The 56,038-nt window shown below is 73.2% G+C and carries 49 protein-coding genes (1 of these 49 only partly in view); 28 read left to right on the top strand and 21 right to left on the bottom strand.

Annotated features, from left to right (window positions below; translation table 11 throughout):
• Window positions 1-73 precede the first annotated feature (73 nt).
• A complete protein-coding gene (locus ABZ861_RS11515; RefSeq protein ID WP_361627483.1) occupies window positions 74-814 on the top strand; it encodes a class I SAM-dependent methyltransferase in 741 nt (246 codons plus the stop codon).
• A gap of 83 nt (window positions 815-897) precedes the next feature.
• On the opposite strand, the gene dxs is transcribed toward ABZ861_RS11515, so the two are convergent.
• The 5 genes from dxs to ABZ861_RS11490 form a co-directional block, all read right to left on the bottom strand.
• Window positions 898-2,796, bottom strand: a complete 1,899-nt coding sequence (dxs, locus tag ABZ861_RS11510) for a 1-deoxy-D-xylulose-5-phosphate synthase (RefSeq protein WP_361627480.1) — start codon at window positions 2,794-2,796, stop codon at window positions 898-900.
• Between the two features lie 334 nt (window positions 2,797-3,130).
• Window positions 3,131-4,063, bottom strand: a complete 933-nt coding sequence (locus tag ABZ861_RS11505) for an alpha/beta hydrolase (RefSeq protein ID WP_361627477.1) — start codon at window positions 4,061-4,063, stop codon at window positions 3,131-3,133.
• 103 nt (window positions 4,064-4,166) lie between these two features.
• The gene (locus ABZ861_RS11500; protein WP_361627474.1) at window positions 4,167-5,402 is read right to left on the bottom strand and encodes an epoxide hydrolase family protein; all 1,236 of its coding nucleotides are present in this window, start codon (window positions 5,400-5,402) and stop codon (window positions 4,167-4,169) included.
• A 142-nt stretch (window positions 5,403-5,544) separates the two neighbouring features.
• Window positions 5,545-6,147, bottom strand: a complete 603-nt coding sequence (locus tag ABZ861_RS11495) for a TetR family transcriptional regulator (protein WP_361627471.1) — start codon at window positions 6,145-6,147, stop codon at window positions 5,545-5,547.
• A 270-nt stretch (window positions 6,148-6,417) separates the two neighbouring features.
• Complete coding sequence (locus ABZ861_RS11490) at window positions 6,418-6,840, bottom strand: YjbQ family protein (RefSeq protein ID WP_361627468.1); 423 nt, start codon at window positions 6,838-6,840, stop codon at window positions 6,418-6,420.
• A gap of 60 nt (window positions 6,841-6,900) precedes the next feature.
• Here ABZ861_RS11490 and ABZ861_RS11485 point away from each other — a divergent pair, with 60 nt between their 5' ends.
• Window positions 6,901-7,989: an NAD(P)-binding domain-containing protein gene (locus ABZ861_RS11485; protein WP_361627465.1), complete on the top strand. Its 1,089-nt coding sequence runs from the start codon at window positions 6,901-6,903 to the stop codon at window positions 7,987-7,989.
• Between the two features lie 267 nt (window positions 7,990-8,256).
• Here the strand turns inward: ABZ861_RS11485 and mltG are convergent, their stop codons facing one another.
• A complete protein-coding gene (gene mltG, locus ABZ861_RS11480; protein WP_361627462.1) occupies window positions 8,257-9,120 on the bottom strand; it encodes an endolytic transglycosylase MltG in 864 nt (287 codons plus the stop codon).
• A gap of 43 nt (window positions 9,121-9,163) precedes the next feature.
• A complete protein-coding gene (locus ABZ861_RS11475) occupies window positions 9,164-10,966 on the bottom strand; it encodes an ABC transporter ATP-binding protein (RefSeq protein WP_361627459.1) in 1,803 nt (600 codons plus the stop codon).
• A 116-nt stretch (window positions 10,967-11,082) separates the two neighbouring features.
• Here ABZ861_RS11475 and ABZ861_RS11470 point away from each other — a divergent pair, with 116 nt between their 5' ends.
• Window positions 11,083-11,547, top strand: coding sequence for a MarR family transcriptional regulator (locus tag ABZ861_RS11470; protein ID WP_361627456.1), 465 nt, complete (start codon window positions 11,083-11,085; stop codon window positions 11,545-11,547).
• Window positions 11,548-11,926: 379 nt separating this feature from the next.
• Here ABZ861_RS11470 and ABZ861_RS11465 read toward each other — a convergent pair whose 3' ends face one another.
• Window positions 11,927-12,676 (bottom strand): L,D-transpeptidase family protein, encoded by a 750-nt coding sequence (locus ABZ861_RS11465; RefSeq protein ID WP_361627453.1) that lies wholly within the window; start codon window positions 12,674-12,676, stop codon window positions 11,927-11,929.
• A gap of 515 nt (window positions 12,677-13,191) precedes the next feature.
• Here ABZ861_RS11465 and ABZ861_RS11460 point away from each other — a divergent pair.
• The 4 genes from ABZ861_RS11460 to ABZ861_RS11445 all read left to right on the top strand — a co-directional run bounded on the left by ABZ861_RS11460 (window position 13,192) and on the right by ABZ861_RS11445 (window position 17,987).
• Window positions 13,192-15,183 carry an ABC transporter ATP-binding protein gene (locus tag ABZ861_RS11460; RefSeq protein ID WP_361627450.1) on the top strand — a complete coding sequence of 664 codons (1,992 nt, stop codon included), beginning with the start codon at window positions 13,192-13,194 and terminating at the stop codon, window positions 15,181-15,183.
• Window positions 15,180-16,961 carry an ABC transporter ATP-binding protein gene (locus ABZ861_RS11455; RefSeq protein ID WP_361627447.1) on the top strand — a complete coding sequence of 594 codons (1,782 nt, stop codon included), beginning with the start codon at window positions 15,180-15,182 and terminating at the stop codon, window positions 16,959-16,961. Before ABZ861_RS11460 ends, ABZ861_RS11455 begins: the two co-directional genes overlap by 4 nt.
• A gap of 210 nt (window positions 16,962-17,171) precedes the next feature.
• Window positions 17,172-17,642: a DUF5709 domain-containing protein gene (locus ABZ861_RS11450; RefSeq protein ID WP_361627444.1), complete on the top strand. Its 471-nt coding sequence runs from the start codon at window positions 17,172-17,174 to the stop codon at window positions 17,640-17,642.
• A gap of 66 nt (window positions 17,643-17,708) precedes the next feature.
• A complete protein-coding gene (locus ABZ861_RS11445; RefSeq protein WP_361627441.1) occupies window positions 17,709-17,987 on the top strand; it encodes a type B 50S ribosomal protein L31 in 279 nt (92 codons plus the stop codon).
• A 119-nt stretch (window positions 17,988-18,106) separates the two neighbouring features.
• Here ABZ861_RS11445 and ABZ861_RS11440 read toward each other — a convergent pair whose 3' ends face one another.
• Complete coding sequence (locus ABZ861_RS11440) at window positions 18,107-18,901, bottom strand: metal-dependent hydrolase (RefSeq protein WP_361627438.1); 795 nt, start codon at window positions 18,899-18,901, stop codon at window positions 18,107-18,109.
• A gap of 145 nt (window positions 18,902-19,046) precedes the next feature.
• Here ABZ861_RS11440 and ABZ861_RS11435 point away from each other — a divergent pair, with 145 nt between their 5' ends.
• Both ABZ861_RS11435 and ABZ861_RS11430 read left to right on the top strand, forming a co-directional pair.
• Complete coding sequence (locus ABZ861_RS11435) at window positions 19,047-21,560, top strand: DUF3516 domain-containing protein (RefSeq protein ID WP_361627435.1); 2,514 nt, start codon at window positions 19,047-19,049, stop codon at window positions 21,558-21,560.
• An 82-nt stretch (window positions 21,561-21,642) separates the two neighbouring features.
• The gene (locus ABZ861_RS11430; protein WP_361627432.1) at window positions 21,643-22,509 is read left to right on the top strand and encodes an acyl-CoA thioesterase II; all 867 of its coding nucleotides are present in this window, start codon (window positions 21,643-21,645) and stop codon (window positions 22,507-22,509) included.
• A gap of 77 nt (window positions 22,510-22,586) precedes the next feature.
• Here ABZ861_RS11430 and ABZ861_RS11425 read toward each other — a convergent pair whose 3' ends face one another.
• Window positions 22,587-23,567, bottom strand: a complete 981-nt coding sequence (locus tag ABZ861_RS11425; protein WP_361627430.1) for a DUF6397 family protein — start codon at window positions 23,565-23,567, stop codon at window positions 22,587-22,589.
• A gap of 124 nt (window positions 23,568-23,691) precedes the next feature.
• Window positions 23,692-24,105, bottom strand: coding sequence for a roadblock/LC7 domain-containing protein (locus ABZ861_RS11420; RefSeq protein ID WP_361627427.1), 414 nt, complete (start codon window positions 24,103-24,105; stop codon window positions 23,692-23,694).
• 93 nt (window positions 24,106-24,198) lie between these two features.
• Here ABZ861_RS11420 and ABZ861_RS11415 point away from each other — a divergent pair, with 93 nt between their 5' ends.
• From ABZ861_RS11415 to ABZ861_RS11405, 3 genes are all read left to right on the top strand, one after another.
• A complete protein-coding gene (locus ABZ861_RS11415) occupies window positions 24,199-24,627 on the top strand; it encodes a PPOX class F420-dependent oxidoreductase (RefSeq protein WP_361627424.1) in 429 nt (142 codons plus the stop codon).
• Between the two features lie 61 nt (window positions 24,628-24,688).
• Entirely contained in the window at window positions 24,689-25,288 is a 600-nt protein-coding gene (locus ABZ861_RS11410; protein WP_361627421.1) for a class I SAM-dependent methyltransferase, read from the top strand.
• Between the two features lie 516 nt (window positions 25,289-25,804).
• Window positions 25,805-26,794, top strand: coding sequence for a hypothetical protein (locus ABZ861_RS11405; RefSeq protein WP_361627418.1), 990 nt, complete (start codon window positions 25,805-25,807; stop codon window positions 26,792-26,794).
• Window positions 26,795-27,042: 248 nt separating this feature from the next.
• On the opposite strand, the gene ABZ861_RS11400 is transcribed toward ABZ861_RS11405, so the two are convergent.
• Entirely contained in the window at window positions 27,043-27,225 is a 183-nt protein-coding gene (locus ABZ861_RS11400; protein ID WP_361627416.1) for a hypothetical protein, read from the bottom strand.
• Window positions 27,226-27,530: 305 nt separating this feature from the next.
• On the opposite strand from ABZ861_RS11400, the gene ABZ861_RS11395 reads away from it, so the two are divergent.
• The gene (locus ABZ861_RS11395) at window positions 27,531-28,916 is read left to right on the top strand and encodes an esterase-like activity of phytase family protein (RefSeq protein ID WP_361627414.1); all 1,386 of its coding nucleotides are present in this window, start codon (window positions 27,531-27,533) and stop codon (window positions 28,914-28,916) included.
• A gap of 57 nt (window positions 28,917-28,973) precedes the next feature.
• Here the strand turns inward: ABZ861_RS11395 and xylA are convergent, their stop codons facing one another.
• On the bottom strand, window positions 28,974-30,140 hold the full coding sequence (gene xylA / locus ABZ861_RS11390; RefSeq protein ID WP_361627412.1) for a xylose isomerase: 1,167 nt from the start codon (window positions 30,138-30,140) through the stop codon (window positions 28,974-28,976).
• Window positions 30,141-30,321: 181 nt separating this feature from the next.
• On the opposite strand from xylA, the gene xylB reads away from it, so the two are divergent.
• The 3 genes from xylB (at window position 30,322) to ABZ861_RS11375 (ending at window position 33,974) form a co-directional block, all read left to right on the top strand.
• Entirely contained in the window at window positions 30,322-31,764 is a 1,443-nt protein-coding gene (gene xylB, locus ABZ861_RS11385) for a xylulokinase (RefSeq protein ID WP_361627409.1), read from the top strand.
• 57 nt (window positions 31,765-31,821) lie between these two features.
• Window positions 31,822-33,030, top strand: a complete 1,209-nt coding sequence (locus ABZ861_RS11380; protein ID WP_361627406.1) for an ROK family transcriptional regulator — start codon at window positions 31,822-31,824, stop codon at window positions 33,028-33,030.
• A gap of 344 nt (window positions 33,031-33,374) precedes the next feature.
• Entirely contained in the window at window positions 33,375-33,974 is a 600-nt protein-coding gene (locus ABZ861_RS11375; protein WP_361627403.1) for an N-acetylmuramoyl-L-alanine amidase, read from the top strand.
• Here ABZ861_RS11375 and ABZ861_RS11370 read toward each other — a convergent pair.
• A complete protein-coding gene (locus tag ABZ861_RS11370; RefSeq protein WP_361627400.1) occupies window positions 33,961-34,740 on the bottom strand; it encodes an alpha/beta fold hydrolase in 780 nt (259 codons plus the stop codon). The genes ABZ861_RS11375 and ABZ861_RS11370 overlap by 14 nt on opposite strands.
• A 708-nt stretch (window positions 34,741-35,448) precedes the next feature.
• Here ABZ861_RS11370 and ABZ861_RS11365 point away from each other — a divergent pair.
• Window positions 35,449-37,590 carry a SpoIIE family protein phosphatase gene (locus tag ABZ861_RS11365; protein WP_361627397.1) on the top strand — a complete coding sequence of 714 codons (2,142 nt, stop codon included), beginning with the start codon at window positions 35,449-35,451 and terminating at the stop codon, window positions 37,588-37,590.
• Between the two features lie 85 nt (window positions 37,591-37,675).
• On the opposite strand, the gene ABZ861_RS11360 is transcribed toward ABZ861_RS11365, so the two are convergent.
• The 5 genes from ABZ861_RS11360 to ABZ861_RS11340 form a co-directional block, all read right to left on the bottom strand.
• Complete coding sequence (locus ABZ861_RS11360) at window positions 37,676-37,870, bottom strand: hypothetical protein (protein WP_361627394.1); 195 nt, start codon at window positions 37,868-37,870, stop codon at window positions 37,676-37,678.
• A gap of 146 nt (window positions 37,871-38,016) precedes the next feature.
• On the bottom strand, window positions 38,017-39,117 hold the full coding sequence (locus ABZ861_RS11355; protein WP_361627391.1) for an acyl-CoA dehydrogenase family protein: 1,101 nt from the start codon (window positions 39,115-39,117) through the stop codon (window positions 38,017-38,019).
• Window positions 39,114-40,307: an acyl-CoA dehydrogenase family protein gene (locus ABZ861_RS11350; RefSeq protein WP_361627388.1), complete on the bottom strand. Its 1,194-nt coding sequence runs from the start codon at window positions 40,305-40,307 to the stop codon at window positions 39,114-39,116. The genes ABZ861_RS11355 and ABZ861_RS11350 overlap by 4 nt, the downstream gene beginning before the upstream one ends.
• The gene (locus ABZ861_RS11345; RefSeq protein WP_361627385.1) at window positions 40,304-41,281 is read right to left on the bottom strand and encodes an NADPH:quinone oxidoreductase family protein; all 978 of its coding nucleotides are present in this window, start codon (window positions 41,279-41,281) and stop codon (window positions 40,304-40,306) included. Before ABZ861_RS11345 ends, ABZ861_RS11350 begins: the two co-directional genes overlap by 4 nt.
• 84 nt (window positions 41,282-41,365) lie before the next feature.
• Complete coding sequence (locus ABZ861_RS11340; protein WP_361627382.1) at window positions 41,366-41,992, bottom strand: XRE family transcriptional regulator; 627 nt, start codon at window positions 41,990-41,992, stop codon at window positions 41,366-41,368.
• Window positions 41,993-42,136: 144 nt separating this feature from the next.
• Between ABZ861_RS11340 and ABZ861_RS11335 the strand changes: the two genes are divergently transcribed.
• From ABZ861_RS11335 to ABZ861_RS11305, 7 genes are all read left to right on the top strand, one after another.
• Window positions 42,137-43,675 (top strand): ATP-dependent DNA ligase, encoded by a 1,539-nt coding sequence (locus tag ABZ861_RS11335; RefSeq protein WP_361627379.1) that lies wholly within the window; start codon window positions 42,137-42,139, stop codon window positions 43,673-43,675.
• Window positions 43,676-43,965: 290 nt separating this feature from the next.
• A complete protein-coding gene (locus ABZ861_RS11330) occupies window positions 43,966-44,460 on the top strand; it encodes an NUDIX domain-containing protein (protein ID WP_361627887.1) in 495 nt (164 codons plus the stop codon).
• Window positions 44,461-44,536: 76 nt separating this feature from the next.
• On the top strand, window positions 44,537-45,922 hold the full coding sequence (locus tag ABZ861_RS11325; RefSeq protein WP_361627376.1) for an NADP-dependent succinic semialdehyde dehydrogenase: 1,386 nt from the start codon (window positions 44,537-44,539) through the stop codon (window positions 45,920-45,922).
• Between the two features lie 25 nt (window positions 45,923-45,947).
• On the top strand, window positions 45,948-46,187 hold the full coding sequence (locus ABZ861_RS11320; RefSeq protein WP_361627373.1) for a DUF6213 family protein: 240 nt from the start codon (window positions 45,948-45,950) through the stop codon (window positions 46,185-46,187).
• An 831-nt stretch (window positions 46,188-47,018) separates the two neighbouring features.
• Window positions 47,019-48,131 (top strand): type III polyketide synthase, encoded by a 1,113-nt coding sequence (locus ABZ861_RS11315; RefSeq protein WP_361627884.1) that lies wholly within the window; start codon window positions 47,019-47,021, stop codon window positions 48,129-48,131.
• The gene (locus ABZ861_RS11310; protein ID WP_361627370.1) at window positions 48,128-49,342 is read left to right on the top strand and encodes a cytochrome P450; all 1,215 of its coding nucleotides are present in this window, start codon (window positions 48,128-48,130) and stop codon (window positions 49,340-49,342) included. The genes ABZ861_RS11315 and ABZ861_RS11310 overlap by 4 nt, the downstream gene beginning before the upstream one ends.
• A gap of 7 nt (window positions 49,343-49,349) precedes the next feature.
• Window positions 49,350-49,916, top strand: coding sequence for a cupin domain-containing protein (locus ABZ861_RS11305; RefSeq protein ID WP_361627367.1), 567 nt, complete (start codon window positions 49,350-49,352; stop codon window positions 49,914-49,916).
• A 117-nt stretch (window positions 49,917-50,033) separates the two neighbouring features.
• Here ABZ861_RS11305 and ABZ861_RS11300 read toward each other — a convergent pair whose 3' ends face one another.
• Window positions 50,034-51,260, bottom strand: coding sequence for an acyl-CoA dehydrogenase family protein (locus ABZ861_RS11300; protein WP_361627364.1), 1,227 nt, complete (start codon window positions 51,258-51,260; stop codon window positions 50,034-50,036).
• 235 nt (window positions 51,261-51,495) lie between these two features.
• Between ABZ861_RS11300 and ABZ861_RS11295 the strand changes: the two genes are divergently transcribed.
• A complete protein-coding gene (locus tag ABZ861_RS11295; RefSeq protein ID WP_361627361.1) occupies window positions 51,496-52,140 on the top strand; it encodes a TetR family transcriptional regulator in 645 nt (214 codons plus the stop codon).
• Between the two features lie 19 nt (window positions 52,141-52,159).
• Here ABZ861_RS11295 and def read toward each other — a convergent pair whose 3' ends face one another.
• A complete protein-coding gene (def, locus tag ABZ861_RS11290) occupies window positions 52,160-52,753 on the bottom strand; it encodes a peptide deformylase (protein WP_361627358.1) in 594 nt (197 codons plus the stop codon).
• 158 nt (window positions 52,754-52,911) lie between these two features.
• Between def and ABZ861_RS11285 the strand changes: the two genes are divergently transcribed.
• From ABZ861_RS11285 to ABZ861_RS11275, 3 genes are all read left to right on the top strand, one after another.
• Complete coding sequence (locus ABZ861_RS11285) at window positions 52,912-54,150, top strand: MurT ligase domain-containing protein (protein WP_361627355.1); 1,239 nt, start codon at window positions 52,912-52,914, stop codon at window positions 54,148-54,150.
• 40 nt (window positions 54,151-54,190) lie between these two features.
• Window positions 54,191-54,919 (top strand): glutamine amidotransferase, encoded by a 729-nt coding sequence (locus ABZ861_RS11280; protein WP_361627352.1) that lies wholly within the window; start codon window positions 54,191-54,193, stop codon window positions 54,917-54,919.
• Between the two features lie 219 nt (window positions 54,920-55,138).
• Window positions 55,139-56,038, top strand: the 5' portion of a protein-coding gene (locus ABZ861_RS11275) for a 6-phosphofructokinase (RefSeq protein WP_361627349.1). The gene runs 126 nt beyond the window's last position; the window shows 900 of its 1,026 coding nt (coding positions 1-900); the start codon lies at window positions 55,139-55,141; its stop codon lies beyond the right edge, outside the window.

Below are 56,038 nucleotides of genomic sequence, written 5' to 3'. Positions count from 1 at the left end.
GAGAACCGGTTCGGGGGCCCGGCTTGGAAAATCAGTCGACAGCGCCCTTTCCCGCCCGGCAGGGTGAACGCCCATGACGAGCAGCGAGCTGTGGACGCGCGAGACGGCCGAACGCTACGACGCCGAGGAGGGCGCGATCTCCTCGCCCGAGGCCCTCGAACCGGCGCTCGCCTTCCTCGCCGAACTCGCCGGTGACGGCCGGGCGCTGGAGTTCGCCGTGGGCACCGGGCGGGTGGGCGTCCCGCTGCGCCGGCGCGGCGTGCCGGTGGCGGGCATCGAACTGTCCGAGCACATGGCGGCGGTCCTGCGCCGCAAGGCCGACGAGGACACGCTGCCGGTCGTCATCGGCGACATGGCCACGACCGTCGTGCCCGGCGAGTTCACGCTGGTCTACCTCGTCTACAACACGATCACGAACCTGCTGACGCAGGACGAGCAGGTCGCGTGCTTCCGCAACGCCGCCCGGCACCTCGCGCCCGGCGGCCGGTTCGTCATCGAGCTGACCGTGCCGCCGCTGCGCTTCCTGCCGCCCGGCCAGGTCGCGGTTCCCTTCGACGTCTCCAAGGGGCACCTAGGCTTCGACACGTTCGACCTGACCGGGCAGGTGCTCGTCTCGCACCACTTCACCCGCGACGGCGAGGACGGCCGCTACCGCCGCACCAGCTCCCAGCACCGCTACGCCTGGCCGGCCGAACTCGACCTGATGGCCCGCATCGCCGGACTGACACTGGAGCGGCGGGTCGCGGACTGGGACGGCACGCCGTTCACCGACGACTCCACGAAGCACGTCTCGGTGTGGCGCAAGCCGGTCTGACACGCGGGCCGCTGGGATGCGCCTTTCACCCGGTTCCCGAGGTGAGGGCGAGGGCCCGCGCCAGGTGTGCGGCCGTGCCGGGCTCAGCCCGGGAACACCATCGCGTCCCGCCCCAGAGCAGCGAAGACGCCCGAGACGCGGCGCGCGACGTCCGCCGCCGTCAGACCGACTCGTTCCAGCACCCGAACGCGTGCGGCGTGGTCGAGGAACTCGACGGGAATGCCGAAGTCCCGGACCGGAACGTCGACTTCGGCGTCCCGCAGCGCCTGCGCGACGGCGGAGCCGACGCCTCCGGCCCGTACCCCGTCCTCGACGGTCACCACGAGACGGTGCCGGGCGGCGACGGCGGGGAGCGCCGCGTTCACCGGTTTGATCCACCGCGGGTCCAGCACAGTGGCGTTGATGCTCTGCTCGGCAAGCAGATCGGCGATCTCCAGGCACATGGGCGCCAGCGCTCCGACCGAGACGATGAGCACGTCGGCCCCGTCCTCGGCGGAGCCCCTGAGCACGTCCATGCCCCCTACCGCGCCGACGGCCGCCGTCTCGGGACCGACCGTGCCCTTGGAGTAGCGCACGACCGTGGGCCCGTCGTCCACCTCGACGGCCTCGCGCATCTGCGCCCTGAGCTGTGCGGCGTCGCGCGGCGCGGCGATCCGCAGCCCCGGCACCACCTGGAGGACGGCCATGTCCCACATGCCGTTGTGCGAGGCGCCGTCGTCGCCCGTGACGCCCGCGCGGTCCAGCATGAAGGTCACCGGGCAGCGATGCAGGGCCACGTCCATCAGGAGCTGATCGAAGCACCGGTTCATGAACGTCGCGTACACCGCCACCACCGGGTGCAGTCCGGCGGTGGCCAGTCCGGCCGCGGAGGCCGCCGCGTGCTGTTCGGCGATGCCGACGTCGAAGAACCGGTCGGGGAACCGCTCGGCGAACGGCGCGAGCCCCGTGGAGCTTCGCATCGCCGCCGTGATCGCCACGATGTCCTCGCGCTCGGCGCCGAGCCGCACCATCTCCTCGCCGAAGACGGTGGTCCAGTCCTTGCCTGAGACGGAGACCGGCCTCCCGCTGTCGGGGTCGATCACCTTCACCTGGTGGAAGCGCTCGTCGGACTCCTCGGCGAAGCTGTAGCCCCGGCCCTTCTCCGTGATGCAGTGAACGATCACCGGGCCGCCGAAGCCCTGAGCGCGACGCAGCGCGTTCTCCACTGCTCCTATGTCGTGGCCGTCGATCGGCCCCACGTACTTCAGGCCCAGATCCTCGAACATCGCCTGGGGCGCGATGAAGTCCTTGAGGCCCTTCTTCGCCCCGTGCAGCGCGTCGTAGACCGAACGGCCGACGAGGGGGGTGCGGTCGAGGACGCTCTTGGTGCGCTCCAGGAACTGCTCGTACCCGTCCGTGGTGCGCAGAGCGGCCAGATGGGTGGCGAGCCCGCCGATGGTGGGGTTGTACGAGTGGCCGTTGTCGTTGACCACGATGACCAAGGGGAGCGTCTTGTCGGCGGCGATGTTGTTCAGCGCTTCCCACGTCATGCCCCCGGTCAGCGCCCCGTCACCGACGACCGCGACCACGGACCGATCGCGCCGGCCGGTCAGCCGGGTCGCCTTCGCGAGGCCGTCGGCCCAGCTCAGCGCCGCGGAGGCGTGCTGGTTCTCGACGATGTCGTGCGGTGACTCGGAGCGGCTCGGGTACCCCGACAGTCCCCCCTCCTTGCGCAGCTTGGAGAAGTCCTGGCGGCCGGTCAGCAGCTTGTGGACATAGGTCTGATGGCCGACGTCGAACACGATGCGGTCCTGGGGAGAGTCGAACACCCGGTGCAGCGCGATGGTCAGCTCCACCACGCCCAGATTGGGCCCCAGATGCCCTCCCGTGCGGGAAACCGCGTCGACGAGGAACTCGCGGATCTCCGCGGCCAGCGGGCCGAGCTCACCGGCGTCGAGCTTCTTCAGGTCCCGCGGCCCGTGGATCGACTCCAGAACGCCCATGCCCATTCTCCTTCGGCGTTGCCGACAGCGACGGAGACGAGGAGCGGCGACAGCCCAGAAGCCTGACCTCCAGCAGCCGCCTCCTCGCGTGTGCGGAGGTGACAGGCTATCAATTTCTCCGCATTTGCGTCGCGTCACGGACGAGGGAAGTCGCCGCCGGGTCTCCTGCACAGGGAGGGGCGAACCGTGACACGCGTATCCGCACGAGACTTCCCCGTTTCCGCCGCCGGATGCCCTCAAGCGGATTCGCCACGCCTCCCGAGAGGGCAGACAGGGCGCCCGCACACCCGGGTCCTCTTCGGAGCCGGCCTGGCCGGGAATTCCCTGACCGTCGTCAATCGTCTTCCGTCAGGAAACCGGCCAGAGCGGCGGTGACGGCCTCGGGTTGTTCGTCCGGGATGAAGTGTCCTGCGTCCGGCACGACGACCCCGGTGGTGTCGTCGGCCCAGGGGCTGAGGGAGGCCGCCATGTCGGCGATGGAACCGTGGCTGCTGGAAATCGCGAGAACCGGCACCGTCAGGCGCCGCCCTTCGAGGGCCTCGTGACACTTCCGCGCCGATTCAGCGACGCAGCGGTAGTAGGCCAGGAAAGCGGGGAGGCCGCCGTCGGCGGCGACGGCCGCGGCATAGTGTTCGATCTCGGCGTCGTCGAAAGCGTCCGGGGAGAACGTCTTGACCTTCAAAAACCAGCCGACGTAGTCGACCTCGCGGCCTGTGATCAGCGTCTCGGGCAGGTCAGGCACGGTGTGAAAGGCGAAGTGCCAGGTCTTCCAGGCCACCTCCGGGTCGAGCGGGACAGCGTCGGGGAGGGTGATGCCCGGGATCCCGGCGTCGAGCAGGGCGACACCGCGCAGGTGGCTCTCGTACTGCACGGCGAGGGAGAAGGCGACCCACGCGCCGATGTCGTGGGCGACCAGCCAGTACGTCGACACGCCGAGCGCTTTCACGGCGGCATGGACGTACGCGGCGACCGTATGCGTGTCGTAGCTGCCGTCCGGGCGTGCGGAGTGGCCCTGGCCCGGCAGGTCGATCGCGAGGACGCGGAACCGGTCGGCCAGGCTGGGCATCACCTTCCGCCATGCCCACCAGGTCTGGGGGAATCCGGCGAGCAGCACGACCGCTGAGCCGTTCGGCTGACCGCCGTCGACCGCGTGCAGTCGGACCCCGTCCGCGTCGACCCAGCGGTGGGTGAAGCCCTCCAGATCCTGTAGTGGCAGGTCAGGGACAGGGTTGTCGGAGACGCGGGCGGTGGATGCGGGGTCAGTCATGGTCGTCCTCGATCCGGGTCGGATGTGCTGGTTCGGTGTGTCAGCCGAGGGGCGACGCCGGTGAGCGCAGCGACGACGAGAGCGACGAGCCGGGCGCCCTAGGTCAGCGTCCCGACGGCCCGACGCGCGCGGCCTCGCCGCGCCCGTCGCCGCCCCCACGGGTCGTCTCCTTGAGCGCCGCGCCGTCATGCGCCCGGCGACCGGGTCGGCGGTGGTCGCGGAAGAACTCGGTGACGTCCTGGGCGAGCAGCCCGGGTTCCTCGTGGGCGGCGAAGTGTCCGCCGCGCGGCATGTGCGTGTACCGCGCGATGTCGTACGTGCGCTCGGCCCAGCTCCGGGGCGGCCGGCTCAGGTCGGCGGGGAACAGGGCGACGGCCGTGGGTACGTCCACCCGTTCGACTCGCCGGGTCAGGCCTTGGGCGTACTCGTAGTAGGGGCGGAACGACGTGGAGATCGTGCGGGTGAACCAGTACAGCGACGCCTGGGTGAGCAGGAAGTCGTCCTGGAAACGGGTGGACAGGTCGCCCCCGCAGTCGCTCCACGCGCGGTACTTCTCCACGATCCAGGCCAGCAGGCCGACGGGCGAGTCGGTCAGGGCGGGGGCGAGGGTGAGAGGGCGGGTGCTCTGCTGGTGCTGGTAGCCGCCTTCCTCCGCCTGCCAGGCCGCGACGGAGGCGAGGTAGCTCTTCTCCTCGGCGGTGAGGCCGGCCGGGTCGGGGTCGGCCGGGGCGGCCACCGCGAGCAGGTGGATGCCGACGACTGCCTCGGGGTGGGCCTCGGCGAGGCGCGAGGTGATGCCTGCGCCCAGGTCTCCGCCGTGGGCCGCGTAGTGCTCGAAGCCGAGTTCGTCGTGCATCAGGCGGTGCCAGAGGTCGTGGGTCTGTTCGGCGCCGGTGAGCGCGCGCCGCTGGGGTGAGAAGGCGAAGCCGGGCAGGGAGGGGACGATGACGGTGAAGGCGTCTGCGGGCTGTCCGCCGTAGCGGGACGGGGTCGCCAGCCGCTGAGCCAGCTCGGTGAGTTCGAGGACGGTGCTGGGCCAGCCGTGGGTGAGGACGATCGGCAGTGCGTCGGGGTGTTCGCCGTCGTAGCGCAGATAGTGCAGGGGGGTGCCGTCGAGGTCGGCGAAGTGCGAGGGCAGGGCGTTGACGGCCGCTTCGTGGCGGCGCCAGTCGTATGCGGCGGCCCAGTAGCGCACCAGGCGACGCAGTTCCCTCTGGTCGGCGCCTGCTTCCCAGCCCTCGCCCGGCCACGGCTCGGGCCAACGAGTGGCCCGCAACCGAGCGCGCAGGTCGTCCAGCTCGGCGTCACTGACCGAGATCACGGGCGGGGTGTCTGGCATGCGTCTCTCCTTGGCGTATGGGATGCCGGGCAGGCCCCGTGGCGTACGGGGCCCCGGGCCGACCCCGTCGACTGACGATCGACGTGGCCCGGCGTGACGGAGGCGAGGGACCTCGCGGGGGCGAGGCCGCCGACAGGGGCGGTCACGATCCGGTGGCCGGGGCGAGGGTCTGCTCGATGGCCGCCCGGATCCGCTCGCGCGACTCCGGCTCCGTCGACAGCAGCGCCTGCATGATCATCCCTTCCAGCAGGGCGTCCAGGCGTGCCGCTGCTTCCGGTCCGGTGAAGCGGGCCAGCACGGCGCGGCTGGCGTTCGTCCACTGCTGCGTCAGGGCCCGCAGGGAGGGGTCGCGCAGCGCCGCCAGGTGCAACTCGAAGCCGAGGACCGCACTGCGCTGCCGGGACGGCCCTCCCTGCACGATGCCCACCAAGACGTCGATGAGCTGCTCGCGCGTCTTCACCTCCGTGAAACCGGTCTCGTACGCGGCGGTCCGTTGCTCGACGTACCAGCCGAACGCCTGCGTCCGCAGTTCGGCCAGACTCGCGAAGTGGTAGGTGACCGAGCCCAGCGGCACGTCCGCGCGGGAGGCCACCTTGCGATGCGTGAGACCGGCCACGCCGTCGGTGACGAGGACGTCGAGCGCGGCGTCCAGAATGCGCGTCCTGCGCTGCGGATCGTGCCGACGCGGCCGCCGTCCCTCGCGGCCTGCGGTCTCTTGCCCTGCGGGGACGATTGCCCGCTCCATGAGAAAACCGTACACCACGTTAAGAACAAGAGTTCTTATCTGGCCTTGTGACGGTGCCAAGGGAACCGCCACCCCATGGTGAGCGGTAGGCCCAGTGCCCAGTCTGTCCCTCCCCGGACACCCCTGCCACCCAGTCCCGGCGGAGGCGACCGGAGAGCGCTCAGCACGGCAGTGTCCCCGTCCGGCCGAGCCGTTCCCCGCGCGTAAGCCTTCTCCGTTGGGAGCACGCACGGTACGGAGACGGGGCGCCCACGCCCGAGGCGGTCTCGGTCAGCTCAGGAAGCTCAGGCGGACCTGGCGGCTGACGTTGGAGACGTTGGTGTCCACCAGGCACACCGACTGCCAGGTGCCCAGTTCCAGGCGACCGCCGAGGACCGGGAGGGTCGCGTGCGGGGGGACGATGGCGGGTACGACGTGGTCGCGGCCGTGGCCGGGGCTGCCGTGGCGGTGCTGCCAGCGGTCGTCCGCGGGCAGCAGGGTGTGCAGGGCGGCGAGGAGGTCGTCGTCGCTGCCGGCGCCGGTCTCGATGATCGCGATCCCCGCGGTGGCGTGCGGCACGAACAGGTTCAGCAGGCCGTCACGGCCGTCGGAGACCTCCCGGAGGAAGGTCTCGCAGTCGCGGGTCAGGTCGACGACCGTCTCCTGGGATCCGGAGGCGACGTTCAGCACTCGGGTGGTGAAGGCACGGGACATGCGCCCCATCCTCCTCGATCTCCGGGAAGATCCGCGCCCCCCGCGCGGTTGACGCCGGGCGTGAACAGCACACGCGAGGTCGAGGCAGTCGTCGTCGGGGCCGGTCAGGCCGGGTTGGCCAGCGCCTACCACCTGCGGCGCGCGGGATTCGAGCCGGACCGCGACTTCGTGGTGCTCGACCGCTCGCCCGCTCCGGGCGGCGCCTGGCAGTTCCGGTGGCCGTCGCTGACCTACGGCAAGGTGCACGGGATGCACGCGCTGCCCGGGATGGAGCTGACGGACGCCGATCCCACGCGCCCCTCCTCCGAGGTCGTCGGCGGTTACTTCGCCGCCTACGAAAGCGCGTTCGACCTCCGTGTGCGCCGCCCGGTGGACGTCCGCGCGGTGCGGGAGGGCGACGGCGGGCGGCTGCGCGTGGAGACCTCGGACGGCGTGTGGACGACGCGGGCGCTGATCAACGCCACCGGCACCTGGGACCGGCCGTTCTGGCCCCGCTACCCAGGTCAGGAGACCTTCCGCGGCCGCCAGACGCATACAGCCCAGTACGCCGGACCCGAGCAGTTCGCCGGCCGGCGGGTGGTCGTGGTCGGCGGCGGCGCCTCCGGCGTCCAGCACCTGCTGGAGCTGGCGCCGTACGCGGCGGCCACCACCTGGGTGACCCGGCGCCCGCCCGTCTTCCGCGAGGGCCCCTTCGACGAGGAGGCGGGCCGGGCCGCGGTCGCGCTCGTCGAGGACCGGGTGCGGCGGGGCCTGCCGCCGCGCAGCGTCGTCTCCGTGACCGGCCTGCCGCTCAACGACGCCGTCCGGCGGGGACTGGCGGACGGCGTGCTGGACCGCCGGCCGATGTTCGACCGGATCGTCCCGGACGGGATCGAATGGAAGGACGGGCGGCGCGTCGAGGCCGACGTCATCCTGTGGGCGACCGGGTTCCGGGCCGCGCTCGGCCACCTCGCCCCGCTCGGGCTGCGCGAGCCGGGCGGCGGCGTCCGCGTCGACGGCACACGGTCCGTCGCCGATCCGCGGGTCCACCTGGTCGGCTACGGCCCCTCGGCGAGCACGATCGGCGCGAACCGGGCCGGACGGGCTGCCGTCCGGGACATCGGCAGGCTGCTGGCCGCGGACGGCGGGGAACCGGCCACGGCGGCCTGAGCCGCGCCGCCTCGCCTTGCCTAGCGCGGCAGCCTGCCTCGCGCGGCACCCGACCTGCCCGGCACCCCACCTCGCGGGGCACCCGACTCCCCCGGCAGCCCACCTCGCGAGGCACGCGGCCTCCCCCGGCAGCCCACCTCGCGGCGCACGCGGCCTCCCCCGGCATCCCAGCTCCCGCGGCGCCCCGCCTCGCACGGCACCGCTGGCCCACCGCGCCGGCCGCAGGCTCACCGCGCCGGCCGCCGCCTCACCGCGCCGGCCGCAGGCTCACCGCTTCGGCTGCGGGCTCTTGCTCGCGGGTCGGGTCATGCTCTGCTGCCGGGCGGCGAACTCGGCGGCGTTGCGCTGGTGCTCGGCGTAGTCGGCGGTGAAGCGGGTGTCGCCCGGTCCCACGGTGACGAAGTACAGCCAGTCGCCGGGGGCGGGGTGGAGCACGGCGTGCATCGCGTCGTCGCCCGGACTGTCGATCGGCGTCGGGGGCAGACCCATGCGCTGGAACGAGTTGTACGGGCTGTCCATCCGCACCGCGTTCGCGTCGAGGGGGGCCAGTGAGCGGTTGAGGCCGTAGTTGAGCGTGGAGCCCATCTGGAGCGGCATGCCGTGCGCCAGCCGGTTGAGGATCACCCGGGCCACCTTCGGCATGTCCGCCTTCGCGACGGATTCGGCCTGGACGACGCTGGCGGCGGTGATCGCCTGATAGAGGTTCATGGACTCGCGCGGGGCGCCCGCGGCCACCGGCGCCCCGCCGAACTTCTGGTCCGCCCGGTCGACCATGGCGGCCAGCAGCGACGTCGGGGTCGCCTTGTCGTCGACGGGGTAGGTCGCCGGGAAGAGGTAGCCCTCGGGGTTGCCCTGGGCGGCGCTCGGCAGTTTCAGGCCACCCTTGGCGACCGAGTCTCTCGTGCTGCCCGCGGGCAGCGCCAGGACCTTGTCGACGGCGGCGAAGACCTGGCTCGCCCGCCAGCCCGGGGGGACCACCAGGGTGCGGGTGCGCGCGGGGGCTTCGCTGTTCAGGGTCAGCAGCGGCACCGCCACGGCGGCGCCGGCCAGGACGGCCCCGGACACGACGAGGGCCAGCCGGCCCCGGCCTGTCAGTCGGGCGGTCTTGTGTGACGGAATGTTCGTCTGCATGCGGGCACGGTAACCCCCGAACGCCCCCAAACCCGGCATATCGTCATCTTGTCGGCTCCAGTTGGGCGTCCCGGCGGACCAGCGCCGCATAGCGGCCGTCGCGCTCCAGCAGCTCCTGGTGGGCACCCTGTTCGGCCACGCGTCCGGAGTCGAGGACCACGATCTGGTCGGCGCCCCGGACGGTGGACAGCCGGTGGGCGATGGTGAGGGTCGTCCGATCGGCGGACAGGGCGTCGATGGCCTGCTGCACGGCGGCCTCCGTCCGGGTGTCCAGGGCGCTGGTGGCCTCGTCCAGGATGAGCACCGGTGGGTCGCGCAGGATGGTGCGGGCGATGGCCAGGCGCTGCTTCTCGCCGCCGGAGAACCGGTGTCCGCGCTCGCCGACCACGGTGTCGTAGCCGTCGGGCAGGGCCGCGATGTGGTCGTGTATCTGGGCCGCCTCGGCCGCCTGCCGCAGCTCCTCGTCCGTGGCGTCGGGCTTGGCGAAGCGCAGGTTGTCGGCGACCGAGGCGTGGAAGAGGTACGTCTCCTGGGAGACGACGCCCACCGCGCGGGCGAGGGTGTCGAAGTCCAGGTCGCGTACGTCGACCCCGTCCAGGGTGACGCGGCCGCCGGTCACGTCGTACAGCCGGGGCACCAGGTAGCCGAGCGTGGACTTGCCCGCGCCGGTGGGCCCGACGACCGCCAGGCTGCCGCCCGCCGGAACGGTGACGTCGATGCCGTCGAGGACGGGACCGCCCTTGCCGTCGTAGCGGAACTCCACGTTCTCGAACCGGACCTCTCCCTTGACCCGTTCCAGGCGTACCGGCCGTTCCCGCTCGGTGATGTCGATCGGCAGGTCCAGGTATTCGAAAATGCGCTGGAAGAGCGCGAGCGAGGTCTGGATCTGGACGCCGGTCGACAGCAGGCTCACGGTCGGGCGGAACAGGCCCTGCTGGAGCGAGACGAAGGCGACGACCGTGCCTAGGGAGACTCGCGGGCCGCCGAGCTGGAGGGCCACGCCCGCGGTCCAGTAGATGACGGCGGGCATGGCGGCCATGACGACGGTGATGACGGCCATCCGCCAGCGGCCGGCCATGTTCGACCGCACCTCCAGGCCGACCAAGCGCTCGGACTCCTCGGCGAACGACCCGGTCAGCGAGTCGGAACGGCCCATCGTGCGCCCGAGGAGGATGCCGCTGACCGACAGCGACTCGGTGACCGTCGCGGCCATGGCGGCCATCTGCTTCTGACGCTGGGTGGTGATCCGTCTGCGCTCGTCGCCCACGCGGCGGCTGATCCACACGAAGACCGGGAGCAGCAGCAGCGAGACGATGGTGAGGCGCCAGTCGAGCGCCACCATCGCGACGATGGTGGCGACCACGCTGGTGAGGTTGGAGACCAGCGAGGTGGCGGTGGAGGTGACGGTGGCCTGCATGCCGCCGATGTCGTTGGCGATGCGGGACTGCACCTCGCCGGTGCGGGTGCGGGTGAAGAAGGCGAGCGACATGCGCTGGAGCCGCCCGTAGACGGCGGTTCGCAGGTCGTGCATGACGCGCTGGCCGACGGTCGTGGAGATCAGCGTCTGGAGCACGCCGAAGACGCTGTTGAGGACGGCGCTGAGGATCATGCCCGCGGCGAGCAGGGTCAGCAGCCCGGTGCGCCCGCGCGGGATCGCGACGTCGAGGATCTCCTTGAGCAGGAACGGCGTGGCGACGGAGACCAGCGAGGCGGCGCCGACCAGCAGGCCGACGATCGCGAGCCGGGCGCGATAGGGACGGAACAGCTTCAGGATGCGACGGACCTGCCAGGGCTGTTCCGCCGCTCCGGCAGGCGGGGTCCACGGGGGCTCACGGTCGGGGTGCATGGGCTCCTACGGGTGTTGAAGGGCGCCGGTGCGCGGGCGCTACTGGCGGCGACTTACGGATCCTAGCTCATTGTTACCTACGCTCATAATGAACTGGGTCCTGATATTGTTCCCGTATGGCCACCCCCGATCCCGACGGTCTCCTCGCCGAGCAGTTGCTGCGGCTCACCCGCCGGTTGCACCGCGTGCAGAAAAGCCAGCTCGAACGGCACGCCCTGGGCATCACCCCCGCCCAGTCCCGCCTGCTGCGCACCCTGGCGCACTTCGCGGAGCCGCCCCGCATGGCGGACCTCGCCGCGGCCCTGGAGGTCGTGCCCCGAGCGGTGACCACGCTGGTGGACGCGCTGGAGGCGGGCGGGAAGGTGCGGCGGGCTCCGGACCCCGCCAACCGCCGGGTGATCCGCGTCGAACTGACCGACGAGGGCCACACGGCGCTGCGCGAGCTGCACCGCGCGCGCCGGGCCGCCGCGGCGGAGATCCTCGCGCCCCTGACGGACGGCCAGCGCGAGAGCCTGGGCGCACTGCTGGACACGCTGGTGGGCGCCGCCGTGCCGGAGCAGAAGCAGGGGGTGCGCTGCTGACGGCGCACGGTCGCCGCACGCCTGCACGGTCACCGCGCACCCGCTTGTCCGCACGGTCACCGCGCACCCGCTTGTCCGCACGGTCGCTGCACGCCCGCGTGGTCGCCGCACGCCCGCTCAGTCGGCTCCCGTCCAGGCGGCCGATGCGCGTCCGGGCAGGCAGCGTCCGTCTCCGCCGCCGGCGTCCGTCCGTGCGGCCGACGCCCTCCCGCGCGGGTCGGCCCTCACCGGGTCGGCACGCCGTAGCGCCGTATCCTTCGCGGCCTCGGCCGGACGGGCGTCTCATCGGGCTGCACCCGGCGCCTCGTCCGGCCGATCAGGTCGCGCGCGGGCGATCTGGTTCCGCGTCCGCGGTCCGCGCCGCTCGGCGGGCGGACGCCTATGCCTTCAGGTCGGCCCGGTCGCCCATCACCACCACGGGCTTGCTCTTCGGGTTGAGCGTGCGCAGCAGGTACTCCATCGCGGACTCCGGGACGCTGACGCAGCCCAGCGTGCCGTCACCGTGGTCCAGGTGGAGCCAGATCCCGCCGCCCTTCGACTGCCCCTGCGGACGGCTCTTGTCGTCCGGACGGGTGCCTGGCACGCGGTTGTAGTTGACGGCGATGACGTAGTCGAAGTCGTGCAGATGCGCGTCGTCCCCGGAGTACGGGGTGACGAAGGCGTCCTCGTCCTGCGTGTAGGGCAGCAGGGCGCCCGGGTTCTCGAGGTAGCCGCCGGCGTCGGAGAGGGAGAACACTCCGACCGGGCTGCGCTCGTCGCCCTCGTGATGGTCCGTCGTCCAGCCGCGCTTGCCGTTGTGGGCCGCCCAACTGCCGGCTTGTTGCCACTGGGACCCGTGCTTCTCGTAGAGCACGAGTGTGGAGTCCGGGGAGTCGTCGCCGTCGCCGTACACCGCGACCACCTGTCGGGCGCTGGCAGGGACGTTCTGCCACAGCCGCTCGCCGACGCCCGGCACATGGGCCGGCTCGGCGATCGAACGGGGCAGTAGGGCCCCGGTGGGACCACCGGGTCCGGGAACGTCCCGTAGCGGGACTCCGGTCTGGGGGCCGCCGCACGCGGCCATGGCTATGAGGAGGGAACCGCAGGCCGCAGCCGCGGTTATTGCACGCCTTGCACCACCGCTTCGCATGGACCCATCGTGGCCAGCGCGCTCCGGATGATCCACTTGAGGTTGGTCCAAATAGCCTCACCCGCTGCCCTACGGGGCGTCTGGGGCGTGTCGGTCACACGGAAAAGAGCCCCGGTCAGGCAGCGGAACACGCTCGTGGAAGAACGCGAAGCGGACCGTGCGTCAGATGGCCGCACGTCAGGTGGAGCCAGCCGCCTCGCGGCGGTCCGCAGACGATGCCGACCGGATTTCTCCTAAGCCGCTCCCGAGCCTCTTTCGGACCTCTCCCGAGCCGCTCCTGAGCCTCTTTGGGACCTCTCCCGAGCCGCTCCTGAGCCTCTTTGGGACCTCTCCCGAGCCACTGCCAAGCCAATCCCGAAGCTCTTCCGGGCTTCTCCCGGACCTCTCCGGGCGGGTGCGCCGGGGTGGAAAACCGGTTGCCCTCGGCGACGCGGCGCAGCCAAGCTGTCACGACCCTTTGCCGCCGTACGCCCCGTCCACGGCCTCTCCGCCTTGACACGAGCCACTGGGACGCCATGCAGATTCACGACCTCCCCTACCCCGACCCGGGCGTGCCCGACGCGCGCTCCGGTCCCCGCTTCCTGTGGTGGCTGGAGCGGAACCAGCTCGGCGGGCAGTTCAAGGCGCTGGCCTGGGGACTGCTGCACTTCGTCTCGGTCTCCGCCCTTCCGTTCTGCGTCGGACTGGCCGTCCAGGCCGTCGTCGACCGCTCCGGCGCCCGGCTCGCGCTGACCGGCGCGCTGCTGGTGCTGGCCTGTGCGGGCAACGCGCTCGGCGACACCTTCCTGCACCGCGCGGCGATCACCAACTGGATCACCGCGGCGGCGCGCGTGCAGCAACTGCTGGCCCGCCATACCGCTCAGTTGGGCGCCGCCCTGACCCGGCGGGTGGCCGCCGGCGAGGTGGTGGCCGTCTCCACCGGCGACGTGGAGAAGATCGGCTGGTTCGTGGAGGCGGTGTCCCGGTTCACCGCGGCGGCGCTCACCGTCGTCCTGGTCTGCGTCGCCCTGCTCGTCTACCAGCCCGCGCTCGGCGTGGTCGTCGCCGCGGGCCTGCCCGCGCTGGCGCTGGCCGTGCTGCCGCTGCTGCCCCGGGCCACCCGCCGCGCCGACCTGCAACGCGAGAAGGCGGGGCGTGCCACCGAGCTGGCCTCCGACACGGTCGCGGGTCTGCGCGTGCTGCGCGGCATCGGCGGCGAGGAACTGTTCCTCGACCGCTACCGGCGCGCCTCCCAGGAGGTGCGGCAGGCGGCGGTGCGCAGCGCGCGGATGTGGTCCCTGATCTCCGCCGTCCAGGTGCTGCTGCCGGGCCTGGTGCTCGTCGCGGTCGTCTGGTACGGCGTGCACCTGGTCGGCGCGGGCCGGATCACGGTGGGCGAACTCGTCACCGTCTACAGCTCGGTGATGGTCCTCACCTACCCGCTGCGGCACTTCGAGGAGATCGCCATGGCGTACTCCTTCTCGCGTCCGTCGGCCACCCGGGCCGCGCGGGTGCTGTCACTGGAGCGGACCGCCGACTCCGCGTCAGGTTCACCCAGCGCGGCGGGCGCTGACGCCCCCTCCCCCGGCGGTGACCTGTACGACCCCCGGACCGGACTACGGGCTCCCGCCGGGCTGCTGACCGCCGTGGTGTGCGGGGATCCGGACGCGGCGGGGCGGCTGGCGGACCGGCTGGGCGGCCACCCAGCGGAGACGGCCGCCCTGGGGCCGTCGGCGCGACTGGGCGGCGTGGCGCTCGACGGCCTCCCGCTCGGCACGGCCCGCACGGCCGTCCTGGTCCAGGACAAGGAACCGGTGCTGCTGTCCGGTTCGCTGCGCGAGCTGCTCGACGTCCCCGCCTCCGGGGACGTCACCGCGCGTGAGGCACTGGCGGCGGCCCAGTGCGCCGATGTGCTGGAGGCGCTGGCGCAGGGCTCCTTCGGCGCCGCCGATCCGATGGACGCCCGGATCAGCGAGCGCGGCCGGTCCCTCTCCGGCGGCCAGCGGCAGCGCCTGGCCCTGGCGCGATCCCTGGTCGCCGATCCGGAAGTGCTGGTCCTGGACGAGCCGACCTCGGCCGTCGACTCGCACACCGAAGCACGGATCGCGGAGGGGCTGCGCACGCTGCGCACCGGGCGCACCACAGTGGTCTTCACCTCCTCGCCCTTGCTGCTGGACCGCGCCGACCGGGTGGTGCTGGTCCACGAGGGCAGGGTCGCGGCGGTCGGCGTGCACCGCGAGCTGCTGGACGCCGAGCCCCGGTACCGCTCGGCGGTGACCCGGGAGACGGACGAGGAACGCGCCGGGCACGAGGCGCCCCACGGCGGCGACGGCCGCGTCGGACCGCTGTCGCGGTCGGTGCGCGAGGGGCTGGACGACGAGGCGGCCGCCTCGCGGGGCGCGCTGGACGAGAGGGGGGCGGCCCTGCGCGGCCCGCTGGACGAGAGCGGGTCTGCCGCCGTGCGGGACTCGCTGGACGACGAGGCGGCCCTGCGGGGCGCGCTGGAAGAGATCGAGGAGACCGCATGATCGGCGTGGCCCCGCCGGCCTACGACCCGGCCGCTCCGACGACGGCGCACACCCTGCCCGTCGGCTCGCCCGCCACCGTGCGCGCCTACGTGGCCGAGCTGCTGCGCCGCCACCGTCGCGCCTTCCTGCTGCTGGTGGGCGTCAACACGGTCGCGGTGCTCGCCTCGATGGCGGGACCCTGGCTCCTCGGCGATCTCGTGGAGCGGGTCTCGCACAGCGCGCGGGAGCTGCACCCCGGGCCCGCCGTCCTGCTGTTCGTGCTGGCGCTGGCGGTTCAGGCGGTGTTCGTCCGGGAGGTCCGGCTGCGCGGGGCGATGCTCGGCGAGCGCATGCTGGCCGACCTTCGCGAGGACTTCCTCGTCCGGTCGGTCGGGCTGCCGCCGGGCGTGCTGGAGCGGGCGGGCACCGGTGACCTGCTGTCCAGGATCACCACGGACATCGACCGGCTCGGCAACGCGATGCGCGAGGCCGTCCCCCAGCTCGTGATCGGCGTCGTCTGGGCGGTGCTGCTGCTGGGCGGACTGGTCGTCACGGCGCCGCCGCTGGGGGCCGCCGTCCTGCTCGCCGTGCCGCTGCTGGTGGCGGGCTGCCGCTGGTACTTCCGGCGGGCGCCGTCGGCCTACCGCTCCGAGGCAGCGGGGTACGCCGCCGTGGCCGCCGCCCTCACCGAGACGATCGACGCCGGACGCACCGTGGAGGCGCACCGGCTCGCGGAGCGGCGCATCCGCCTGTCGGAGCGCCGGATCAAGGAATGGACGGCATGGGAGCGCTACACGCTGTGGCTGCGGTCGGTGCTGTTCCCGGTCGTCAACGTCACTTACGTCGCGGTGCTCGCCTCGGTGCTGCTGATCGGCGGTGCGCTCGTGCTGCGGGGCTGGATGGGGGTCGGCCAGCTCACCACGGGCGCCCTGATCGCGCAGATGCTCGTCGACCCGGTGGGGCTGATCCTGCGGTGGTACGACGAGCTTCAGGTGGCGCAGGTGTCGCTGGCCCGGCTGGTCGGCGTCCGTGAGATCGAGCCGGAGGCCGGACTCGCCTCGCTCGCTCCCGACGGCCGGGACGTTCAGGCGGACCAGGTGCGCTTCGGGTACCGGGAAGGCGTCGACGTGCTGCGCGAGGTGTCGCTGCGGGTGGCGCCGGGGACGCGGCTCGCCCTGGTCGGCCCCTCCGGCGCCGGCAAGTCCACGCTGGGGCGGCTGCTGGCCGGCATCTACGCGCCGCGCGAGGGACGGGTGACCCTCGGCGGGGCCGAACTGTCCCGGATGCCGGCCGAGACTGTGCGCTCCCACGTGGCCCTCGTCAACCAGGAGCACCACGTCTTCGTGGGCTCGCTGCGGGACAACCTGCTGCTCGCCCGCTCGCACGCCGCCGACGCGGAGCTGTGGGCGGCGCTGGGCGCGGTCGACGCCGACGGGTGGGCGCGCGCACTGGACCAGGGGCTGGACACAGAGGTCGGCTCCGGCGGCCTCGCCCTCACACCGGCCCAGGCGCAGCAGGTCGCGCTGGCCCGGCTGGTCCTCGCCGATCCGCACACCTTGGTCCTGGACGAGGCGACCTCGCTCCTCGATCCGCGCGCGGCCCGCCATCTGGAACGGTCCCTCTCCCGCGTCCTCGACGGCCGCACGGTCGTCGCCATCGCCCACCGGCTGCACACTGCCCACGACGCCGACGTCATCGCCGTCGTCGAGGACGGTCGCGTCAGGGAGCTGGGCAGCCACGACGAGCTGGTCGCGGCGGACGGCGCGTACGCGGCGCTGTGGCGGTCCTGGCACGGCTGAGGGTTGCGGGGCGGCCGAGGAGGAGCGGCGAGACGCGGCGCGGTTGCCGTGCCGTTGCGCGGCGCCGAACAGGGGTGGAAGTCTGGGAAGCGGCAGCGGCTCGGGGCGCGCCCGGGAACCGTCCGGTGGGTTCCGGGTGAACCTGCCCCGCGCACCGGCGGGCCGCCGACCGCGGTGAGATCGGGACCGTCCCACCACCTGGAGGTATCCGTGGACAGCGCCGACGGATGGGGAGACGACGTCTACCAGCCCGACGACTCCGAGATCAAGGAGGACACGGGGGTGCTCGACGCGGAGGACACGCTGGTCAGTGACGGCGTCGAGGATCCTCTGGACCGCGGCTGGTCTCCTCCGGAGCGGCCGTGGGCGGTGGAGCACACCGGTGTGACCGCGGCGGAGGGCCACGAGCGCGAGACGCTGGACCAGCGCCTGGCCGAGGAGCTTCCCGACCTGTCCGCGCCGGACGGCGACGGGATCGGCGACTGCGACGGGACTGACGGGGAACTCCTGGACGACGAGGTCGGGGCGGCCCGCTCCGGCCGCCTCGTCGCCCCGGACGAGGGCGCGCACGAGGACGAGGAAAGCGCGCTGGTCGCCACGGACGTGGGGATCGACGGCGCGGCGGCCTCCGCCGAAGAGGCCGCGGTGCACGTCGTCGACGAGGACACCCTGTCCGGCTGATCCCGCCGCCGCCCGCGCGCCGCGCCCCTCGTCCTGTCCCCCGCCCCCCGTCACAGGAGGAGCACCATGCAGCAGGACAAGCACCCCGACTACCGTCCCGTGGTCTTCCGCGACCGGGCGGCCGGATACGCCTTCCTCACCCGGTCCACCGCCGGCAGCGATCAGACCATCGAATGGGACGACGGGCAGACGTACCCGGTGGTGGACGTGGAGATCTCCTCGGAGAGCCACCCCTTCTACACGGGCAAGGCCCGGACGGTCGACACCGAGGGCCGCGTCGCCCGGTTCGAGCGGCGTTACGGCGGCGGCGCGGAGCAGGGTCCCGCGGGCGGCGCCGGGGCCTGACCCGCGCGGGCGGCCGCCGCGGCCGAGAACACGGGCGGCCAGGCGCCTCAGCGCGGACAGGGGCCGTGCAAGCGGGGAGGGTCGTGACGGGGGCGGAGTCCGTAGCGGGGGCCGAGCCTTCAGATGAAGTTCAACGCGGCCGCGCAGCCCACTCCGCCCAGGATCATGAAGACCGGCATCAGCACCTTCAGCTCGACCCAGCTTCCCGCCCGGAACCGCATCGCCTTCGGCGGCCCGACCGGGTACCAGCGCTTGCGCCCCACCGGTATCGGCCACAGGATCGGGCAGCCGGAGATGGTCAGCGCGTCCCCGACGTCGTGCACCAGCGCTCCCAGCACGATCGGAAGCCCCAGCCACATGTAGTGCTGGCCGGGCGCCGTGAACAGCCAGTCGGAGCCATTGCCCGGTTTGTCCAGTATTCCGACGAGGATCCAGGCACTGGTCGCGGCCAGCAGCCACACCAGCACGTCGCTGCTGGAACCCCGGGCCGCCCGCCACAGCAGACCCTCGATGGCCAGCACCAGGTGCCCGAACAGGATCGTCAGCACCGCCCAGCGGCCTCCCGTGATCGCGGCGACGGAGGCGCCCGCGCCGATGAACGCCGCCCACAGCCAGGTGTGGGTCAGAGTCCGGTGGCCGCCGGAACGGCGTGCGTCGCCCGGCTTCCGCGTCGATTTGTAGACGGCGTAGGAGAGCCTGTCGACGATCTCGCAGAGCCAGCGGGAGAGCGGGCCGAAGGCGCGCGAGATGGTGGCGGCCTGGTGGTCGAGGTCCGGGGCGAGCGCGGCGCCCGCGCAGATCAGCGCGCCGACCAGCAGGACGGGCCAGGGCATCGCATGCCCGGTCGCGGCGGCCGCGGCGCCCACTCCGAGCCAGGCCGCCGCCCCCGACAGTGAGTGTGCTGGTCCCATCATGGCCTGTGCCCGCCCCATTCCTCGTGTGCCGCTGCCCAGTTGACCTGGTGCGCGGATGCCGCGCCGGCCACACAGCGTAGCGTTCGTGATCTTCACACCGGCAGCCGATTCCCGCCCCCGCGGGACGGCCAGGCAAGATGGGGGCGTGACCCTCATCGACCAGTTGCCGCCGACCGCCGACCCCGACGCCCTCTACGAAGCCTTCGAGTCGTGGGCCCAGGAGAGCGGGCTCACGCTCTACCCCCATCAGGAGGAGGCGCTGATCGAGGCGGTCTCCGGGGCGAACGTGATCGTGTCGACGCCCACCGGCTCGGGCAAGAGCATGATCGCCGCCGGAGCGCACTTCGCCGCGCTGGCCCGGGACGAGGTCACCTTCTACACGGCGCCGATCAAGGCGCTGGTCTCGGAGAAGTTCTTCGAGCTGTGCAAGCTCTTCGGCACCGAGAACGTGGGCATGCTCACCGGCGACGCCTCCGTGAACGCCGACGCGCCGGTCATCTGCTGCACCGCCGAGGTCCTCGCGTCGATCGCGCTGCGCGACGGCAAGGACGCCGACGTGGGACAGGTCGTCATGGACGAGTTCCACTTCTACGCCGAGCCCGACCGCGGCTGGGCCTGGCAGATCCCGCTGCTGGAACTGCCCCAGGCGCAGTTCGTGCTGATGTCGGCGACGCTCGGCGACGTCTCCTTCTTCGAGAAGGACCTCACGCGCCGCACCGGACGCCCCACCGCGGTGGTGCGCTCGGCGACCCGGCCGGTGCCGCTGTCCTACGAGTACCAGCGCGCCCCGATGACCGAGACGCTCACCGAGCTGCTTCAGGCGCGGCAGGCGCCGGTCTACATCGTGCACTTCACCCAGGCGCAGGCCGTGGAGCGGGCACAGGCGCTGATGAGCATCAACATGTGCTCGCGCGAGGAGAAGGAGCAGATCGCCGAGCTGATCGGCAACTTCCGCTTCACCACCCGGTTCGGCCGCAACCTCTCCCGCTACGTCCGGCACGGCATCGGCGTGCACCACGCGGGCATGCTGCCCAAGTACCGCCGCCTGGTGGAGAAGCTCGCCCAGGCCGGCCTGCTGAAGGTGATCTGCGGCACCGACACGCTCGGCGTGGGCGTCAACGTCCCCATCCGCACCGTGCTGTTCACCGCGCTCACCAAGTACGACGGCAGCCGCGTGCGGACGCTGCGCGCGCGGGAGTTCCACCAGATCGCCGGCCGGGCGGGACGCGCGGGCTTCGACACGGAGGGCTTCGTCGTCGCGCAGGCGCCCGAGCACGTCATCGAGAACGAGAAGGCGCTCGCCAAAGCGGGCGACGACCCCAAGAAGCGCCGGAAGGTGGTCCGCAAGAAGGCCCCGGAGGGCTTCGTCGCCTGGAGCGACACCACCTTCGACAAGCTCATCGCCTCCGAGCCGGAGCCGCTGAACTCCCGCTTCCGCGTGACGCACACCATGCTGCTGTCGGTGATCGCCCGTCCCGGCAACGCCTTCGAGGCGATGCGGCGCCTGCTGGAGGACAACCACGAGCCGCGCAAGCAGCAACTGCGCCACATCCGGCGGGCCATCGCCATCTACCGCTCGCTCCTGGACGGCGGCATCGTCGAGAAGCTCGACCAGCCCGACGCCGAGGGCAGGATCGTCCGCCTCACGGTCGACCTCCAGCACGACTTCGCGCTCAACCAGCCGCTGTCGACCTTCGCGCTGGCCGCGTTCGAGTTGCTGGACCCCGAGTCTCCTTCCTACGCCCTGGACATGGTGTCCGTCGTGGAGTCCACGCTGGACGACCCGCGGCAGATCCTCGCCGCCCAGCAGAACAAGGCGCGCGGCGAGGCCGTGGCCGCGATGAAGGCGGACGGCGTCGAGTACGAGGAGCGCATGGAGCGCCTCCAGGACGTCACCTACCCCAAGCCCCTGGAGGAGTTGCTCTTCCACGCGTACGACACGTACCGCAAGAGCCACCCCTGGGTCGGCGACCACCCGCTGTCGCCGAAGTCCGTGATCCGCGACATGTACGAGCGGGCCATGTCCTTCACGGAGTTGGTCGCCCACTACGACCTGGCCCGCACCGAGGGCATCGTGCTGCGCTACCTCGCGAGCGCCTACAAGGCCCTGGAGCACACCGTCCCGGACGACCTGAAGTCCGAGGACTTGCAGGATCTGATCGCGTGGCTGGGCGAGATGGTGCGCCAGGTCGACTCCAGCCTGCTGGACGAGTGGGAGCAGCTCGCCAACCCCGAGGTGATGACCGCCGAGGAGGCGCAGGAGAAGGCCGACCAGGTCAAGCCGGTCACCGCCAACGCGCGCGCCTTCCGCGTCCTGGTCCGCAACGCCATGTTCCGCCGCGTCGAGCTGGCCGCTCTGGACCATGTCGGGGAGCTGGGCGAGATGGACGCCGAGGCCGGGTGGGACGCCGAGGCGTGGGGCGAGGCCATGGACCGCTACTGGGACGAGTTCGACGACCTCGGCACCGGTCCGGACGCGCGCGGCCCCAAGCTGCTGGTGATCCAGGAGGAGCCGCAGAACGCCCTGTGGCGCGTGCGGCAGATCTTCGACGATCCCCGCGGAGACCACGACTGGGGCGTCAGCGCCGAGGTCGACCTGACCGCGTCCGACGCCGAGGGCCGCGCGGTGGTGCGGGTGACCGACGTCGGTCAGCTCTGAGCAGCCCCCTCGTAGCGGCTCGCGAACACCGGCGCGCCGCAGACCTGCGTCGATCAGTCGTGAGCACAGGAGAAGCACACCCATGACCAACCCGGCCGAAAGGCTCGTCGACCTGCTCGACCTGGAGCAGATCGAGGTCAACATCTTCCGCGGCCGCAGCCCGCACGAGTCCCTGCAACGCGTCTTCGGCGGCCAGGTGGCGGGCCAGGCCCTGGTCGCCGCCGGCCGCACCACCGACGGGGACCGCCCGGTGCACTCGCTGCACGCGTACTTCCTGCGCCCCGGCCGACCGGGAGTGCCCATCGTGTACCAGGTCGAACGGGTGCGGGACGGCCGGTCCTTCACGACCCGCCGGGTCACCGCCGTGCAGCAGGGCCGGACGATCTTCACTCTGACCGCCTCCTTCCACAAACCTGAACAGGGGAGTTTCGAGCACCAACTGCCGCCGGCCCGCAAGGTCCCGGCGCCGGAGTCGCTGCCGACGGTCTCCGAGGAGGTCCGGCAGCACCTGGGCGCGCTGCCCGAGCAACTGGAGCGCATGGCACGCCGCCAGCCCTTCGACATCCGCTACGTGGACCGGCTGCGCTGGACCGCCGAGGAGGTCCGGGACGCCGAGCCGCGCAGCGCGGTGTGGATGCGCGCGGTCGGGCCGCTCGGCGACGACCCGCTCGTGCACACCTGCGCGCTGACCTACGCCAGCGATATGACGCTGCTCGACGCCGTGCGGCTGCCGGTCGAGCCGCTGTGGGGACCGCGGGGGTTCGATCTGGCGTCGCTGGACCACGCCATGTGGTTCCACCGGCCCTTCCGTGCGGACGAGTGGTTCCTCTACGACCAGGAGTCCCCGATCGCGACCGGCGGGCGCGGGCTGGCCCGCGGGCGCATCTACGACCTGGAGGGGCGGCTGCTCGTGTCGGTCGTCCAGGAGGGCCTGTTCCGGGCGGTGTAGGCGGGGGCGTCACCTCGGGCCCGGTCGGGCGGCGCCGCCGGTCCCTGACGCTCGGCGGTCCTTGCTTCAGACGCCGTTCAGACGCTTCTTCGCAGGAGCCGCCCCAGCAGGCCGTGCGTCCGGCTGCCGCGGTCCGGGCGGGCTCGCGGGCGGGACGGCCCGGGTCGCTCCGGTGGCCGACTCGGTCGCCCGGTCGACCGCCGGGCCTGTCGCCCGGTGTGCGGGGACTGTGCGACGGCCTGAGCGGGGCGGGGCGCAGGCTGATGGGTTCGCGCCTCGTCCACCGCGCGCGCCAGGTCGGCCCGGAGCCAGTCGATCTCGTCCCGGTCTTGGGCCGTCATGATCTGCTCGGCGAGGTGCGCGGCGGGCGAACCGGGTAGGCCGGGGACGGGCGGCCGGGTGTGGAAGCGGTTGAGATGGGCGCGTTCCCAGGGGTCGCGGACGGTCTCCGCGAGCTGGAGCGGGTCGAGCAGGGAGGCGACAGCCGCCGCACGCTCCCAGGGGCCGTCGCTCCGCCGCAGCAGCAGGCCGAGGCGCCGCCCTCGCCAGTTGCGGGCGCGCAGGTCGAGGCCGGCGCCCAACTGGTCTCGCAGTCCTTCGGGGAAGGGCCGCTTGAGCAGCGGGACGTGCTTCTCGTCGTCGGCGAACTCAGCGATGTCCTGAGCCAGGTAGAGCCAGACGGTGGTCCGGTAGCGGTTGAGGTAGAACGCGATCGGGACGAGCAGGCCGAGGCGGGCCAGGCGCGTGAATCTGGCCGGGGTGACCTGAAGGATCCGCGCGGCGTCCTGGGTTCCGACGGTCCTGACACGCTCGCGCAGTGTCTCCGGGAAGCCCTCCTGGGAGCGCAGCCGCTCCATCTCGGCGCGGGCGACCCGTGGACCGCCGCCGCCCTCGTCGGGAAGCATGCGGATGTGGCCGAGTTGCACGGACAAGTCGAACTCGCTGCGCTTCAGACCCAGTTCACGAGTCGCCCGGCCCGGGGTGACGGGCGTCTCGCACGTCCCGGCGACGGGCGGAGTCGCGGTCGTGGCGGAATGGGCGATGCTGTTGCCGGACATGGTCCTGCCCCCGTGGTTCGTGTGGTGCGCGCCGTTCGCGCTCACCTGGGAAAGACCGTAGCCGCTGTCGACGATCTCGGCTCGACCCTGTGGATAACTCCACGGGAGACCACGAAAGAGCTGTTCAGAGGTCAGTTGAAGGATGTTCGCCGGGTTGGCGGGCGTCCACGTCGAGATGTTCGCCGACGCGGTTCACGAGCAACGTCATCTCGTAGGCGATCAGTCCGAAGTCGGCCTGCGCGCCGCTGAGCACGCACAGGCAGCTAGAGGTGCCCGCAGCGGTCACGAACAGCACGGCCTCGTCGAACTCGACCATCGTCTGGCGCACGCCGCCGGCGCCGAAATGGCGGCCCGACCCCTTGGCGAGGCTGTGCAGTCCGGAGGCGACGGCCGCCAGATGCTCCGCGTCCTCGCGCCGCAGTCCGGTGCTCGCGCCGGTGACCAGCCCGTCGTTGGACAGGACCAGGGCGTGCCGTACGTCCTCCACGCGCTCGGTCAGATTGTCGAGCAGCCAGCCGAGTGTCTGGTTGGGCGCCATGATGCCGTCTCCCCCCGTGATGTATCCCCCTTTGCCGGAGGATCTCCCGCAAGCCTTCACCACCGTCGTCGGTGCGGCAAGGAGGATGGGGACATGGCACACAAGATGACCGATGAGGAGTGGCGGGCGTTCGTCATGGACGGCACCCGCACCGGGAAGCTGTCGACCGTCCGGGCCGACGGGAGCCCTCACGTCGCTCCGATCTGGTTCCTGCTCGACGGTGACGACGTGGTGTTCAACACGGGCAAGGACACGGTGAAGGGGCGCAATCTGGAGCGTGACGGCCGGGTAGCGCTGTGCGTGGACGACGACCGGCCGCCGTTCGGCTTCGTGGTGCTGAACGGCCGGGCCCGGCTGTCGGAAGACGCCGACGAGCTGCGGCGGTGGGCAACCCGGATCAGCGCCCGCTACATGGGCGAGGACCGGGCCGAGGAGTTCGGCGCCCGCAACGGCGTGCCGGGGGAACTCCTGGTCCGGATGACGGTCGACAAGGTCGTGGCGTTCCGGGACCTCGCGGACTGAGGCCGGGGGACGGCTGGCTCGCCGCCTGCGGAGGCCGACCGGTTCGGGAGATCATGCGGACATGAGCGAGGACCGCGCCTTCGTCCAGGAGTTCTTCACCGCCCGCGCCGCCGACTGGGACAGCAAGTTCCCAGCCGACGGCCCCGCGTTCGAGGCCGCGGTAGCCGAGCTGGGCCTGAGCGCGGGCGACCGCGTGCTCGACGCCGGGTGCGGCACCGGCCGGGCGCTGCCGCCGCTGCGCGCGGCCGTCGGCCCCTCGGGGGTCGTCGTGGGCGTCGACCTGACCCCGGCCATGCTCCAGGCCGCGCTGCGGGCAGGCCGTCAGGCGGCGGGACGGCTGCTGCTCGCCGACGTCAGCGCGCTGCCGGTGGCGTCGGGAGCCTTCGACGCCGTGTTCGCCGCAGGTCTCGTCGCGCACTTGCCTCAGCCCGCCGAGAATCTGCGGGAGCTGCGGCGGGTGGTGCGGCCCGGCGGTGTGCTGGCGCTGTTCCACCCGCTCGGCCGGGCGGCCCTGGCGGCGCGTCAGGGCCGGCAGATCACACAGGACGACCTGCGCGAGGAACCCCGCCTCCGGGCGCTGCTGGCCGGTGCGGGATGGCGCATGACGTCCTACACGGACGAGGACGCCCGTTTCCTGGCGCTGGCCGTGCGCGACGGCTGAGCCCGGCGGCGCGCATCCGCTCCTGAGCCTGCCCCTGCCCCTGCTTCTGCTTCCGCTTCCGCTTCCGCTTCCGCTTCCGCTTCCGCTTCCGCTTCCGGCACCGTGGCTTGGACGGCCGTCGTGCCTCGCCCGCGACAACCGCCGCGAACGCCTTCGGGTCGTCGGACATGATGTCGTGCCTGGCGCCTGGCACCCGGCGCAGTCACTACACGCCCCGCTGCGCGGCACGCTCGATTCTCTGGACGGCGCCGCCCGCTGACGTCGAGCCCCTCGACGCGGTGGCACCAGCCGCAGACCCGGCCGCACCGCGCCCGCCGCCTGACGGACAAGCCGTGCCGGAACAGCACGTGGGCGGTGAACACATCCTCGGCGAAGGCGCCAGATCCGTCGCGAACACGGCCGTTTCGCCCCTGTCCGGCCGGAGAACAGCAGGTCCGGGCGGCGACCGAAGCCGTGACAACTGCCATCTCCTGGCACTAAGGTGCGCGCCGTCGGACGATCGATGGGGAGGCTGGGATGGCTGGGACGGATGAGGAAGCCGTCGCCGCCGCGGATGACGCGCTCTACGTACTCACGGCGGTACTGCTGACGCCGGCGCAGTTCCCGAGTGTGCTGGGCGACGACTATCCGGAAGCCTGCGCGGCTCTCGGCCTGGCGCCGCTGTCCGAGGGCTACGGCTTGGTGCTCGGCCAGGACGGCGTAGGGGCGCGGTGGACGGTCGCCATCGACGACGTGTCGATGGTGGCCGTGGCCATCGCCTCCTGGGACTGCGGCATGGAGTACGACCTGTCGCCCGACGAACGCTCGGTCGTCGCCGCGCTGCCCGGCTGGCCCCTGGCCGTCGCCGTGGCCGCGCCTGACGTGCCGGCGCCGCACGATCCCGTCCCGGGGCTGTCGGACGGCCCTACGCTCGCACCTCCGGACACCAGCGTATGGGGACCGGCACAGCGCCGGCTGGGCGCCGACGAGATCGCCCTTCAGTGGGCGGCCTGGCGAGAGCAGATCGACGACAGCGCCTTCGTCGCACCGGGCGGCTCGGCCGGTCCGGCTCAGGACGCACAGCAGGGAGCGGAACGGCGGGACGGACCGGAGGGGCCGCAGGGGCTGGACGGGCAGGAGGCGCGGAAGGGGCAGGACGGACAAGGCTCTACGGCTACGGCTACGGCTACGGCTACGGCTACAGATGCGGCAGCGGCAGCGGCAGCGGCCGTGAACGCCGCAGAAGCCGTGCCGTCAGGCCATGGCGGCGTTCGGCGCGTGCTGGAGCAGGCCCGCGCCTACGTCGACTCCCCGCCGCCGCTGGGGCGCGTCCGCTCGTCGTTCGCGCCGGGTGACGCGCGGACGTTGCGGGCCGACGGGCCCGGCTGGTCGATGGTGGCGCGCACCGACGACATCGCCTTCGTCCTCCTCGACGAGAAGCCCGGCGAGGTGCTGCCGGTCGGCCGAGGGCCGGAGCTGCCCGGCCTGCTCCACGCCCTGGACAAGCTCGCGGTGCGGCCTAGCTGATCCGCCGACTGGTCGATCCGCCGATCTTCCGGAGCGCCCCACAGCCTGCGCAGGTCAGGTGCCCCTGCCGAGCCGTCGCTCCGAGCGAGCGGGAGCAACCACTTGAACCGGCACCGGGCAGGCCCAGCCGCGCAGCGCCCGCGACGGGACGGTGCGGCACCAGGACGGACCGGCCGCGGACGCGCCTGCCCCGTCCCCCGGGCGTCGATCGCCTCCCGGGCGGCAGGGGTGGGCGGCAGGGGCGGCCGTCAGCGACCGACCTCCTTGCGGGTGACACGGCGCAACCTGCGCCGCTGCGAAGGGTCCAGCGCAAGGTAAGCAGCGGCCGGAACTCCCAGGACTATCAGGACGACGGCCCATACGGGCAGCCAGATCAGCAGAACCAGGCCGACCACCACACCGCCTGCGGCGATCTTCGCGCTCTTCGACATCTGTCGCCTCCTCTTCAGCCGCTGCCGGCTCTCTGTCATGGGAACGCCTACGCGGCTCCCGCCGTTCCGACCCATACCCCTGAGACACCCCCTACCCGCGTCCCCTACGGGTCGGCTACAGGTCGGCTCCCGGTCAGCGCCCAGCGCTCCCCCGCGCGCCGAGACGCAGCCGCGCCGCCGTCGCCGCGCGCCGCCCGCCCAGCCGACGGGCAGCGGATGCCGGGCCGTCACCTCCGCGTCGACCGGCGTTCGGCAAGAGCACCAATTCTGGCCACAGTCACCGTAGTTGTCTCGCAGGAGGTTTGATGTCCACGCACGCCCCCCGTCGGCGCCGCGTCCAGCGCCCGCTCGCGGCCGCGCTTCCGATCGCCCTGCTGGCCGCGCTCGCAGCAGCGGTCCCGGCGGCGGCCGGTTCCCGGGTACCGGCTGATTCCGGCGCGGAACACGGCGGACAGACGCCCGCCGGTGAGGCGCGCGTGATCCACACGGCGACGCTCGGCGACATCCCGCTCGGCGCGTTCAGCAACGCGCTGCTGCCCGGAAGCGTCGACGACGACCGGGGCGTGGACCTCGGCGGCATCGGCAGCGACATCTGGCCGGCGGGACGCAAGGGCGAGTTCTGGACGATCACAGACCGCGGGCCGAACGGCCAGATCAAGATAGACGGCAAGAAGCGCCGCACCTTCCCGGTGCCCGGTTTCGATCCGGCGATCGTGAAGATCCGGGTGTGCGGCGACCACATCCAGGTGCTCCGCGCGCTCCCCCTCACCACGTCCTCCGGCAAGCCCGTCACCGGGCTGCCCGACCAGGAGGGGCGCGACGAGGCGCCGTACTCCTACGACGCCCAGACGCCGCTCGCGTACGACCCGAACGGGCTGGACACCGAGGGGATCGTGCGGACGCGGGACGGCTCCTTCTGGCTCGTCGACGAGTACGGGCCTTCCCTGGTGCACGTCTCCGCGCGCGGGCGAGTTCTCGCGCGCTACGTGCCCAAGGGGCTCGGGCTGAAGGGCGCCGACTATCCAGTGGTGGAGGCGCTGCCGTCCATCCTGCTGCACCGGAAGATCAACCGCGGCTTCGAGGGACTCGCTCTGCTTCCCGGCGGGGACCTGGTGATGGCCCTGCAGAGCCCGCTGTCCCTGCCCGACGGGGACGCCGGGGACGCCTCGCGCACGACGCGGCTGCTGCGCTTCTCCCCTGGGAAGCGGGCCGTCACGGCGGAGTACGCGTACCGCTTCGACCCGGTGAACGTCGTCGATCCGAGCGAGGACGACACCTCCGAGCTGAAGATCTCCTCGGTGGTCGCCGTGGGCCGCGACCGGCTGCTGGTCGAGGAGCGCACCGACAAGGCCGCGCGCGTGCAGGAAGTGCGGCTGGGGCGCGGGGCGGACATCCTGGGCGGCCGGTGGGACGACGACAGCACCTCCCCGTCCCTGGAGCAGCTCGCCGACCCGGCGGCCTCCGGAGTGCCGGTGCTCGCCAAGCGCCTGGTCGTCGACCTGGGGCCGGTCGCGGGGGTGCCCGGGAAGATCGAGGGCATCGCGCGCGTGGACGACCGCACGCTCGCCGTCATCAATGACAACGACTTCGGGATGACGGACGGCGCGGGCGCGTTCGACGCGCAGGGCCGGCTGGTGGACAGCGGCGTGGAGACCGAGGTGGCGTACGTGCGGCTGCCGCATCGCATCTGACGGCCTGAGCGACCGGGGCTGGGGGCACGCGCGCGTGCCCCCAGCCCCGGTCTGTTGTCAGCCCCGGGCGGCCAGCAGGTGGTCCATCGCCAACTGGTCCAGCCGCTCGAAGCCCATCCCGCGCGCGCCGGCGGCCTCCGCGTCGAAGTCCTCGAAGGCGGCGCGGTCCGCGAGCAGCGCCTGGAGGCCGTCGGCGGCCGTCGGCTGCGCCAGTTCGTCGAGGCGTGAGGCGCGCAGGGCCTCCTGGACCTCCGGGTCGGCACGGAACGCGGCGGCGCGCTCCTTGAGGATGAGGTAGGTGCGCATGCAGCCGGCCGCGGACGCCCACACGCCGTCCAGGTCCTCGGTGCGCGGCGGCTTGAAGTCGAAGTGGCGCGGGCCCTCGTATCCGGCGTCCTCCAAGAGGTCGACCAGCCAGAAGGCGGCGCGCAGATCGCCGGCGCCGAAGCGCAGATCCTGGTCGTACTTGGCGCCGGACTGGCCGTTGAGGTCGATGTGGAAGAGCTTGCCCGCCCACAGCGCCTGGGCGATGCCGTGCGGGAAGTTCAGGCCGGCCATCTGCTCGTGGCCCACCTCGGGGTTGACGCCGAACAGCTCGGGGCGCTCCAGGCGCTCGATGAACGCCAGCGCGTGGCCGACGGTGGGAAGCAGGATGTCGCCGCGCGGCTCGTTCGGCTTGGGCTCGATGGCGAAGCGGAGGTCGTAGCCCTGGGCGGTGACGTACTCGCCGAGGAGGTCGAATGCCTCCTTCATGCGGTCCAGTGCCACGCGGACGTCCTTGGCGGCGCCGGACTCCGCGCCCTCGCGGCCGCCCCAGGCGACGTAGGTCCTGGCGCCCAGCTCTGCCGCCAGGTCGATGTTGCGGATGGTCTTGCGCAGCGCGTAGCGGCGGACGTCGCGGTCGTTGGCGGTGAAGGCGCCGTCTTTGAAGACCGGGTGCGTGAAGAGGTTGGTGGTGGCCATCGGCACGGTCATGCCGGTCGCGTCCAGGGCCTGCCGGAACCGCTTGACGTGCGATTCGCGTTCGCTCTCGGAGGACCCGAACGGGATCAGGTCGTCGTCGTGGAAGGTCACTCCGTGCGCGCCGAGCCCGGCCAGGCGCTGCACCGTCTCGACCGGGTCGAGGGCGCGGCGCGTGGCGTCGCCGAACGGGTCCCGTCCCTGCCAGCCGACGGTCCACAGGCCGAAGGTGAACCTGTCCTCGGGGGTGGGCTGGTAGCTCATGCCGCGACTCCTCGCTGGTTGACGCCTATTTCGTCAGGGCGATTTACAAATTAGTATGCCGACGCGTCCCTGGGAAGGGACAGGGGAGCGCCGTCCGGCGTGACGGCAGGGCTCGCCGACCCCCGCCGTGTGACACCTGATGCCAAGAACCCGCGAGCCGCGGAGAGTTGAGGGAGAGCCGATGTCAGCAGCAGAGGGTCCGCTCGTCGTCGGTGTGGACTCGTCCACCCAGTCCACCAAGGTGCTCGTGGTCGACGCGGCCACCGGCGAGGTCGTCGCCAGCGGTCAGGCGCCGCACACCGTGTCCGCGGGCGCCGGCCGGGAGAGCGACCCGCGTCAGTGGTGGGACGCCCTGTGCACGGCGCTGGACCAGTGCGGAGAGGCCGCGCACGAGGCCGCCGCGGTGTCGGTGGCCGGTCAGCAGCACGGGCTCGTCGTCCTGGACGCCGACGGGGACCCGGTGCGGCCGGCGCTGCTGTGGAACGACGTGCGCTCGGCGCCGCAGGCGAGCCGGCTGGTGCGGGACCTCGGCGGCCCGGCCGTGTGGGCGGAGCGCACCGGAAGCGTGCCCGGCGCGTCCTTCACCATCGCCAAGTGGGCGTGGCTCGCCGAGAACGAGCCGGAGGCCGCGCGGTCGGCGGCCGCGGTGCGCCTCCCCCACGACTACCTCACCGAACGCCTGACCGGCGTGGCCGCCACGGACCGGGGCGACGCCTCCGGAACGGGCTGGTGGACGTCGGCGACCGAGGCGTACGACGAGGAGGTGCTGGCCCGGGTCGGGCTCGAACCGAAACTGCTGCCGCGCGTGGTGCGGCCCGGCGAGGTGGCCGGAACGGTGCGCGATCACGGTCTGCCGTTCTCCAAGGGCACCTTGGTCGCGTCCGGCACCGGCGACAACGCCGCCGCCGCGCTGGGCCTCGGCCTGCGGCCGGGCACGCCGGTGCTGAGCCTGGGCACGTCCGGCACCGTGTACGCGGTCTCGGAGCACCGCCCGGCCGATCCGACCGGCACCGTGGCGGGCTTCGCCGACGCTCGGGGCGACTGGCTCCCGCTCGCCTGCACGCTCAACTGCACGCTCGCCGTCGACCGCGTCGCCGCCCTGCTCGGCCGCGACCGTGAGGCCGTCGAACCCGGCGGCGCGGTCACGCTGCTCCCCTACCTGGACGGCGAACGCACCCCTAACCTCCCCGGCGCCTCCGGGCTGGTGCACGGCTGGCGCCACGACACGACCGCCGGACAGCTCTTGCAGGCCGCCTACGACGGCGCCGTCCACGCCCTGCTCGGCGCGCTGGACCGGGTGCTCGACCAGGACGCCGACCGCACCGCTCCCCTGCTGCTGATCGGCGGCGGCGCGCGGGGCGCCGCCTGGCAGCAGACGGTGCGGCGGCTGTCCGGGCGGCCGGTCCAGGTGCCGCAGGCCCGGGAGCTGGTGGCCCTGGGCGCCGCGGCGCAGGCGGCGGGGCTGCTCACCGGCGAGGACCCGGCCGCGGTCGCTCGCCGCTGGCGGACGGCCGAGGGACCGGTCCTCGACGCCGTGCCCCGCGACGAGGAGACGCTGGCGAGGATCTCCGGGGTACTCTCCGACGCGGCCCCGCTCCTGGCGCCGGCTTCCCGAGACCGCTGACCCCCTGACCGCACCGGCGGGCGCCGCCGCAGACACCGACCTAGGACGACGAAAGGCATGACCGCACCGCTGCACGAGCCCCGCCCCTCCGGTCGCGGACGCGCGCTGCCCGACACCCAGCAGGGCATGCGCCGCCGCAACCTGGCCCGGGTGATGCACACGGTCAGCGCGGAGGGACCGCTGTCCCGTGCCGCGGTCGCCTCCCGCATCGGGCTGACCCGGGCGGCGGTCTCGACCCTCGTCGACGAACTGGTCCGCTCCGGCCTGCTGGAGGAGCTGGGGCCCGAGCGTCCCCGGCGGGTCGGCCGCCCCGGTTCGGCGCTCACCGTCAGCGGGAGCGGTCCGGCCGGGGTCGGCGCCGAGGTGGGCGTCGACCATCTGGCGGCCTGCGTGGTCGATCTGCGCGGCCGGGTCCGGGCGCGGGCGATGCGGCACGGAACGAACCGCGGACGCCCCGCCGAGCCGGTGGCGAAGGATCTCACCGTGCTGATAGCGCAGGTCGTCGCCGAGGCCGAGGGGCAGGGCCTGCGCCCGGCGGGCCTGGCCGTCGCCGTGCCGGGCCTGGTCGCGCGGGACGGCCGGACGGTCGTGCGGGCCCCCAACCTCGACTGGCACGACACCGATCTGGCCGCCCTGCTGCCCGGCGACCCGGCCCCGGTCGTGGACAACGAGGCGAACTTCGGCGCGCTGGCCGAACTCTGGCTCGGCGACGGCACGCCGCACGACTTCCTGCACGTGTCGGCGGAGATCGGCATCGGCGGCGCGGTGGTGGTCGACGGGCGCCTGCTGCGCGGAACCCGGGGCTTCGCGGGCGAACTGGGGCACATGCCGGTCGAGCCGGAGGGCCCCACGTGCCCCTGCGGCGGGCGCGGCTGCCTGGAGCAGTACGCGGGCGAGGAAGCCGTGCTGCGGGCGGCCGGGCTGGCGCCGGGCGAGGGCGGCGTCGGACTGCTCGCCACCCGGGCCGCCGCGGGCGACGACGCCGCACGGCGGTCGCTGCGCGAGGCGGGTACGGCGCTCGGCACCGCCCTGACCGGCGCGGTGAACCTGCTCGACCCCGAGGCCGTCGTGCTGGGCGGCGCGCTGGCCGAACTCGCGCCCTGGCTCATGCCGTCGCTGGAAGCCGAACTGGCGCGGCGCACCTCGGGAGCGGCCTGTCCCGTGTCGGTCTCCCGTCTGGGTCCGCAGGGCCCCTTGCTGGGCGCCGCGCACGCGGTGCTGCGCGCCGTCCTCGACGACCCGGCGGCTGTGGCCGAACGGCGCTGAATCAGGCTCACTTCACTCGTCGGAGTGGCGGATTCATCCACAATCGGCGACGCGTCCACCGATCGCCGCCGCCCTCTTCAGCGCACCCCCGGGCACACGTACCGTGATGCACGCGAACGCCGAACCGGGCGCCAGACGGTGACGCGCGTCGCACGCGGTCACGGCGCCGTTCCCGCAGCGGCCGCGCGACCGTCCGCTCCACCTCCCCGCCGTGTGCGGCCGGCTCCACCGCAACCGGCCGGCCGAGCACGGACGCAACTCCCCCGCACCGAGCAGCAGATCACGACGACGACGGATCCCTTCACGGCACACGCACCCCACGAGAGCACGAGAAAGGCATCCCCATGACCCAGGCCGCATTCCAGCCCAGCCGACGGCGGATCCTGAAAGGCGCCGCCCTCGCCGCCGTCCCCTACGCCTTACTCCCCCTCCCCCGAGCCGACGCCCAGCCCGACAGCACCGACTATCCGCCCGCCGAATGGCAGCCGGCGGACAGCGCCAACTACACGGCGTCCACCCGGCCTGCCGGCTACTCGCTCGACCGGGTGATCATCCACGTCACCCAGGAGACGTACGCCGACACCCTCGCCATCTTCCAGAACCCGCAGAAGAAGGTGTCCGCGCACTACCTCGTCCGATCCGCCGACGGACATGTCGCGCAGTGCGTGCGCGAGGCGGACATCGCCTGGCACGCGGGCAACTGGGGCTACAACACGCGCAGCGTCGGCATCGAGCACGAGGGCTGGGTGGACCAGCCCTCCTACTTCACCGACGCCCTGTACACGCAGTCGGCCAGACTCACCGCGGCGGTCTGCGAACGCTACGGGATCCCCAAGGACCGGACCCACATCATCGGCCACTACGAAGTGCCCGGCACGGACCACACCGATCCGGGGCCGCAGTGGGACTGGGTGCGCTACATAAGACTCGTCAACCTCGGCTGATCCCGGTCGGCGCGGTCGCCGCCGCCCGTGCCGTGATCAGGTCGAGGACCGCTTCCTGATGGTCGTTCAGGTAGAAGTGGCCGCCGTCGAAGGAGTGGAACTCGAAGGGGCCGTCGGTGTGCCCGGACCAGGCGCGGGCCTCGTCGAGGGTCACCTTGGGATCGTCGTCGCCGGCCAGGCTCCAGACCGGGCAGCGCAGGTTCGGGCCCGGTTCATAGGCGTAGGTCTCGACGGCTTGGTAGTCCGCACGGATGGCGGGCATCGCCATGCGCAGGATCTCGGGGTCGTCGAACACGGCGGCGTCGGTGCCGCTCAGCCGCCGCATCTCTTCGACGACTCCCTCGTCGTCGCGCTGGTGGACGGTGCCGCCGTGCGGGCAGGAGGGGGCGCGGCGGGCGGAGACGAACAGGCCGTGCGGGACGACGCCGTGGTCGCGTTCGAGACGGCAGGCGACCTCGAAGCCGATGGTCGCGCCCATGCTGTGGCCGAACAGGAGCAGGGGACGGTCCGTCCGGGGCAGGAGAACGGAGGTGATGCGATCGGCGAGTTCGCCGATGGAGGCGAGGCAGGGCTCGTCGAGCCTGTCCTGGCGCCCCGGGTACTGCACGGCCAGGACGTCCACCGAGGGCGGCGCCGCCGCCGACACCGGGCGGTAGAAGCTCGCGGAGCCGCCCGCGTGCGGCAGACACACCAGCCTGACCGCCGCATCCGGGCGCGGGTGGTAGCGGCGGATCCACAGGCGGTCCTGATCGCTGAGCGTGGTCATCGAGCGGCCGTTCCCTTCCTCGGGGCGGTGCCCGCGTCCGCCTGCGCGCCGGCGGTGGCGCGGGCCGGCGGCGGACCGCGGGCTGTGCTCCCGCAGTCTCCCGGACGCGCGTGCCGGGGCGCCACCCCTGTCGCGGCTGCCCGGAGAGCCGCCGAGACAGGGGGGTGGCGGCCGCCGCCGCACCGGAGCGGTGGCAGCGTGTGCCCAGCGCATGCCCGACCCGGGCTGCGGCGCCCGGTCCCGCCCCGGCCCCGGCCCCGGCCCCGGCTCCGGCCCCGGTTCCGGCTCCGGCTCCGAGGAGCGGCCTTCCTCCGCGAGCGCCTGCCCGAAGGGACCTGACGCGACCGCCTTCCCGAGGGGATCTGACGCGACCGCCTTCCCGAGGGGCCTGACGCGACCGCCTTCCCGAGGGACCTGACGCGAGCGCGCGCTGGGGACGGCCGCCCGCCCAGAGGGGGCCAAAAGGCCACCCGCCGCGGGCGCTCCCGGCGGGTGGCGCCGCCCAGCCTCGCCGGGCGGCGCCACCCGCGCCCCAAGCCCCTCCTCCCCTCCCCGGCCGCGCGCCCCGGCCCTCGCCCCCCGCGGCCTGCGCGTCCGTGCGCGTCCGTTGCGCGTGCGGCACGCGGGTGGTCGGCGCACGCTGGAAGCACGTCCCGGGCGCGCGGGCGGCATGCGCGGGGCGCCGTCGGTGTCCGGAAGGAGGTACCTGTGGCATACGGCGATCCGAACCGGCCCTCGGACGACGTGGACATGAGGTCGGCCGCCATGATGGAGGCGCTGTTCACCCGGTCGCCGGTGGGACTGCATCTGCTGGACACGGATCTGCGGGTGGTGCGGCTGAACGCGGCGACGCCCTTCATGCAGGGCGTGGACGAGGACACCCTGATCGGCCGGCCGATGCGCGACGTGTACGACATCATCGAGGACGACGACCTGGAGTCCGCGCTGCGCGAGGTGCTGCGGACCGGGAAGCCTCTGTGGCAGCGCGTCATCCGGACCCGCGTCAAAGGCGACCCGCGGAGGGAACACGAGGCCGAGGTGACCGCCCTGCGTCTGGAGGGGCCCCACGGAGCGGTGCTCGGCGTCGCGGTCACCGCGATCGACGTCACCGAGCGGGAACGGGCCCGTGCCCGCACCCGGGTTCTGGAAGCCGTGCGCCGCGCCGTGGGACGGACCCTGGATCCCGTGGTGACCGGCGAGGAACTGGTCGGGGCCGTGGTCCCGGCGTTCGCCGACATCGCGATCGTCGAGGTGGTGGACTCGGTGATCCGCGGGGGCGAACCGCCGTCGGCGCCGCTGCCGCCGGGCACCCCGCTGATGCGCACCGCCTTCCGCAGCGTGCACCCCTGCCCGCCGCAGGCGCATCCGGTGGGCGACGTGCGCAGGCTGCCGGGCCCCACGCCGTTCACCCAGGCCCTCACTGACATGCGGCCCCGGATGGTGCCGCTGCACGCCTCCGACCCCTGGCGGCCGTACGACCCCGCGCGCGCCGAGGCGATGGACTCCTCGCTCTCGCACACGCTGCTCGCCGTGCCGCTGGCGCTGCGCGACACGGTCCTGGGACTGGTCAGCCTGTACCGCACGGGGCAGTCACCGCCGTTCGACGGGGGCGACCGCCAGGTCGCCGAGGAGCTGGCCGCCCATACCGCGCTCTGCGTGGACAACGCCCGGCGGTACGTCCGCGAGCACACCATCGCCGCCATCGTCCAGCGCCAGTTGCTGCCCCGGCGGCCCGATGCGGCCACGTCGCTGGAGACCGCCTATCTGTCCTTGACCGGCGGCGATCCGGGCGCCTGGTACGACACCATCGCGCTGTCCGGCGCCCGCACCGCGCTGGTGGTCGGCAACGTGTCCGGGCGCGGTCTGGACGCGGCGGCCACGATGGGCCAGTTCCGCACGGTGGTGCGGTCCCTGTCCGCGTTCGACCTCTCCCCCGACGAGTTGCTGGCGCGGCTGCACGACACGGCGGCCGAGCTGGCCTCCGGCCGGGCGAGCCTGCCGCCGGGCGATCCGCTGCGCCGGGAGCCGCTGACCGCGAGCTGCGTGTACGCCGTCTACGACCCCCTGACGTGCACGTGTGTGATGGCGGCGGCCGGCCGGCTGGCGCCGGTCGTGATCCACCCCGACGGCAACGCGTTCGTCCCCGACGCACCGGTCGGCCCGTCGCTGGGCGAGGCGCAGGACGCGCCCTTCGCGACCACCGAGTTCGCGGCGCCGCCCGGCAGCGTCCTGATCTTCACCAGCGACCCGCTGGTGACCGACTATCTCGCACGCTCCGCCCGGCCGCCGCGGGCCGCGGCCCAGTACGCGAGGCGGCCGCTGGAAGACCTGTGCGACGCCATCGTCTACACCCTGCCGGAGGGACTGGGCGAGGGCGATCCCGCGGTGATCGTCGCGCGCACCCGGGCCTTCCCCGCCGAGCGGACCGCGTTCTGGCGGCTCGAGGACGACCGGGCTTCCGTGGCCGCGGCCCGGGACCGGGCCCGCAAGCAGCTCACCGAGTGGGGCGTGTGCGAGGAGAAGATCTTCAACACCGAGGTCATCGTCAGCGAGCTGGCCACCAACGCCATCCGGTACGGGGCGCAGCCCATCGAGGTGCGGCTGATCCACGACCGCACGCTGACCTGCGAGGTGCGCGACACGGGCCAGGCAGCCCCGCATCTGCGCCATGCCCGGGTGGCCGACGAGGGCGGGCGCGGGCTGTTCATCGCCGCGCAGTTGGCCCAGGCGTGGGGCGTGCGCTTCTCGCCGACGGGCAAGACGGTCTGGGCCGAGCAGTCGCTGAGCGAGGACTCCGGCTGCACTGACTCCGACGGGGCTGACTCGGGCGGGGCTGACTCCGACGCCTGACCCGGCGTCCTCGGCGGCCGCGGCGCCTGATCCGGCGTCCTCGGTCGCGGCCGCGCCTGCCCCGTCGTCCTCGGCCGCCGGGACGTCATGGCCGCAGGCCGCCGACGATCCAGGCGGTCGCGGTCAGACCCTCGTGAATGGAGGGCGCCATGCTGGAGCCGGCCAGGAGGAAGCCCAGCAGGACGCAGACCAGGGCGTGCGAGAACTTCAGCGCGCCGTTGCGGACGAAGATGATCGCGAGGGTCGCGAGCAGCAGCACCGCAGAGATGGAAATGGCCATCGTGAACCTCCTCCGCCACGCCCACGTCGCGGCTTTCGGCCGCAAGTGTGGCGCAGCGGAGGGTTCGGCCGGGCGGCTGACATGTCCGCCGAACGAGTGGTTCTACCCAGGGGCGCGGAGGCGACGGCGCCCGCCGTGCCGCGCGGTCACGGGGCCTGGAGGTCGATCAGGACGGCCAGCGCCTCGCGGTGGGCGCCCGCCGTGCCGTAGGCGATGGAGTCCGCCTTGGCTCGCTTCAGGTAGAGGTGGACGGGGTGCTCCCAGGTCATGCCGATGCCGCCGTGCAGTTGCAGCGCCTCCTCGGCGGCGCGGACGGCGACCGGGGCCGCGTAGGACTGTGCGACGGACACGGCCACGTCGACGTCCTCGTTCCGGGCGAACGCGTCCGCGGCGTTGCGGGCGGCGGCGCGGAGGCTGACGACCTCCAGCCACAGCCCGGCGAGCCGGTGCTTGAGCGCCTGGAAGCCGCCGACCGGGCGGTTGAACTGCTTGCGCTCTTTCAGGTACCGCACCGTCTCTGTCAGCGTCCAGTCGGCGAGGCCGAGTTGCTCGGAGGCGAGCAGGCCGGCCCCGGCGCGCAGGGCCCGGCGCACGGCGGTTTCGGCGTCGCCGAGGCGGCGGCCGGGGGCGCCGTCGAGGGCGACGGCCGCCAGCGGCCGGGTCGCGTCCAGCGACACCTGGGGGGTGACGGCGACGGCGGAGGCGTCGACCGCGTACAGGCCGCCGTCGTCGACGGGCACGAGCAGGACGTCCGCGGCGGCGGCGTCCGCGACGCCGGTCAACTCGCCGTGCAGGAGACCGCCTTCGAGACGGGCCGTGCTGAACGCGGCCGTGGGGGCGGTATGCAGCCCGACGGCCAGGACGCCGATCGCCGAGGCGGACGCCAGCTCGGCGAGCAGATCGCGGGCGCCGCAGGCGAGCAGCGCCTCGGTGGCGACGACGGCGCTGGTCAGGAACGGCACGGGCGCCGCGGCCCGGCCCAGCTCCTCCAGGACGACGGCGGCCTCGCGGTGCGTGGCGCCCTGGCCGCCCAGTTCCTCGGGAACCAGCAGGCCCGCGAGGCCCATGCCCTCGGCGAGGGTCTTCCACAGCGCCAGGTCGTGCGGCGTCTGCGTCTCGGTGCGGGCGATGACGTCGGCCGGGGCGCAGTGGTCGGTGAGCAGGTCGCGGACGGCGGCGCGCAGCGCCTCCTCCTCCTGCGTGTACAGCAGGTCGGGCTCGGTCCTGGCGGTGCTGGGCGTGCTCATCGGGCGAGGTCCTTCCAGGCGACATCCTTGTCGGTGCGTGGTTCGGCGGGCAGCCCGAGGACGCGCTCGGCGACGATGTTCAGCAGGACCTCGCTGGTGCCGCCCTCGATGCTGTTGCCCTTGGCCCGCAGATAGCGGTATCCGGCGTCCCGGCCGGTGAAGTCGACCAGTTCGGGGCGGCGAAGGGTCCAGTCGTCGTACAGAAGCCCCTCCTCGCCGCGCAGTTCGACCTCCAGGCCGCTGATCTCCTGGTTGAGGCGGGCGAACGCGAGCTTCATGCCGGAGCCCTCGGGTCCGGGCTGTCCGGCGACGAGTTGCTGGCGCAGCCGCTCGGAGGCGAGGCGGGCGACTTCGGCCTCGGTCCACAGCCTCAGCAGCCGCTGGTGGAGGTCGTGGGTGCGCAGCGCGGGCCGCTCGCGCCAAGTCCTGGCGACCGGGCCGATCATGCCGCCCTCGCGGGGCAGCCGCATGCCGCCGATGGAGACGCGCTCGTTCATCAACGTGGTCTGGGCGACCCGCCAGCCGTCGCCGACCTCGCCGAGGCGCCGCGCGTCGGGGATGCGCACACCGGTCAGGAAGACCTCGTTGAACTCGGCCTCGCCGGTGATCTGCCGCAGCGGCCTGACCTCGACCCCGGGGTCGGTCATGTCGCACAGGAAGTAGGTGATGCCCTGGTGCTTGGGCAGATCCGGGTCGGTGCGAGCGATGAGGATGGCCCAGCGGGCGAGGTGGGCGCTGGAGGTCCACACCTTCTGCCCGTCCACCACCCAGTCGTCGGCGTCGCGGACGGCGCGCGTGCGCAGGGCGGCCAGGTCGGACCCGGCGCCCGGCTCGCTGAACAACTGGCACCAGACCTCTTCGCCGGTCCACAACGGGCGCAGGCAGCGCCGCTGCTGCTCCTCGGAGCCGTAGCGCAGGATGGTGGGGGCGGCCATGCCCAGGCCGATGCCGATGCGGCGGGGGTCGTTGTCGGGAGCGCCGGCGGCCTCCAGTTCGGCGTCGACCACGGCTTGCAGGGAGCGGGGCGCGCCGAGTCCGCCGAGGCCCTCCGGGTAGTGCACCCAGGCGAGTCCGGCGTCGAAGCGGGCCCGCAGGAAGTCGAGGCGGTCGGTGGCCGCCGGGTCGTGCGCGGCCAGGAACTCCTGGGTGCGGCGGCGCAGTCCGGCCGCGTCGAGGTGGCTGTCGGTCATGCGGCGGCTCCGTTCTCCAGGGCGGGCAGCACGGCGATGCGGCCGGTGGTGACGCCCTCGGCGACGCGCCGTACGGCGTCGGCGGCCCCGGCGAGCGGCGCCCGCTCGCTGACCAGGGGCCGGATCGCGCCCTGGGAGGCCAGCTCGGTGAGCTGCTCGTGGCAGTGCCGGACCAGCTCGGGGTTCTTGGCGGCGTACAGGCCCCAGTGCAGGCCGAGGATCGCGTAGTTCTTGACCAGGGCGTGGTTGAGCGCGGGGCTGGGGATGGCGCCGCTGGCGAAGCCCACGACCACGATCCGGCCCTCGAAGGCGACGGTCTTGGCGGACTGCGCGTAGGCGGCGCCGCCGACCGGGTCGTAGATCACGTCGGCGCCCCGGCCGCCGGTCGCCTCCTTGACGGCGGCGACGACGTCCTCGGCGTGCCGGTCGATCACCGCGTCGCAGCCCAGCTTCCGCGCGACGGCGGCCTTCTCCGGGCCGCCGACGACGCCGACGACCGTGGCGCCGGCCGCCTTGCCGAGCTGTACGGCGGCGCTGCCGACGCCTCCGGCGGCGGCGTGCACGAGCAGCGTCTCGCCCGCCTCCAGGCGCGCGCGGCGGTGCAGTCCGAACCAGCCCGTCTGGTAGGCGATGTGCAGGGCGGACGCCTCGGCGTCGTCCAGCGCCTCGGGGGCGGGCAGCAGCGCGGCGGCGTCGGCGACGGCGTACTCGGCGAAGCCGCCGTGCGGCAGCGCGGGAGTGACGACCACGCGGCGCCCGTCCTCGGTCTCGCCGCAGATCTCCACGCCCGGGGTGAAGGGCAGCGGCGGCCGGATCTGGTAATGGCCGCGGCACAGCAGCGCGTCGGGGAAGTTGACGCTGGCGGCGCGCACCCTGAGCAGTGCCTGCCCCTCTCCGGGGACCGGACGCTCGGTCTCCTCCAGGCGCATCACCTCGCCGGGCTCGCCGTTCTCGTGCACTCGCCATGCCTGCATGCCGCCGCCTCCAGGGGACTGCGTCGTCTGACCGGGACCGTTCGCATACTAAGCGGTCGCTTGCCGATCAGGGAACACCGAGCGTCAGGCGTCTTCCCCGGCGCCCTCTCCCTCGGCGCGCTCCGCCCGCCCCTCCCGTCCGCCCCGGGCCGGGCGCGCCCGCACGTGCATCCGCTCGCCCTGCGGCCCGTACAGGCTCAGGAACTCCACCGGCCCCTCCCCCGTCGACCCGAACCAGTGCGGCACGCGCGTGTCGAACTCCGCCGCCTCCCCCGCGGCCAGCACCACGTCGTGCTCGCCCAGCACCAGCCGCAGCCTGCCGGAGAGCACGTACAGCCACTCGTAGCCCTCGTGGGCGCGCGGGTCCGGCGCCAGGCTGCGCCGCGGTTCGAGCACCTTGAACGCCTGGAGGCCGCCCGGCTGCCGGGTGAGCGGCCAGTGCGTGCGGCCCCCGCGCACGATCGGCGCGGCCCGCACCCGCGGATCGCCCGCGGCGGGAGCGCCGACCAGCTCGTCCAGCGGCGCCCGGTGGGCCCGCGCGATCGGCAGCAGCAGCTCCAGGCTGGGCTTGCGCAGGCCGGACTCCAGCCGTGAGAGAGTGCTCACGGAGATGCCCGTGGTCTCGGACAGGGCGGCCAGGGTCACCCCCCGCTCCTTGCGCATCCGCCGCAGCCTCGGTCCCACACCCGCCAGTACGTCGTCCGTGCTCATACCGGCATCTTCGTACCGGCTTTGCCGAATCGGCAAAGAGAATTGCCGGACCAGCACGACGCGGCACGACTCGGGCGGGGCGGTCCCGGCGGGCGCCGGGATCACGTAGGTGTGAAGCGGCGCGCCGCGGTGCACCATGACTGCATGCTGCTCGCCCGGCTGGCCCAGGTGTCGCGGGAGGTCGCGGCCACGTCCGCGCGGTCCCGGAAGACCGCTCTGCTCGCGGAGCTGTTCCGGGAGGCGGACGCGGACGACGTTCCCCTGGTCATCCCCTATCTCGCGGGACGGCTGCCGCAGGGACGGCTCGGCGTGGGCTGGAAGGTGCTCGGCCGCCCGGTCGCCCCGGCCGCCACGCCTTCGCTCACCGTGCGCGAGGCGGACGCCCTGCTGACCGGCCTGGGCGCCGTCTCCGGACCCGGCTCGCAGGCCGAGCGGGCGCGGATGGTCGGCGAGCTGATGGGGGCCGCCACCGAGGACGAGCAGCGCTTCCTGTTGGGGCTGCTCACCGGCGAGGTCCGGCAGGGCGCGCTGGAGGCGGCCGCCGTGGAGGGACTCGCCGCGGCCACGGACGCGCCGGCGGCGGACGTGCGGCGGGCGGTGATGCTCGCCGGATCGCTCCAGCCGGTGGCGCAGGCCCTGCTCGCCGACGGACCGGCGGCGCTGGAGCGCTTCCGGCTCACCGTGGGCCGGCCGGTGCTGCCGATGCTGGCGCACAGCGCCTCCTCCGTCGCCGAGGCGGTGGAGAAGCTGGGCGCGTGCGTCGTGGAGGAGAAGCTGGACGGCATCCGCGTCCAGGTGCACCGGGACGGCGAGGACGTACGGATCCACACCCGCACGCTGGACGACATCACCGACCGGCTGCCCGAGGTGGTCGCGGCGGCGCTGGAGCTGCCGGGCGAGCGCTTCGTGCTGGACGGCGAGGTCATCTCGTTCGGCGAGGACGGGCGCCCGCGCTCCTTCCAGGAGACCGCCGGGCGCGTCGGCTCCCGGCTGGACGTGGCCACGGCCGCCGGGGCGGTCCCCGTCTCGCCCGTCTTCTTCGACGCCCTGTCGGTCGGGGACCGGGACCTGCTCGACCTGCCGTTCGTAGAGCGGCACGCCGAACTGGCCCGGCTGGCACCCGAGGAGATGCGGGTTAGGCGCACTCTGGCGGCCGGTCCCGAGGACGTCCCGGCCGCCGAGGGCTTCCTCGCCCAGACGCTGGAGCGCGGCCACGAGGGCGTGGTCGTCAAAGCGCTCGACGCCCCCTACAGCGCCGGCCGGCGCGGCGCCTCCTGGCTGAAGGTCAAGCCCGTGCACACGCTCGACCTCGTGGTCCTGGCCGCCGAGTGGGGCCACGGCCGGCGCACCGGGAAGCTCTCCAACCTGCACCTGGGCGCCCGTACCGGCGACGGCGGCCTGGCCATGCTCGGCAAGACGTTCAAGGGCATGACGGACGCGCTGCTCGCCTGGCAGACCGGCCGGCTGGGCGAACTGGCCGTCGAGGAGCACCCCTGGGGCGTGACGGTACGTCCCGAACTGGTCGTCGAGATCGCCTACGACGGTCTTCAGCGCTCCACGCGCTATCCGGCGGGCGTGACGCTGCGCTTCGCCCGCCTCGTGCGCTACCGCGAGGACAAGCGCCCAGAGGAGGCGGACACGGTGGAGACGGTGCTGGCCGCGCATCCGCAGGTGCGGCCATGAACGACCGGCGAGGGAAGGCGAGTGATCAGCGGGGAGACGCGGGCGCCCGGCGAGGGGAGGCAGGCGACTCGCGGGACACGCCGGGCGAGCGGCGGAAGACGACGGGCGGCAGGCGGGACGCGGCGGCTGAGCGGCAGGAGGCGGCGGGCAAACAGCAGGACGCGCCGGGTGAACGGCAGGAGGCGGCGGCCGCGCGGCAGGACGCGCCGGGCGAGCAGCGGGAGGCGGCGGGCGAACGGCAGGACGCGACAGGTGAGCGGCAGGAGGAGGCGGGCGAGCGGCGGGACGCGATGGGCGTACGGCAGCAGGCGGCGGCCGAGCGGCGGTACAAGCACAGCGCCGGTCTGCTGCTGTACCGAGGGGCCGGCGCCGCGCGGGAGGTCCTGCTCGGGCATATGGGCGGTCCGCTGTGGTCCCGGCGCGAGGCGGGGGCGTGGACGGTCCCCAAGGGCGAGTACCCGCCGGACGAGCCCGCCTGGGAGGCGGCCCGGCGTGAGTTCCGCGAGGAGCTGGGCCTGGCGCCGCCGGACGGCGAGGCGGTCGCGCTCGGTGAGGTGCGGCAGCGAGGCGGCAAGATCGTGACCGTCTGGGCGGTCGAGGGCGACCTCGATCCGGCGGCGGTCGTGCCCGGCACGTTCACGATGGAGTGGCCGCCGCGCTCCGGGCGCGTCCAGGAGTTCCCGGAGCTGGACCGGGTCGCCTGGCTCGGCCTGGAGCAGGCCCGCACGGTGATCGTCGCGGCCCAGGCCGCGTTTCTGGACCGGCTGGCCGAGCACTCGCTCTGAGGAGGGACCCACGCGTTGCGGCGGGCGCCGCGGCGCGGGAGGGTCGAAGCACAGCCCGCTCCCAGGGAGGCCAGCCATGTCCATCGCCACGGTGAACCCGGCCAACGGCGAGACGATCAAGACGTACGAGGCCATGGACGATCAGGAGATCGAGCGCCGGCTCCAGCTCGCCGAGGCCACGTTCCGCACCTACCGGACGACGGCCTTCGCCGAGCGGGCCCGGCTGATGAACCGGGCCGCCGGGATCCTGGAGGAGGACCGCGACGAGGTCGCCCGGACGATGACCCTCGAGATGGGCAAGCCGGTCGCCCAGGCCCGTGCCGAGGCGTCCAAGTGCGCCAAGGCGATGCGCTGGTACGCCGAGCGGGCCGAGCGCCTGCTCGCCGACGAGGAGCCCGACGAGGCGGACGTGCACGACTCCGGCGGCTCGCGCGCCTTCGTCCGATACCGTCCGCTCGGCCCGGTGCTCGCGGTGATGCCCTGGAACTTCCCGATGTGGCAGGTGATCCGGTTCGCCGCGCCCGCGCTGATGGCAGGAAACGTGGGCCTGCTCAAGCACGCCTCCAACGTGCCGCAGACCGCCCTGTACCTGGAAGACCTGTTCCACCGCGCGGGCTTCACCGAGGGCTGCTTCCAGACCCTGCTGATCGGGACGGACGCGGTCGACGGCATCCTGCGCGACGACCGGGTGAAGGCGGCCACGCTGACCGGCAGCGAGCCCGCCGGGCGGGCGGTGGGGTCGGCCGCCAGCGAGATGATCAAGAAGACGGTGCTGGAGCTGGGCGGCAGCGACCCGTTCGTCGTGATGCCGTCGGCCGACGTCGACCGGGCCGCGGAGGTCGCGGTGACCGCGCGGGTGCAGAACAACGGGCAGTCGTGCATCGCCGCCAAGCGGTTCATCGTGCACGCGGACGTCTTCGACGCCTTCACCGAGCGCTTCGTGGCCGGGATGCGGGCGCTGAAGGTCGGCGACCCGATGCGGGAGGACACCCAGGTCGGACCGCTCGCCAGCGAGCGGGGCCGGGCCGATCTGGAGGAACTGGTCGACGACGCCCGGCACACCGGCGCGCGCGTGCTGTGCGGCGGCGAGCGGCCCGGCGGACACGGCTGGTACTACCCGCCGACGGTGCTGGCCGGGGTCACCCGCGAGATGCGCGTGCACCGCGAGGAGGCGTTCGGCCCGGTGGCCACGCTGTACCGCGCCGACGACCTGGACGAGGCGGTGCTGATCGCCAACGACTCCCCGTTCGGACTGAGTTCCAGCGTGTGGACCCACGACGAGGGCGACGTCGACCGGTTCGTCCGGGACATGGAGGCGGGCGGCGTGTTCGTCAACGGGATGACCGCCTCGCACGCCGCGTTCCCGTTCGGCGGCGTGAAGCGGTCGGGCTACGGGCGTGAGCTGTCCGGGCAGGGAATCCGCGAGTTCTGCAACATCACCACGGTATGGCACGGAGCGTGAGCGTTCCGCGGCTACGATCCCTGGTGTGAACCGCGAAGTGACTCTCCCTCTCATCGTCGACGACCGCGGTGCGTTGCAAGTGGCCGCGTCCGACGTGAGCAAGCTGCTGCGGACGGTGGGCGGCCGGTGGCTGCGTCTGGTGGAGGCCGGGCAGGGGGGACTCGACGAGGACACGGTGGCCGCGCTCACCATCGAGCTGGCCAAGCTGGCCGACCGGATCGACGTGGCCTGCATCGCCCACAGCAGCGGCGCGGCCTCGGGGTAGCCGGCCCCGCGCCGCGCCCGAGCCCCGCTACGGGCCCGCCCGCGCCGCTCACGGGCCGCCGCTCCCCCGCGCCGCACCTCCCCCGGGTCGCCCGACGCGCCGCACCCTCTCCTGCTCGCGCTTCCCGGCGCACCCGCCCCCCGCGCCGCCGCTCCCCTCCGGCACACGCCTCCCGGCGCACCCGCCCGCGCGCTCCCCGGCGGCCGCCCCCGTCGTATGCGCCCCGTCCCCTGCCCGGACCGGCGGCATCGCCCGGCCGCCCTCCCCGCCCCCGCGACCCAGGCGCCCGCGCCCTCGCACCGCCGCTCGCGTCCCCGGAGAGCTTCCGCGCCCCGGCGCCCCATAGCGGACCGAGCACCGCCCGGCACCCCGCCAGCCCCTCGGAGGCTCCGGCGACCCGAGTGACGACGGCGGCCTGAGCCAAGGCCCAGCCCCCGCCCCTCGCACATCGTCCGCGCCCCACGCGCCCCCGCCACTCCCGGCGCCCGCCGACTGCCGTACGCCTGATGTGCCCTCATGCCGGGGGCGAGGAGTGGCCGGTCGGCCGCTGCGCCGACCGGGCAGGCCGTCCGGCGCCGTACGGCGGGCGGCTCCCCGCACGCCATGCCGCCGACGCGCGGCGGCGCGGGCCCGCGCGAGCCCGGTCCGGACGACGCCCCGGCGCCCGGTCCGACCTGCGGTTTCACCCTTCTCTACGGCCCCGCCCGGAGGGCTCGCGACGCACCGCGCGGGCCGCGCGGGGCCGCGACCGCGTCGCCGGATTGGAGTAGTCCGACGAGAGATCGTCGCTCTGCCGGGTGATCGTGGGTGGACCACCCTTCTGGGTGCACAATCCTCTGCCCGGGGGGCTACCGGCCTTCCGGAAGGCGAAAGCAGGCACGGATCATGGCGACTTTGTGCAAGCCCTCGGTGTCCGTCCCGGAACACGTGATCACCATGGAGGAAACGCTGGAGCTCGCGCAGTCCCGGCACGCGGACCACCCGAACCTCCCGCTGGCCCTCCGGCTGATCGAGAACACCGGTGTGCGCACCCGGCACATCGTGCAGCCCATCGAGGAGACCCTGAAGCACCCGGGGTTCGAGGACCGCAACAAGCTCTACGAGCGCGAGGCGAAGGCCCGGGTCCCCGCCGTCATCCAGCGTGCGCTCGACGACGCCGAACTCCTGACCAGCGACATCGACGTCATCATCTACGTCTCGTGCACGGGCTTCATGATGCCCTCGCTGACGGCGTGGCTGATCAACGAGATGGACTTCGACTCCACCACCCGCCAGATACCCATAGCCCAGCTCGGCTGCGCGGCGGGCGGCGCGGCCATCAACCGGGCCCACGACTTCTGCACGGCCTACCCCAACGCCAACGCGCTCATCGTCGCCTGCGAGTTCTGCTCGCTGTGCTACCAGCCCACCGACCTGGGCATCGGCTCGCTGCTGTCCAACGGCCTGTTCGGCGACGGCATCGCCGCCGCCGTGGTCCGCGGCACCGGCGGCACCGGCGTGCGCCTGGCGCGCAACGGCTCGTACCTGATCCCCAAGACGGAGGACTGGATCGCGTACGACGTCCGGGCGACCGGCTTCCACTTCCTGCTGGACAAGCGCGTGCCCGCCACCATGGAGCCGCTCGCGCCCGCGCTCCAGGATCTGGCGGGACTGCACGGCTGGGACGCGTCGGACCTCGACTTCTACGTCATCCACGCGGGCGGTCCCCGCATCCTGGACGACCTCAGCAAGTTCCTGAAGGTCGAGCCGCACGCGTTCCGGTTCAGCCGGGCCACGCTCACCGAGTACGGCAACATCGCCAGTGCCGTCGTGCTCGACGCGCTGCGCCGGCTGTTCGACGAGGGCGGCCCCGAGGAGGGCGCGAAGGGGCTGCTCGCCGGGTTCGGCCCCGGCATCACCGCTGAGATGTCGCTGGGCAACTGGCAGATCGGGGACGGCGCGTGAGGGAGGAGACTCTCACCGAGACCATGCCGCCGGTGCGGCACTGGCCCGCGACCGACCTGACCGGCGTCGACTTCGACCCGGTGCTGGCCGAGTTGATGGAGGAGGGTCCGGTCACCCGGATCGAGCTGCCCAACGGCGAGGGCTGGGCCTGGCTGGCGACCCGGATGGACGACGTGCGGCTGGTCGTCGACGACCCCCGGTTCAGCCGCGAGGCGGTCATGGACCGGCAGGTCACGCGGCTGGCCCCGCACTTCGTCCCGTCCCGCGGCGCGGTCGGCTTCCTCGACCCGCCCGACCACACCCGGCTGCGCCGCACGATCGCGCCCGCGTTCACCGCGCAGGGCGTGGAGCGGGTGCGCGACAGCGCGGGGCGGATGCTCGGAGAACTGGTCGACGAACTGCTGGCGGCCGGGCCGCCCGCCGATCTCACGGCTGCGGTGCTCAGCCCGTTCCCCATCGCGGTGATCTGCGAGCTGATGGGCGTGCCCGCCGCCGACCGGCACGGCATGCACACCTGGACGCAGCTCATCCTGTCCTCGGCGCACGGCGCCGACGTCAGCGAGCAGGCCAAGCAGGAGATGGGCGCGTACTTCGCGGAGCTGATCGACGCGCGGGCGGACGGCGCCGGGGAGGACGTGGCCTCGCTGCTGGGCGCCGCCGTGGGGCGCCGGGAGGTCGCCCTGGACGAGGCCGTGGGGCTCGCGGTGCTCCTCCAGATCGGCGGCGAGGCGGTCACCGCCAACAGCGGGCAGATGGTCTACCTGCTGTTGACCCGTCCCGACCTGGCCGACCGGCTCCGCGCGGAGCCGGCGATCCGTCCGCAGGCCGTCGACGAGCTGCTGCGCTACCTCCCGCACCGCAACGCGGTCGGGCTGTCGCGGATCGCGCTGGAGGACGTGGAGATCGCGGGGGTGCGGATCCGGGCGGGCGACGCGGTCTACGTGTCGTACCTGGCCGCCAACCGCGACCCGGAGGTCTTCCCGGAGCCGACGGAGATCGACCTCACGCGCAGCCCGAACCCGCACGTGGCGTTCGGCTTCGGGCCGCACTGCTGTCCGGGCGGCCGGCTCGCCCGGATGGAGTCGGAGCTGCTGGTGGACGCGCTGCTGGACCGGCTGCCGGGGCTGCGGCTCGCGGTGGCCCCGGGCCAGGTGCCTTTCCGGAAGGGCGCGCTGATCCGCGGGCCCGAGGCCCTGCCCGTGACGTGGTGAGCCGGCGATGACCACGGAAGGGCTGCTGCTGCCCCCGGACTCCGGCGACACCGGCGTCGTCGGAGAGGGGCTGCTCGTGCTGCCGGGCGAGGGCCGGGTCGTCGAGACGCCCGCCCAGCGCGTGACGTTCAAGGTGACCGGCGCGCACTCGCGGGTCTCCTCCAGCTTCGAGGTGGAGGTGCCGCCCGGCTTCGACGTGGGCGCCCATGTGCACACCCGCAGCGAGGAGTTGTTCTACGTGTTGGAGGGCGAGTTGGACGTGCTCGCCTTCGAACCGCGGATCCGGACGCCCGATCGCTGGCAGCGGTGGGAGTCGCGCACCGGCCGACAGGTGGTGCGGGCGACGCCGGGCACGGTGATCGTCGTGCCGCCGGGCTGCCCGCACGCGTTCGCCAACCCCACCGGGGCCCCCGCGAAGATGTTCTTCCAGTCGTCGCCGCCCCCGGATCACGAGCGGTACTTCGAGGAGCTGCTGGAGATACTGAACAGCGGCGGTCCGCCGGACCACGCGGCGATCGAGGCGCTGCGCATGCGCTACGACATCGAGCAGCTCACGCCGCTCAGACACCGCTGACGTCCCGCCGCGCCCCGCCCGTCGCGCACGGGCGGGGCGCACGTCTTCGACGGCGAGGACAGGTTTCGGTGAACCTTTCCGGTCACACACTGCACGCACTGCACGCACTGCTGCGCACTAGCGGATCGGCAGGCCCGAGAGGGTGCGGGCGATGACCAGGCGCTGGATCTCGCTGGTGCCCTCGAAAATGGTGTAGATCGCCGCGTCGCGGTGCATCCGCTCCACCGGGTACTCGCGGGTGTAGCCGTTGCCGCCGAGGATCTGGATCGCCTGGGCGGTGACCTTCTTGGCGGTCTCGCTGGCGAACAGCTTCGACATCGAGCCCTCGGCGGCGGTGAACGGCTTGCCGTTGACCGCCATCCAGGAGGCCCGCCACACCAGCAGGCGGGCTGCGTCGATCTGGGTGCGCATGTCGGCGAGCTGGAAGGCGACGCCCTGGTTGTCGATGATCGGGCGGCCGAACTGCTCCCGCGTCCGGGCGTAGTCGAGGGCGACCTCGTAGGCGGCGCGGGCGGTGCCGACCGCCATGGCGCCGACGGCGGGACGGCTCGCCTCGAACGTGGCCATCGCCGCGTTCTTCACCCGCTCGCCGCCCGTCCTGGCCTTCTCCCGGGCGCGGGCCAGCCGCTCGTCGAGCTTCTCCTTGCCGCCGAGCAGGCAGGCGCCGGGGACGCGCACGCCGTCCAGGATCACTTCGGCGGTGTGCGAGGCGCGGATCCCGTGCTTCTTGAATTTCTGGCCCTGGGACAGGCCGGGCGTGCCCGGCGGGACGATGAAGGAGGCGTGGCCCTTGGAGCCCAGCTCCGGGTCGACGCAGGCGACGACCACGTGCACGTTGGCGATGCCGCCGTTGGTGGCCCAGGTCTTGACGCCGTCGATCACCCACTCGTCCTTGGCCTTGTCGTACACGGCGCGCGTGCGCATCGCGGCCACGTCGGAGCCCGCGTCGGGCTCGGAGGAGCAGAAGGCGGCGACCTTGACGTCGTCGGCGTCGCCGTACATCTGCGGGATCCAGAGGCCGATCTGCTCCTCGGTGCCGTTGGCGAGGACGCCGACCGCGGCCAGGCCGGTGCCGACGATGGACAGGGCGATGCCCGCGTCGCCCCAGAACAGCTCCTCCATGGCGGTGGGGATGCCGAGGCCGGTGGGGTCGAAGTACTGCTGGGCGTAGAAGTCCAGGGAGTAGACGCCCACCTTGGCGGCTTCCTGGATGACCGGCCAGGGGGTCTCCTCGCGCTCGTCCCATTCGGCGGCGGCGGGACGGATGACGTCGGCGGCGAAGCCGTGCAGCCAGTCCCGGACCTCCTTCTGCTCGTCGTTGAGCTCCATGGTGAACTCGGCCATGTCCCCTCCAGCGGCGCCCGTGCATGTTACTTGCGGTAACCATATTTTGTTACTGACGAGTAGACGAAGTCAAATCCGGCGGCTCCCCCGCCCCTGCTCCCCGGCGTGCCCGCCCCGTCCCCCGGGCGCCGATCCCCGAGCCCGCACCGCCCCCCACCGGCCGGTTCGAGGCCCGCAAGGCGGTCAGTGTTAGTTTGCGCAAGCGTCACCGAATCAGCACGGGTGGGGAGAGCTCATGGACACCACGCCGCGGACCGAGCAGCAGCGGTCCGCCGACCGCCGACGGCGCGAGCTGCTGGAGGCCGCCGACCGGGTGGTGCTGCGCGACGGCCCGCAAGCCTCGATGAACGCCATCGCCGCCGAGGCCGGCATCACCAAACCGATCCTCTACCGCCACTTCGGCGACAAGGGCGGCCTGTACGCCGCGCTCGCCCAGCGGCACACCGACGCCCTGCTCGACTCCCTGCGCGCCGCCCTCGACGCGCCCGCGGAACGGCGCGAACGGGTCGAGTCGACGCTGGACGCCTATCTCGCGGCCATCGAGGCGCGCCCCCAGGTCTACCGCTTCCTCATGCATCCCGCCGAGGGCGGCCAGGGCGCCGAGGGCGGCTTCGACGTCGGCAAGCACTCCGCCCCGCTGCTGCGCCGCATGGGCGAGGACCTGGCCCAGGTCATCGGGGAGCGTCTGGACCTCGGTCCGGACGGCCAGCGACTGGCCCGCGTGTGGGGCCACGGCATCGTCGGCATGATGCACGCGGCCGGCGACTGGTGGCTGGGCGAACGGCCTTGCTCCCGCCCGGAGTTGGTGCGCTGCCTGGCCGATCTCCTCTGGGGGCGCCTGGCCGCGGCCGGCGACAAGAGGGGCGGCCCCGGGTTCTAGAGCCTTCGGAGGCCGGGTGTCAGGCGCCGGGCTCCAGGCCCCGGGCTCCCGGTTCAGGCCGGTCCGTCCGGCGGCCGATGCTCCAGGGCGCCTTCGCCGCCTGTCCGAGGACCCGGCGCCTGCGCCAGCCCGTGAGGCGGTCCGGGTAGAGCCGGCCCTCCAGGTGGTCGCACTCGTGCTGGAGGCACCGGGCGAAGAAGCCCGACCCCCGGACGGTCACCGGCTCGCCGGTCACGGTGACGCCCTCGACGACCGCGTGGTCGTGCCGTTCGACGCCCGCTTCGAGTCCGGGCAGGGACAGGCACCCCTCCGGACCGCGGACCGAGACTCCGCCGGCCTCCACCAGGCGCGGGTTCACCAGGTGCCCCAGGTGCCGCACCTCCTCGTCGTCCGGGCAGTCGTAGACGAACACCCGCAGCGGCGACCCCACCTGGTTCGCCGCCAGTCCGACGCCCTGGGCGGCGTACATCGTGGCGAACAAGTCCTCCACGAGCCGGGCCAGTTCGGGACCGAAGTCGGTGACCTCGCGGCAGGGCGCGTCGAGCGCCGGGTCGCCGAGCAGGGTGAGGGGCCGGACGTGCCCGCGGGCGCCCGGGATCGAGCCGTGTCGCATGGCGGCAAGGGTACGGTCCTGGTGCCCGCGTGAACGGCGCGCGGGCGCGATGACGGCGCCGGAATTCGGGAGCACGATCGGATCTCGATAGGCTGAGGTCCGCACCACGTTGCCGGACGGCTCAGGCGCGGCGCGTACGCAAGGAGGATCGAGAACTGATGGCAGGCAACTCGGACCCGCTCACGCCGCGGGCCAAGCTGGCCGTGACCGCGGGCAAGGCGGTCGCGGCGGCATCGCGCGCGGCGGGGCGCGGCAGCGGTTCGGTGATCGGCGGCCGGGTGGCGCTCAGGCTCGACCCCGACCTGCTGGCCCGGCTCGCCCAGCACCTGGACGTGATCCTCGTCTCGGCGACCAACGGCAAGACCACCACCACCCGGCTCATCGCCGAGGCCCTGCGGGCCGCCGGCCCGGTCGTCTCCAACGCCCTCGGGGCCAACATGCCGGCCGGCATCACCTCGGCGCTCGCGGGCGGCTCGGAGTCGAAGTTCGGTGTGATCGAGGTCGACGAGAAGTACCTCGCGGGCGTGGCCCGGGACACCGACCCCAAGTGCATCGCGCTGCTCAACCTCTCCCGCGACCAGCTCGACCGCGCCGCCGAGACCCGGATGCTCGCGGAGCACTGGCGCGAGGGCCTGGCCGGCTCCAAGGCCGTGGTCGTCGCCAACTGCGACGATCCGCTGGTGGTGTGGGCCGCGTCCTCCTCCCCCAACGTGATCTGGGTCGCCGCCGGCCAGATGTGGAAGGACGACGCCTGGTCCTGCCCGTCCTGCGGCGGCGTGATGCGGCGGCCCGGCGACGACTGGCACTGCGGCGAGTGCGGCTTCCGCCGGCCGACGCCGAGCTGGGCCCTGTCCGGGGACCACGTGCTGGACCCGCACGGCTCGGCGTGGCCCATCCACCTGCAACTGCCCGGCCGCGCCAACAAGGCCAACGCCGCCTCCTCCGCGGCCGTCGCCGCCGTCTTCGGGGTGCCGCCGCAGGTCGCCCTGGAGCGGATGCACAAGGTGCAGGCGGTCGCCGGGCGCTACGACGTGGTGCGGTTCCTGGAGCGCGACCTGCGGCTGCTGCTGGCGAAGAACCCGGCCGGCTGGCTGGAGACGTTCTCGCTGATCGACCCGCCGCCCACCCCGGTCATCCTGTCGGTGAACGCGCGCGGCGCGGACGGCACCGACACCTCCTGGCTGTGGGACGTCGACTACACCCGCCTGACCGGCCACCCGCTGTTCGTGATCGGCGACCGGAAGCTGGACCTCGCGGTGCGCCTGGAGGTCGCGAACCAGCAGTTCCAGGTCTGCGAGAACCTCGACCAGGCCGTGCGGCTGGCGCCGCCGGGCCGGATCGAGGTCATCGCCAACTACACCGCGTTCCAGGACCTGCGCCGCCGCGTCGGCAACTGACCCACAGGCCCCTGAAAGGCCGCCGAAGAAGAGGGACTTCATGAGCGACAACCAACTGCGGCTGGTGTGGATCTACCCGGACCTGCTGAGCACCTACGGCGACCAGGGCAACGCGCTCGTCATGGAGCGCCGGGCGCGGCAGCGCGGTCTGGACGTGGCCCGCCTCGACGTGCGCAGCGACCAGCCGATCCCGACCTCCGGCGACATCTACCTGATCGGCGGCGGCGAGGACCGGCCGCAGCGGCTGGCGGCGGAACGGCTGGGCCGCGACGGGCACCTGCACCAGGCCGTGCAGAACGGCGCGATCGTGTTCTCGGTCTGCGCCGGCTACCAGATCCTCGGCCACGAGTTCGTCAACGACCTCGGCCAGCGCCAGCCGGGGCTGGGACTGCTCGACGTGGTGTCGGTGCGCGGCGAGAACGAGCGGTGCGTGGGCGACGTGCTGGGCGACATCGACCCGCGCCTCGGCCTGCCGCCGCTGACCGGCTTCGAGAACCACCAGGGCGTCACCCACCTGGGCCCCACCGCCCGTCCGCTCGCCCAGGTGCGGTTCGGCCGGGGCAACGGCACGGGCGACGGCACCGAGGGCGCGTACAACGACACCGTGTTCGGCACGTACATGCACGGGCCGGTGCTGGCCCGCAATCCGCAGATCGCCGACCTGCTGCTGAAGCTGGCGCTCGACGTGAACGCGCTGCCGCCGATCGACGACCGCTGGTACGAGGCGCTGCGCGAGGAGCGCATCGCGGCCGCGACCCAGCCGGCCTGACCGTCCGGGCGCCGCAGACCGCGCCTGCCTGCTGCGGGCGACCCCTGGTCAGGATGCGGCGGCGAGCCCGTCTGACGGGTCGCCCGCACGGGTGAGCGGGTGCGTCCAGCAGGCGGACGCGGGGTGCGGTCGGGCCCCTCGGTGCCGCTAGGGTTGGCAGGGATCGATCCGGACAGCGCCGTCCGGTCCCGCGCCTACGTCGAGAAGGTTGTCCGGGCTATGCGCATTGGTGTCCTCACGTCCGGCGGCGACTGTCCTGGCCTGAACGCCGTCATCCGGTCCGTCGTGCACCGTGCCGTCGCCGACCACGGCGACGAGGTCCTCGGTTTCCGGGACGGCTGGAAGGGCCTCCTGGAGTGCGACTACCTCAAGCTCGACCTCGACGCCGTAGGCGGCATCCTGGCGCTCGGCGGCACCATACTCGGCTCCTCCCGGGTCCGCCCCGAGCACCTGCGGGACGGCGTGGAGCGGGCCCGCGGCCACGTCCAGGAACTCGGGCTGGACGCGATCATCCCGATCGGCGGCGAGGGCACGCTCAAGGCGGCCCGGCTGCTGTCGGACGGCGGGCTGCCGATCGTCGGCGTGCCCAAGACCATCGACAACGACATCGCCGTCACGGACGTCACCTTCGGCTTCGACACCGCCGTGACCGTCGCCACCGAGGCCCTGGACCGGCTGAAGACCACCGCCGAGTCCCATCAGCGGGTGCTGATCGTGGAGGTCATGGGCCGTCACACCGGCTGGATCGCGCTCCAGTCCGGCATGGCGGCCGGCGCGCACGCCGTGGTCGTCCCCGAGCGCCCGTTCGACATAGAGGCGCTGGCACGGAAGGTCGGCGAGCGGTTCGCGGCGGGCAAGCGGTTCGCGATCGTCGTGGCGGCGGAGGGCGCCAAGCCGCTGCCGGGCACCATGGACTTCGACGAGGGCGGCAAGGACGTCTACGGTCACGAGCGGTTCGCCGGGATCGCCCGGCAGCTCTCCGTGGAGCTGGAGCGCCGCCTGGGCAAGGAGGCGCGGCCGGTCATCCTCGGGCACGTCCAGCGGGGCGGCACGCCGACCGCGTACGACCGGGTGCTGGCCACCCGGTTCGGCTGGCACGCCGTGGAGGCGGTGCACCGC

This window comes from Streptomyces sp. NPDC046985, assembly GCF_040644415.1.
Classification (GTDB): Bacteria; Actinomycetota; Actinomycetes; order Streptomycetales; family Streptomycetaceae; genus Streptomyces.
This window is presented reverse-complemented; position numbering and strand designations above follow the sequence as displayed.

Bases quoted from the DNA above. Each gene is read 5' to 3' on its own strand.
- ABZ861_RS11345 (WP_361627385.1), bottom strand. From the start codon at position 41,281: ATGCAGGCATGGCGAGTGCACGAGAACGGCGAGCCCGGCGAGGTGATG.
- ABZ861_RS11325 (WP_361627376.1), top strand. From the start codon at position 44,537: ATGTCCATCGCCACGGTGAACCCGGCCAACGGCGAGACGATCAAGACG.
- ABZ861_RS11440 (WP_361627438.1), bottom strand. From the start codon at position 18,901: ATGATGGGACCAGCACACTCACTGTCGGGGGCGGCGGCCTGGCTCGGA.
- ABZ861_RS11360 (WP_361627394.1), bottom strand. From the start codon at position 37,870: ATGGCCATTTCCATCTCTGCGGTGCTGCTGCTCGCGACCCTCGCGATC.
- ABZ861_RS11490 (WP_361627468.1), bottom strand. From the start codon at position 6,840: ATGTCCCGTGCCTTCACCACCCGAGTGCTGAACGTCGCCTCCGGATCC.
- ABZ861_RS11375 (WP_361627403.1), top strand. From the start codon at position 33,375: ATGACCCAGGCCGCATTCCAGCCCAGCCGACGGCGGATCCTGAAAGGC.
- ABZ861_RS11445 (WP_361627441.1), top strand. From the start codon at position 17,709: ATGCAGCAGGACAAGCACCCCGACTACCGTCCCGTGGTCTTCCGCGAC.
- ABZ861_RS11495 (WP_361627471.1), bottom strand. From the start codon at position 6,147: ATGGAGCGGGCAATCGTCCCCGCAGGGCAAGAGACCGCAGGCCGCGAG.
- ABZ861_RS11410 (WP_361627421.1), top strand. From the start codon at position 24,689: ATGAGCGAGGACCGCGCCTTCGTCCAGGAGTTCTTCACCGCCCGCGCC.
- ABZ861_RS11465 (WP_361627453.1), bottom strand. From the start codon at position 12,676: ATGCGAAGCGGTGGTGCAAGGCGTGCAATAACCGCGGCTGCGGCCTGC.
- ABZ861_RS11460 (WP_361627450.1), top strand. From the start codon at position 13,192: ATGCAGATTCACGACCTCCCCTACCCCGACCCGGGCGTGCCCGACGCG.
- xylB (WP_361627409.1), top strand. From the start codon at position 30,322: ATGTCAGCAGCAGAGGGTCCGCTCGTCGTCGGTGTGGACTCGTCCACC.
- ABZ861_RS11455 (WP_361627447.1), top strand. From the start codon at position 15,180: ATGATCGGCGTGGCCCCGCCGGCCTACGACCCGGCCGCTCCGACGACG.
- ABZ861_RS11285 (WP_361627355.1), top strand. From the start codon at position 52,912: ATGGCAGGCAACTCGGACCCGCTCACGCCGCGGGCCAAGCTGGCCGTG.
- ABZ861_RS11280 (WP_361627352.1), top strand. From the start codon at position 54,191: ATGAGCGACAACCAACTGCGGCTGGTGTGGATCTACCCGGACCTGCTG.
- ABZ861_RS11380 (WP_361627406.1), top strand. From the start codon at position 31,822: ATGACCGCACCGCTGCACGAGCCCCGCCCCTCCGGTCGCGGACGCGCG.
- ABZ861_RS11505 (WP_361627477.1), bottom strand. From the start codon at position 4,063: ATGACTGACCCCGCATCCACCGCCCGCGTCTCCGACAACCCTGTCCCT.
- ABZ861_RS11305 (WP_361627367.1), top strand. From the start codon at position 49,350: ATGACCACGGAAGGGCTGCTGCTGCCCCCGGACTCCGGCGACACCGGC.
- mltG (WP_361627462.1), bottom strand. From the start codon at position 9,120: ATGCAGACGAACATTCCGTCACACAAGACCGCCCGACTGACAGGCCGG.
- ABZ861_RS11400 (WP_361627416.1), bottom strand. From the start codon at position 27,225: ATGTCGAAGAGCGCGAAGATCGCCGCAGGCGGTGTGGTGGTCGGCCTG.
- ABZ861_RS11335 (WP_361627379.1), top strand. From the start codon at position 42,137: ATGCTGCTCGCCCGGCTGGCCCAGGTGTCGCGGGAGGTCGCGGCCACG.
- ABZ861_RS11330 (WP_361627887.1), top strand. From the start codon at position 43,966: ATGGGCGTACGGCAGCAGGCGGCGGCCGAGCGGCGGTACAAGCACAGC.
- ABZ861_RS11430 (WP_361627432.1), top strand. From the start codon at position 21,643: ATGACCAACCCGGCCGAAAGGCTCGTCGACCTGCTCGACCTGGAGCAG.
- ABZ861_RS11405 (WP_361627418.1), top strand. From the start codon at position 25,805: ATGGCTGGGACGGATGAGGAAGCCGTCGCCGCCGCGGATGACGCGCTC.
- ABZ861_RS11355 (WP_361627391.1), bottom strand. From the start codon at position 39,117: ATGAGCACGCCCAGCACCGCCAGGACCGAGCCCGACCTGCTGTACACG.
- ABZ861_RS11425 (WP_361627430.1), bottom strand. From the start codon at position 23,567: ATGTCCGGCAACAGCATCGCCCATTCCGCCACGACCGCGACTCCGCCC.
- ABZ861_RS11300 (WP_361627364.1), bottom strand. From the start codon at position 51,260: ATGGCCGAGTTCACCATGGAGCTCAACGACGAGCAGAAGGAGGTCCGG.
- ABZ861_RS11295 (WP_361627361.1), top strand. From the start codon at position 51,496: ATGGACACCACGCCGCGGACCGAGCAGCAGCGGTCCGCCGACCGCCGA.
- ABZ861_RS11515 (WP_361627483.1), top strand. From the start codon at position 74: ATGACGAGCAGCGAGCTGTGGACGCGCGAGACGGCCGAACGCTACGAC.
- ABZ861_RS11370 (WP_361627400.1), bottom strand. From the start codon at position 34,740: ATGACCACGCTCAGCGATCAGGACCGCCTGTGGATCCGCCGCTACCAC.
- ABZ861_RS11500 (WP_361627474.1), bottom strand. From the start codon at position 5,402: ATGCCAGACACCCCGCCCGTGATCTCGGTCAGTGACGCCGAGCTGGAC.
- ABZ861_RS11350 (WP_361627388.1), bottom strand. From the start codon at position 40,307: ATGACCGACAGCCACCTCGACGCGGCCGGACTGCGCCGCCGCACCCAG.
- ABZ861_RS11395 (WP_361627414.1), top strand. From the start codon at position 27,531: ATGTCCACGCACGCCCCCCGTCGGCGCCGCGTCCAGCGCCCGCTCGCG.
- dxs (WP_361627480.1), bottom strand. From the start codon at position 2,796: ATGGGCGTTCTGGAGTCGATCCACGGGCCGCGGGACCTGAAGAAGCTC.
- ABZ861_RS11340 (WP_361627382.1), bottom strand. From the start codon at position 41,992: ATGAGCACGGACGACGTACTGGCGGGTGTGGGACCGAGGCTGCGGCGG.
- ABZ861_RS11470 (WP_361627456.1), top strand. From the start codon at position 11,083: ATGGCCACCCCCGATCCCGACGGTCTCCTCGCCGAGCAGTTGCTGCGG.
- ABZ861_RS11475 (WP_361627459.1), bottom strand. From the start codon at position 10,966: ATGCACCCCGACCGTGAGCCCCCGTGGACCCCGCCTGCCGGAGCGGCG.
- ABZ861_RS11420 (WP_361627427.1), bottom strand. From the start codon at position 24,105: ATGGCGCCCAACCAGACACTCGGCTGGCTGCTCGACAATCTGACCGAG.
- xylA (WP_361627412.1), bottom strand. From the start codon at position 30,140: ATGAGCTACCAGCCCACCCCCGAGGACAGGTTCACCTTCGGCCTGTGG.
- def (WP_361627358.1), bottom strand. From the start codon at position 52,753: ATGCGACACGGCTCGATCCCGGGCGCCCGCGGGCACGTCCGGCCCCTC.
- ABZ861_RS11415 (WP_361627424.1), top strand. From the start codon at position 24,199: ATGGCACACAAGATGACCGATGAGGAGTGGCGGGCGTTCGTCATGGAC.